This window comes from Stenotrophomonas maltophilia group sp. vghtpe118 (assembly GCF_052605195.1).
The window spans coordinates 1,925,024-1,979,938 of the sequence record NZ_CP199672.1 but is presented as its reverse complement, the minus strand read 5'-3'; the positions used below and the strand labels follow the sequence as shown (position 1 = coordinate 1,979,938).

General features: G+C 66.9%; 55 protein-coding genes and 1 other RNA gene (2 of these 56 only partly in view). 28 read left to right on the top strand and 28 right to left on the bottom strand.

Annotated features, from left to right (window positions below):
• The 6 genes from thiC to ACUDTM_RS09105 form a co-directional block, all read left to right on the top strand.
• Positions 1–1,766, top strand: the 3' portion of a protein-coding gene (gene thiC, locus ACUDTM_RS09130; protein ID WP_445391279.1) for a phosphomethylpyrimidine synthase ThiC. The gene continues 79 nt to the left of window position 1, outside the view; the window shows 1,766 of its 1,845 coding nt (coding positions 80–1,845); the start codon falls outside the window, past its left edge; it ends in the stop codon at positions 1,764–1,766.
• A gap of 139 nt (positions 1,767–1,905) precedes the next feature.
• Positions 1,906–2,577, top strand: coding sequence for an ion channel (locus ACUDTM_RS09125; RefSeq protein ID WP_188240630.1), 672 nt, complete (start codon positions 1,906–1,908; stop codon positions 2,575–2,577).
• 259 nt (positions 2,578–2,836) lie between these two features.
• Positions 2,837–5,155: a winged helix-turn-helix domain-containing protein gene (locus ACUDTM_RS09120; RefSeq protein WP_445391278.1), complete on the top strand. Its 2,319-nt coding sequence runs from the start codon at positions 2,837–2,839 to the stop codon at positions 5,153–5,155.
• Positions 5,156–5,270: 115 nt separating this feature from the next.
• Positions 5,271–6,170: a helix-turn-helix transcriptional regulator gene (locus ACUDTM_RS09115; RefSeq protein WP_053497516.1), complete on the top strand. Its 900-nt coding sequence runs from the start codon at positions 5,271–5,273 to the stop codon at positions 6,168–6,170.
• A gap of 49 nt (positions 6,171–6,219) precedes the next feature.
• Positions 6,220–9,066: a TonB-dependent receptor gene (locus ACUDTM_RS09110; RefSeq protein ID WP_061479548.1), complete on the top strand. Its 2,847-nt coding sequence runs from the start codon at positions 6,220–6,222 to the stop codon at positions 9,064–9,066.
• Positions 9,067–9,235: 169 nt separating this feature from the next.
• A complete protein-coding gene (locus tag ACUDTM_RS09105) occupies positions 9,236–9,445 on the top strand; it encodes a hypothetical protein (RefSeq protein WP_014648325.1) in 210 nt (69 codons plus the stop codon).
• 59 nt (positions 9,446–9,504) lie between these two features.
• Here ACUDTM_RS09105 and ACUDTM_RS09100 read toward each other — a convergent pair whose 3' ends face one another.
• Positions 9,505–10,626, bottom strand: coding sequence for an HDOD domain-containing protein (locus ACUDTM_RS09100; RefSeq protein WP_049413685.1), 1,122 nt, complete (start codon positions 10,624–10,626; stop codon positions 9,505–9,507).
• A 152-nt stretch (positions 10,627–10,778) separates the two neighbouring features.
• On the bottom strand, positions 10,779–11,315 hold the full coding sequence (ppa, locus tag ACUDTM_RS09095) for an inorganic diphosphatase (protein WP_005410935.1): 537 nt from the start codon (positions 11,313–11,315) through the stop codon (positions 10,779–10,781).
• Between the two features lie 184 nt (positions 11,316–11,499).
• Here ppa and ACUDTM_RS09090 point away from each other — a divergent pair, with 184 nt between their 5' ends.
• The 5 genes from ACUDTM_RS09090 to ACUDTM_RS09070 all read left to right on the top strand — a co-directional run bounded on the left by ACUDTM_RS09090 (position 11,500) and on the right by ACUDTM_RS09070 (position 17,282).
• A complete protein-coding gene (locus ACUDTM_RS09090) occupies positions 11,500–11,991 on the top strand; it encodes a hypothetical protein (RefSeq protein WP_088497630.1) in 492 nt (163 codons plus the stop codon).
• A gap of 35 nt (positions 11,992–12,026) precedes the next feature.
• Positions 12,027–12,482 carry a hypothetical protein gene (locus ACUDTM_RS09085; protein WP_080376950.1) on the top strand — a complete coding sequence of 152 codons (456 nt, stop codon included), beginning with the start codon at positions 12,027–12,029 and terminating at the stop codon, positions 12,480–12,482.
• A gap of 84 nt (positions 12,483–12,566) precedes the next feature.
• Positions 12,567–13,067: an RNA polymerase sigma factor gene (locus ACUDTM_RS09080; RefSeq protein ID WP_088497628.1), complete on the top strand. Its 501-nt coding sequence runs from the start codon at positions 12,567–12,569 to the stop codon at positions 13,065–13,067.
• A 104-nt stretch (positions 13,068–13,171) separates the two neighbouring features.
• Complete coding sequence (locus ACUDTM_RS09075; RefSeq protein ID WP_227837590.1) at positions 13,172–14,107, top strand: FecR family protein; 936 nt, start codon at positions 13,172–13,174, stop codon at positions 14,105–14,107.
• A 256-nt stretch (positions 14,108–14,363) separates the two neighbouring features.
• Complete coding sequence (locus ACUDTM_RS09070; RefSeq protein WP_445391277.1) at positions 14,364–17,282, top strand: TonB-dependent receptor domain-containing protein; 2,919 nt, start codon at positions 14,364–14,366, stop codon at positions 17,280–17,282.
• Positions 17,283–17,377: 95 nt separating this feature from the next.
• On the opposite strand, the gene ACUDTM_RS09065 is transcribed toward ACUDTM_RS09070, so the two are convergent.
• On the bottom strand, positions 17,378–17,635 hold the full coding sequence (locus ACUDTM_RS09065) for a DUF2789 domain-containing protein (protein ID WP_088497625.1): 258 nt from the start codon (positions 17,633–17,635) through the stop codon (positions 17,378–17,380).
• Positions 17,636–17,743: 108 nt separating this feature from the next.
• Between ACUDTM_RS09065 and ACUDTM_RS09060 the strand changes: the two genes are divergently transcribed.
• Both ACUDTM_RS09060 and ACUDTM_RS09055 read left to right on the top strand, forming a co-directional pair.
• Positions 17,744–18,331, top strand: a complete 588-nt coding sequence (locus ACUDTM_RS09060; RefSeq protein ID WP_072168425.1) for a biliverdin-producing heme oxygenase — start codon at positions 17,744–17,746, stop codon at positions 18,329–18,331.
• 31 nt (positions 18,332–18,362) lie between these two features.
• Complete coding sequence (locus ACUDTM_RS09055; protein ID WP_151354831.1) at positions 18,363–18,830, top strand: YbaN family protein; 468 nt, start codon at positions 18,363–18,365, stop codon at positions 18,828–18,830.
• A 95-nt stretch (positions 18,831–18,925) separates the two neighbouring features.
• Here the strand turns inward: ACUDTM_RS09055 and ACUDTM_RS09050 are convergent, their stop codons facing one another.
• Positions 18,926–20,953: a sodium-translocating pyrophosphatase gene (locus tag ACUDTM_RS09050; protein WP_252744295.1), complete on the bottom strand. Its 2,028-nt coding sequence runs from the start codon at positions 20,951–20,953 to the stop codon at positions 18,926–18,928.
• A gap of 308 nt (positions 20,954–21,261) precedes the next feature.
• Between ACUDTM_RS09050 and ACUDTM_RS09045 the strand changes: the two genes are divergently transcribed.
• On the top strand, positions 21,262–21,765 hold the full coding sequence (locus ACUDTM_RS09045) for a hypothetical protein (RefSeq protein ID WP_072168428.1): 504 nt from the start codon (positions 21,262–21,264) through the stop codon (positions 21,763–21,765).
• A gap of 72 nt (positions 21,766–21,837) precedes the next feature.
• Here ACUDTM_RS09045 and ACUDTM_RS09040 read toward each other — a convergent pair whose 3' ends face one another.
• Positions 21,838–22,227: a DUF488 domain-containing protein gene (locus ACUDTM_RS09040; protein WP_188240636.1), complete on the bottom strand. Its 390-nt coding sequence runs from the start codon at positions 22,225–22,227 to the stop codon at positions 21,838–21,840.
• 116 nt (positions 22,228–22,343) lie between these two features.
• Positions 22,344–23,600 (bottom strand): 6-phosphofructokinase, encoded by a 1,257-nt coding sequence (locus tag ACUDTM_RS09035; RefSeq protein ID WP_072168430.1) that lies wholly within the window; start codon positions 23,598–23,600, stop codon positions 22,344–22,346.
• Positions 23,601–23,736: 136 nt separating this feature from the next.
• Here ACUDTM_RS09035 and ACUDTM_RS09030 point away from each other — a divergent pair, with 136 nt between their 5' ends.
• The 3 genes from ACUDTM_RS09030 to ACUDTM_RS09020 all read left to right on the top strand — a co-directional run bounded on the left by ACUDTM_RS09030 (position 23,737) and on the right by ACUDTM_RS09020 (position 26,568).
• Entirely contained in the window at positions 23,737–24,300 is a 564-nt protein-coding gene (locus ACUDTM_RS09030) for an adenylate kinase (protein WP_005419045.1), read from the top strand.
• Positions 24,301–24,628: 328 nt separating this feature from the next.
• A complete protein-coding gene (gene mpl / locus ACUDTM_RS09025) occupies positions 24,629–25,993 on the top strand; it encodes a UDP-N-acetylmuramate:L-alanyl-gamma-D-glutamyl-meso-diaminopimelate ligase (RefSeq protein WP_072168431.1) in 1,365 nt (454 codons plus the stop codon).
• A complete protein-coding gene (locus ACUDTM_RS09020) occupies positions 25,990–26,568 on the top strand; it encodes an LON peptidase substrate-binding domain-containing protein (RefSeq protein WP_445391276.1) in 579 nt (192 codons plus the stop codon). Before mpl ends, ACUDTM_RS09020 begins: the two co-directional genes overlap by 4 nt.
• 132 nt (positions 26,569–26,700) lie before the next feature.
• On the opposite strand, the gene ACUDTM_RS09015 is transcribed toward ACUDTM_RS09020, so the two are convergent.
• Positions 26,701–28,698 (bottom strand): bifunctional DedA family/phosphatase PAP2 family protein, encoded by a 1,998-nt coding sequence (locus tag ACUDTM_RS09015; RefSeq protein WP_111008266.1) that lies wholly within the window; start codon positions 28,696–28,698, stop codon positions 26,701–26,703.
• An 85-nt stretch (positions 28,699–28,783) separates the two neighbouring features.
• On the opposite strand from ACUDTM_RS09015, the gene ACUDTM_RS09010 reads away from it, so the two are divergent.
• Positions 28,784–29,446 carry a serine/threonine-protein kinase gene (locus ACUDTM_RS09010; protein WP_049413709.1) on the top strand — a complete coding sequence of 221 codons (663 nt, stop codon included), beginning with the start codon at positions 28,784–28,786 and terminating at the stop codon, positions 29,444–29,446.
• A complete protein-coding gene (locus tag ACUDTM_RS09005) occupies positions 29,443–29,949 on the top strand; it encodes a DUF2867 domain-containing protein (protein ID WP_088497620.1) in 507 nt (168 codons plus the stop codon). Before ACUDTM_RS09010 ends, ACUDTM_RS09005 begins: the two co-directional genes overlap by 4 nt.
• An 80-nt stretch (positions 29,950–30,029) precedes the next feature.
• Here the strand turns inward: ACUDTM_RS09005 and ACUDTM_RS09000 are convergent, their stop codons facing one another.
• Entirely contained in the window at positions 30,030–30,713 is a 684-nt protein-coding gene (locus ACUDTM_RS09000) for a hypothetical protein (protein ID WP_151354950.1), read from the bottom strand.
• A 108-nt stretch (positions 30,714–30,821) separates the two neighbouring features.
• On the opposite strand from ACUDTM_RS09000, the gene ACUDTM_RS08995 reads away from it, so the two are divergent.
• The 3 genes from ACUDTM_RS08995 to ACUDTM_RS08985 all read left to right on the top strand — a co-directional run bounded on the left by ACUDTM_RS08995 (position 30,822) and on the right by ACUDTM_RS08985 (position 33,826).
• Positions 30,822–31,640, top strand: a complete 819-nt coding sequence (locus ACUDTM_RS08995) for an SDR family oxidoreductase (protein ID WP_088497633.1) — start codon at positions 30,822–30,824, stop codon at positions 31,638–31,640.
• 91 nt (positions 31,641–31,731) lie between these two features.
• Entirely contained in the window at positions 31,732–32,724 is a 993-nt protein-coding gene (locus ACUDTM_RS08990; protein ID WP_445391275.1) for a DUF3829 domain-containing protein, read from the top strand.
• A gap of 160 nt (positions 32,725–32,884) precedes the next feature.
• Entirely contained in the window at positions 32,885–33,826 is a 942-nt protein-coding gene (locus ACUDTM_RS08985; RefSeq protein WP_111008268.1) for a YiiG family protein, read from the top strand.
• A gap of 102 nt (positions 33,827–33,928) precedes the next feature.
• Here ACUDTM_RS08985 and ACUDTM_RS08980 read toward each other — a convergent pair whose 3' ends face one another.
• Entirely contained in the window at positions 33,929–34,801 is an 873-nt protein-coding gene (locus ACUDTM_RS08980; protein ID WP_069139259.1) for an ion transporter, read from the bottom strand.
• Positions 34,802–34,864: 63 nt separating this feature from the next.
• On the opposite strand from ACUDTM_RS08980, the gene ACUDTM_RS08975 reads away from it, so the two are divergent.
• Positions 34,865–36,091 (top strand): acetylornithine transaminase, encoded by a 1,227-nt coding sequence (locus tag ACUDTM_RS08975; protein WP_445391274.1) that lies wholly within the window; start codon positions 34,865–34,867, stop codon positions 36,089–36,091.
• Positions 36,092–36,142: 51 nt separating this feature from the next.
• On the opposite strand, the gene ACUDTM_RS08970 is transcribed toward ACUDTM_RS08975, so the two are convergent.
• A complete protein-coding gene (locus ACUDTM_RS08970; protein ID WP_072168440.1) occupies positions 36,143–36,745 on the bottom strand; it encodes an HAD-IA family hydrolase in 603 nt (200 codons plus the stop codon).
• 123 nt (positions 36,746–36,868) lie between these two features.
• On the opposite strand from ACUDTM_RS08970, the gene azu reads away from it, so the two are divergent.
• Positions 36,869–37,318 (top strand): azurin, encoded by a 450-nt coding sequence (gene azu / locus ACUDTM_RS08965; RefSeq protein ID WP_005419015.1) that lies wholly within the window; start codon positions 36,869–36,871, stop codon positions 37,316–37,318.
• Between the two features lie 72 nt (positions 37,319–37,390).
• On the opposite strand, the gene hemL is transcribed toward azu, so the two are convergent.
• Both hemL and thiE read right to left on the bottom strand, forming a co-directional pair.
• Positions 37,391–38,680 carry a glutamate-1-semialdehyde 2,1-aminomutase gene (gene hemL, locus ACUDTM_RS08960; protein WP_252744300.1) on the bottom strand — a complete coding sequence of 430 codons (1,290 nt, stop codon included), beginning with the start codon at positions 38,678–38,680 and terminating at the stop codon, positions 37,391–37,393.
• A gap of 18 nt (positions 38,681–38,698) precedes the next feature.
• Positions 38,699–39,325 (bottom strand): thiamine phosphate synthase, encoded by a 627-nt coding sequence (thiE, locus tag ACUDTM_RS08955; RefSeq protein ID WP_072168443.1) that lies wholly within the window; start codon positions 39,323–39,325, stop codon positions 38,699–38,701.
• A gap of 34 nt (positions 39,326–39,359) precedes the next feature.
• On the opposite strand from thiE, the gene ACUDTM_RS08950 reads away from it, so the two are divergent.
• Positions 39,360–39,584: a rubredoxin gene (locus tag ACUDTM_RS08950; protein ID WP_014038358.1), complete on the top strand. Its 225-nt coding sequence runs from the start codon at positions 39,360–39,362 to the stop codon at positions 39,582–39,584.
• Between the two features lie 40 nt (positions 39,585–39,624).
• Here the strand turns inward: ACUDTM_RS08950 and ACUDTM_RS08945 are convergent, their stop codons facing one another.
• From ACUDTM_RS08945 to ACUDTM_RS08910, 8 genes are all read right to left on the bottom strand, one after another.
• Positions 39,625–40,470, bottom strand: coding sequence for a SirB1 family protein (locus ACUDTM_RS08945; protein WP_072168444.1), 846 nt, complete (start codon positions 40,468–40,470; stop codon positions 39,625–39,627).
• Between the two features lie 160 nt (positions 40,471–40,630).
• Positions 40,631–41,077, bottom strand: coding sequence for a DUF192 domain-containing protein (locus ACUDTM_RS08940; RefSeq protein ID WP_014648292.1), 447 nt, complete (start codon positions 41,075–41,077; stop codon positions 40,631–40,633).
• A 21-nt stretch (positions 41,078–41,098) separates the two neighbouring features.
• A complete protein-coding gene (rpiA, locus tag ACUDTM_RS08935; RefSeq protein WP_014648291.1) occupies positions 41,099–41,746 on the bottom strand; it encodes a ribose-5-phosphate isomerase RpiA in 648 nt (215 codons plus the stop codon).
• A 23-nt stretch (positions 41,747–41,769) separates the two neighbouring features.
• Complete coding sequence (locus ACUDTM_RS08930; protein WP_005419001.1) at positions 41,770–42,249, bottom strand: EVE domain-containing protein; 480 nt, start codon at positions 42,247–42,249, stop codon at positions 41,770–41,772.
• Positions 42,246–42,839 (bottom strand): 5-formyltetrahydrofolate cyclo-ligase, encoded by a 594-nt coding sequence (locus tag ACUDTM_RS08925; RefSeq protein ID WP_032954483.1) that lies wholly within the window; start codon positions 42,837–42,839, stop codon positions 42,246–42,248. The genes ACUDTM_RS08930 and ACUDTM_RS08925 overlap by 4 nt, the downstream gene beginning before the upstream one ends.
• An 83-nt stretch (positions 42,840–42,922) precedes the next feature.
• A non-coding RNA gene (ssrS, locus tag ACUDTM_RS08920) (6S RNA) lies at positions 42,923–43,108 on the bottom strand.
• Positions 43,109–43,205: 97 nt separating this feature from the next.
• A complete protein-coding gene (locus ACUDTM_RS08915) occupies positions 43,206–43,502 on the bottom strand; it encodes a cell division protein ZapA (protein WP_006467013.1) in 297 nt (98 codons plus the stop codon).
• Positions 43,499–43,720 carry a TIGR02449 family protein gene (locus ACUDTM_RS08910; protein ID WP_005418996.1) on the bottom strand — a complete coding sequence of 74 codons (222 nt, stop codon included), beginning with the start codon at positions 43,718–43,720 and terminating at the stop codon, positions 43,499–43,501. Before ACUDTM_RS08910 ends, ACUDTM_RS08915 begins: the two co-directional genes overlap by 4 nt.
• Positions 43,721–43,874: 154 nt before the next feature.
• Here ACUDTM_RS08910 and ACUDTM_RS08905 point away from each other — a divergent pair, with 154 nt between their 5' ends.
• Complete coding sequence (locus ACUDTM_RS08905) at positions 43,875–44,423, top strand: UPF0149 family protein (RefSeq protein WP_005418994.1); 549 nt, start codon at positions 43,875–43,877, stop codon at positions 44,421–44,423.
• A 5-nt stretch (positions 44,424–44,428) separates the two neighbouring features.
• Positions 44,429–45,751 carry an aminopeptidase P N-terminal domain-containing protein gene (locus ACUDTM_RS08900; RefSeq protein WP_088123875.1) on the top strand — a complete coding sequence of 441 codons (1,323 nt, stop codon included), beginning with the start codon at positions 44,429–44,431 and terminating at the stop codon, positions 45,749–45,751.
• A 531-nt stretch (positions 45,752–46,282) separates the two neighbouring features.
• On the opposite strand, the gene pepQ is transcribed toward ACUDTM_RS08900, so the two are convergent.
• The 7 genes from pepQ to rph all read right to left on the bottom strand — a co-directional run bounded on the left by pepQ (position 46,283) and on the right by rph (position 53,530).
• Positions 46,283–47,614, bottom strand: coding sequence for a Xaa-Pro dipeptidase (gene pepQ, locus ACUDTM_RS08895; protein ID WP_334271254.1), 1,332 nt, complete (start codon positions 47,612–47,614; stop codon positions 46,283–46,285).
• Positions 47,615–47,689: 75 nt separating this feature from the next.
• The gene (locus ACUDTM_RS08890) at positions 47,690–48,064 is read right to left on the bottom strand and encodes a PilZ domain-containing protein (protein WP_005418979.1); all 375 of its coding nucleotides are present in this window, start codon (positions 48,062–48,064) and stop codon (positions 47,690–47,692) included.
• Positions 48,061–50,340, bottom strand: coding sequence for a DUF1631 family protein (locus tag ACUDTM_RS08885; protein ID WP_111008427.1), 2,280 nt, complete (start codon positions 50,338–50,340; stop codon positions 48,061–48,063). Before ACUDTM_RS08885 ends, ACUDTM_RS08890 begins: the two co-directional genes overlap by 4 nt.
• Positions 50,341–50,542: 202 nt before the next feature.
• Positions 50,543–51,769 (bottom strand): radical SAM family heme chaperone HemW, encoded by a 1,227-nt coding sequence (gene hemW, locus ACUDTM_RS08880; protein WP_445391273.1) that lies wholly within the window; start codon positions 51,767–51,769, stop codon positions 50,543–50,545.
• 56 nt (positions 51,770–51,825) lie between these two features.
• Positions 51,826–52,422: an RdgB/HAM1 family non-canonical purine NTP pyrophosphatase gene (gene rdgB / locus ACUDTM_RS08875; protein ID WP_005410891.1), complete on the bottom strand. Its 597-nt coding sequence runs from the start codon at positions 52,420–52,422 to the stop codon at positions 51,826–51,828.
• Entirely contained in the window at positions 52,419–52,808 is a 390-nt protein-coding gene (locus ACUDTM_RS08870; protein WP_061480722.1) for a VOC family protein, read from the bottom strand. The genes rdgB and ACUDTM_RS08870 overlap by 4 nt, the downstream gene beginning before the upstream one ends.
• On the bottom strand, positions 52,805–53,530 hold the full coding sequence (rph, locus tag ACUDTM_RS08865; protein ID WP_049426699.1) for a ribonuclease PH: 726 nt from the start codon (positions 53,528–53,530) through the stop codon (positions 52,805–52,807). Before rph ends, ACUDTM_RS08870 begins: the two co-directional genes overlap by 4 nt.
• Positions 53,531–53,654: 124 nt before the next feature.
• Between rph and ACUDTM_RS08860 the strand changes: the two genes are divergently transcribed.
• Entirely contained in the window at positions 53,655–54,515 is an 861-nt protein-coding gene (locus ACUDTM_RS08860; protein ID WP_072168451.1) for a YicC/YloC family endoribonuclease, read from the top strand.
• 57 nt (positions 54,516–54,572) lie between these two features.
• On the opposite strand, the gene selD is transcribed toward ACUDTM_RS08860, so the two are convergent.
• Positions 54,573–54,915 carry the 3' end of a selenide, water dikinase SelD gene (selD, locus tag ACUDTM_RS08855; RefSeq protein WP_072168452.1) on the bottom strand. Its footprint extends 737 nt past the window's final position, so 343 of the gene's 1,080 nt are visible here — the last part of the coding sequence; its start codon lies off the right edge, out of view; it ends in the stop codon at positions 54,573–54,575.

Sequence of the window (54,915 nt, the reverse complement as noted above, 5' to 3'; positions counted from 1 at the left end):
GCAAGATCCACGTGCCCGGTTCGCGCCCGGATCTGCAGGTGCCGATGCGGGAGATCCCGTTGACCCGCACCCCGACGCTGTTCGGCGGCGAAGAGAATGCACCGGTCACGGTCTACGACACGTCCGGCCCCTACACCGATCCGGGCGTGCGTATCGATCTGTCCGCCGGCCTGCCGGCACTGCGTCGCGGCTGGGTGGAGGAACGTGGCGATACCGAGCAGCTCGAAGGCCTGAGTTCGTCGTTCGGGCGTGATCGCGAGCATGACCCGAAGCTTGATGCCGTGCGCTTCCCCGCGCGCAGCCTGCCGCGTCGTGCACGGGCAGGCGCGAACGTCACCCAGATGCACTACGCGCGCCGCGGCATCATCACCCCGGAAATGGAGTTCGTTGCCATCCGCGAGAACCAGCGGCTGGAAGCGATCCGCGATGCGGGCCTGCTGCAGCAGCATCCGGGCGAGGCGTTCGGCGCCTCGATCCAGAAGATCATCACCCCGGAGTTCGTGCGGGATGAAATCGCGCGCGGCCGCGCGGTGCTGCCCAACAACATCAACCATCCGGAAAGCGAGCCGATGATCATCGGCCGCAACTTCCTTACCAAGATCAACGCCAACATCGGCAACAGCGCCGTATCTTCCGGCATCGCCGAGGAAGTGGAAAAGCTGGTGTGGGCGATCCGTTGGGGCGGCGACACGGTGATGGATCTGTCCACCGGCAAGCACATCCATGAGACCCGTGAATGGATCATCCGCAACTCGCCGGTGGCCATTGGTACCGTGCCGATCTACCAGGCGCTGGAAAAGGTTGATGGCCGCGCCGAGGCACTGACCTGGGAAATCTTCCGCGACACCCTGATCGAGCAGGCCGAGCAGGGCGTGGACTACTTCACCATCCACGCCGGCGTGCTGCTGCGCTACGTGCCACTCACCGCCAAGCGGGTGACCGGCATCGTCAGCCGCGGGGGCTCGATCATGGCCAAGTGGTGCCTGGCGCATCACAAGGAGAATTTCCTCTACACGCATTTCGAAGAGATCTGCGAAATCATGAAGGCCTACGACGTGACCTTCTCGCTGGGCGATGGCCTGCGCCCGGGTTGCATCGCCGATGCCAACGACGCCGCGCAGTTCGGTGAGTTGGAAACGCTGGGCGAGCTGACGAAGATTGCCTGGAAGCACGACGTGCAGACCATGATCGAGGGCCCCGGCCACGTGCCGATGCAGCTGATCAAGGAGAACATGGACAAGCAGCTGCGTGAGTGCGGCGAGGCGCCGTTCTATACGCTGGGGCCGTTGACCACCGATATCGCACCGGGCTACGACCACATCACCAGCGCGATCGGCGCGGCGATGATCGGCTGGTTCGGCACGGCCATGCTCTGTTACGTGACGCCGAAGGAGCATCTCGGCCTGCCCAATCGCCAGGACGTGCGCGACGGCATCATGGCCTATCGCATTGCCGCGCATGCAGCCGACCTGGCCAAGGGCCATCCGGGCGCGCAGGTTCGCGACAACGCATTGAGCAAGGCGCGATTCGAGTTCCGCTGGGAGGACCAGTTCCATCTCGGACTGGATCCGGAAAAGGCCAAGGAATTCCACGACGAGACGCTGCCGAAGGACGCGCACAAGCTGGCCCACTTCTGTTCGATGTGCGGCCCGCACTTCTGTTCGATGAAGATCACTCAGGACGTGCGCGACTACGCAGAGGCTGGCATGAAGGAGAAGTCGCAGGAGTTCCGTGCTGGCGGGGCCGAGGTCTACCGCCAGGGGTGATGAGTAACGGCTAGGGCCGGCCACTGGCCGGCATTGCGTCGTGCACGGAACCAGAAGGAGTGCTGGCCAGCGGCCGGCACCACCGCTCATCACGCCTCTCCCGGCTATGCTCCGCGCACCACCCTGGGGAAAGGACACCATGCCTGTTGCCATGACCACCCGTTGGCTGGCCATCGCCCGCCGTCATCCTTCGGCCTGGCTGCTGGGTGCCCAGTTGATCGCGGTGCTGCTGTACCCCGCGCTGGATGACACCGCTGCCGGCCGCGCGGCGCTGGGCATGTTCGGCATGGCGGTACTGGGCCTGGCGCTGTGGGTGGTGCAGCGCAGCCCGCTGGGCACCTGGCTGGCACTGGTGCTGGCCCTCCCGTCGGTGGTGTTCTCGCTGGCCGGTGCATTGCTCGACCGCAGCGCATTGCTGACCACCGCGCAGTTGCTGGAGAGCCTGCTGTACTTCTACACGGCCGGCGCGCTGATCGCCTACATGCTCCAGGACCACAAGGTCACCCGCGACGAACTGTTCGCCGCAGGCGCGACATTCACCTTGCTTGCATGGGCATTTGCGTTCGCATTCGCGGTATGCCAGCAGTGGTACCCGGGCAGCTTCCAGGGCACCGGTGGAGGCGCGCAGCGCAGTTGGATGGAGCTGCTTTATCTCAGCTTCAGCTTGCTGTCTGGCGTCGGCTTGAGTGACGTCGTGCCGTTGCATCCACAGGCACGCGCACTGGTCATGCTGGAGCAGTTTTCCGGCGTGATGTACGTGGCTTTGGTGGTTTCGCGGCTGGTCGGATTGACCATGTTGCGGCGCATGTGAAAATGAACGCCAGATAAAAATTTCGCGCCCGATAGGGCGCGAATGATGTCGCAAATTATGTGAATGCGTCGGCGAGAGAGAGCCTGATGTCGACCACGCGATAGGCGAGGTAACTTGCATAGGCTAGTATTCGCGCGCTCGATTGTTTTTGCGGTATGCGCCGATGCTTTGTGCGGAGTCTGGCTTTTCGCTGTTCCCAGGACGGGGCGGTATCGAAGGCAAACACTGCCCGGGACCTGTCTCTACTGTGTAGCAGAAAATGAACAGCAGCGAAATCCAGCCCCCGGTATCCGATCGGATACGGATAGGAGAGTGCACCGTCACTCTGTCCTCGCGCGAAGTCGAGGTCGTCGGCGCGCGTCGCCCGCGCCGGCTGACGCCGAAGGCGCTGGGCGTGCTGCGCGTGCTGCTGCGGCAGCCGGGCCGCGTTGTCACCCGCGACGAGTTGTTCGCCGAGGTATGGCCGGACACGCTGCCGACCAACGATGTGCTGACCCAGGCCGTCACCCAGCTGCGCAAGGCGTTCAGCAACGACGACGACAACGGCCAGGCCTACATCGAAACCATCGCCAAGACAGGCTATCGGCTTCTGGTCCCGGTGCAGGTGCTGGACGATGCCGAGCCCGTGGTCGCAGGCGTCCGCGACGACGAAGGCATGACCGCGCAGCCGGTGACCACTGCTGCGTTGCCTGCGCATCCACAGGCAGCGCGCCGCCGCTGGCGCCATATCCGTCGGCGCGTGCTGCTGGTGCTGGGCGTGTTGATGCTGGCCATGCTGCTGGTGTTGACCACGCTGCTGCTGCGTCGTGCACCGGCCGGCAGCTCGCCGGTGGAGGCTGCCGTGGAGAACGGTACGCGGGTGATCGGCAGCCCGCAGCGGCCGTATCGGTTGATCACCGCGACCAGCGGCTTTGAAACCTACCCCACGCTGTCACCGGACGGTTCGCTGGTGGCCTATGAGGGCGCCAACGAGGATGGCAACGGCGGTGGCGCGATCAAGCTGCAGACCTCCGGTAACGCTCCGGCGCGCCAGTTGCTGGCGCCACCGGCCGGTGCCGTCGATCGCTTCCCGAACTGGTCGCCGGATGGTCGCGAAATCGCCTTCGCGCGGTTCTCCGCCGACGGCGGCTGCCAGGTACTGATCGCCAGCGCCACCGGTGGCGCACTGCGCCAGGCCACACGCTGCGATGGCACGGAGCTGCTCAGTTTCGACTGGACGCCAGATGGGCGTGGCCTGGTGTTCGGCAGCATGGTCGGTCGCTACGCGCACCGTGGCATCCGTGTGCTGGACCTGGCCAGTGGCCAGTGGCGCGCGCTGGCCTACAGCGTCGATGAAGATGACTTCGACTACGCACCGCGGTATTCGCCCGATGGGCAATGGCTGGTGTTCGTGCGCAACCCGCAGCTGGGTGATCTGTGGCGGGTGCCCGCTGCGGGCGGCACGCCGGAGCAGTTGACCAACGAAGCGGCAGAGCTGCGCGGCTGGGCCTGGCTGGACGATGGCCGCACCATCGTCTTCGGTCGCCGCGTCGACAGCGAGGCGCGGCTCTATTACCTGGACGTCGAGCGGCACACGTTGCGCGATGCCGGCCTGGATGATGCGCAGTGGCCAGCGGTGTCGCGACGCGGTGGCATGCTGGCGTTCGTCCACCGGCGCGCGCAGTTCGGCGTGTTCAAGGTGCCGATGCAGGGCAGCGGCACGCCCGAGCGACTGTTCGCCTCCAGTGGCCGCGATGGGCAGCCGATGGCAGCGCCTGATGGCCGCCAGCTGGTCTTCACCTCCGATCGTTCCGGCAGCTTCGCCCTGTGGTGGGCGGACATGCAGCGACCGGATTCGCTGCGTCCCATCGAAGGGCTGCGGCCGGAAGCGCGGCAGGCGCCTGACTGGTCGGCCGACAGCCGGCAGTTGCTCGTGGTTGGCCGCGATGCGCATGGGCGCACGGTGCTCTATGAAATCGCGCCACGCGATGAACGCCTGCAACCCTTGCCGGTTCCGGCCGAACAGCCGTTGCAGGCGCTGTATGGCGCCTCGCCGCAGCAGCTGTTTGTGGTCGAGCGCGATGCCGACCAGCGCACGCGGTTGAGCCTGTTCGATCGCAGCGTCCAGCCCTGGCGCCGATTGGCCAGCATCGATGGGGTGTCCCAGGCGCGCTTTGACCGGAGCAGTGGCCGCGTGTTGTTCACCCGCTTGGCCGCCGGTGGCCTGTGGTCGGCGGATGCCGCGTTGTCCCCGGCCAGCGTGCAGCAGATCAGCGATGACCGGCCCAGCCGCTGGCGATACCGGGCCTGGACCGTGACCGGCAACAGCGGCATCGGCTACCTCGGTACCTCGACCACGTGTGGCACCACCTTCGTGCGCATCCAGCCCGGCCGCGAGGAGCCGGAACGTTGCCTGGACGCAGAACGGCTCAGCGCCGGCAACGGGCTCAGTGCCAGCGCCGACGGAAAGGACCTGTTCGTGGCGATGGCGGTCAGCGATGGCGCTGACATCGGCGTGATGCGGTTGCCCGAACGCCCGCCTGCACTGTTCCCCGCATTCTCCAAGTTGTTGTTGTTCAAGGGAAATGGGCCTTCGTAATTTCTTCGTCGGGATCTCGTCGCGAATTCGTGGCGATCTCGTCGGACCTTCCTGACGCAGTGCCGCCTGATTTGGCAAAACGGAGTCCTGTACTAGGCAAATCCGTGGTGCCCCCATGCGTCAACTCTCGCTGGCCGATCGCGGCCAAACTGTTTCCCTGGACCGGTCGCTCGACGACGTCGCACCGACCTGCCTGGGCGTGGCCCGGCTGGGCAGCCTGCAGACCGCCGGCTCCAGCTTCACTGTCTGGATGCAGGTGCGTGGCAGCTCGTGGGTCGAGGCCAAGGAAGGGCGCTTCCGCCTGCGCCAGGGCGAGTGGATCGCCTTCGAGAAGGAATCGCGGCCGCTGGTGCAGGCCGGTCGCAACGGGTTGTGCGTCGGCCTGAACCTGAACATCGAAGCGCTTCGCGTGCTGACCGAGATGGCCGACTGCGGCCTGTATGCAGGTCGTGGCCGGATGAACCGTACTGATGCCCGCGTGGCGCTGCGCCTGTGGCGCGATGCGCTGGCCAGCGGCCAGCCGGCGCAGGCCCTGCGCCCGCTGCTGCTGCACCTCGCGGGCCTGCAGCGTGGCCTGGCCGACAACGTGCAGCGCTGCCCGGGCCGCTCGCGCAGCCGCAAGCGCCAGGTGTTCGGCCGCATGCAGCGCGCGCGCCTCTATCTGGAAGGCAACAGCCACCGGGTGGTGCGCATCGGCGAACTGGCCGAGCTGACCAACTTCTCCAGCTGGTACCTGTCCAAGACCTTCCAGAGCCTGTACGAGGAAAGCCCGCAGTCGCTTTCGGCACGACTGCGCCTCGAACGCGCCGCTGATCTGCTGCGCGACACCGACATGATGGTGGGCGAGGTCGCTGCCGCCAGCGGTTTCGACAACTGCTGCAGCTTCGCGCGTGCGTTCCGCGCCCGCTACGGCCAGTCCGCATCGCGCTTCAGGGAGAACGGCGGCTTGCTCCCGCCACAATCCGCAAAGTCTCCGGTTGGTTCGCGCAAATACAGCGCTGCAACGCAATCGTAACGTGCTGGGGTGTTTTAACACGCTGCTAACACGTACCTTGGAGAGATAGATGAACGTTCGTAATCCCGCAGTGCGGTTCGGCTTGCTGCCGGCCGGCATTGCGCTGGCGCTGGCGCCGGCCTTTGCTTCGGCGCAGGAAGCAAAGGGCACCACCGACCTGGACCGCATTTCGGTCACCGGCTCGCGCATCCGCGGCGCCTCGGTGGAAACCCAGCAGCCGATCCTGACGATGACCCGCGAATCCCTGGAAAAGCAGGGCTTCTCGAGCGTCGCCGACGTGCTGAACAACCTGACCTCGGCCGGCTCCCCGGCCATCTCGCGTTCGGAGTCGCTGGCTTCGGGCGAGAACGTGGGCGGCTACTACGTCGACATCCGCAACCTGGGCGCCCAGCGCACCCTGGTGCTGATGAACGGCAAGCGTCTGGGCGCAACCACTGCGGGCTACCAGGATCTGAGCCAGATCCCGATGTCGGCCGTTGAGCGCATCGAAATCCTGAAGGACGGCGCCTCGTCGATCTACGGCTCTGACGCCATCGCCGGCGTGGTCAACGTGATCACCCGCAAGAACTTCGACGGCGGCGAAGCCAACGTCTACGTCGGCCAGTACGGCAAGGGCGACGGCGACACCGAAACCTATTCGATGACCCTCGGTGCCCGCGGCGAACGCGGCAGCCTGACCCTGTCGGCCGAGTACTCGAAGCAGGATCCGGTGTGGGCCAAGGACCGCTGGTACAGCCGCGACGGCTCGCTGGGTCCGAACTCGACCTCGGCCACCTGGAGCCCGATCAGCCAGAACGGCAGCTGGTGCAACCCGACCCAGGTCAACTGCGGCGACTCCAAGCAGGCTGTCTGGAAGACCCTGAACGCCGGCGGCAACCCGAAGAACCCGAATGACTACCATGTCATTACGCCGGACGAATTCGCCAACTCCAACGAGCAGATGACCCTGCTGACCGGTGTGAAGCGCAAGTCGGTCTACATCAACGGCACGTACGACTTCACCGATTCGATCAGCCTGAACACCGACGTGCTCTACAACGAGCGCCAGACGTTCCAGCAGATCGCCGGCTACCCGTTCCAGTCCAACTCCTTCGGCACCCCGCTGGAGGGTTCGAGCGCCTTCAACCCGGTCGGCCAGGACGTCAGCTTCCGTCGCCGCCTGTGGGAAGTACCGCGTACCACTGACAGCCAGCTCAAGACCCTGCGCTTCGCTCCGACCCTGACCGGCTTCTTCGAGCTGGGCGGCAAGACCTTCGACTGGGACGTCGGCGCGCTGTGGAACCGCAACGAGTCGATCAAGAGCAACCGCGGCGACATGAGCCTGATCGCTGCAGGCCAGGCCCTGGGCCCGTCGTTCATCGATGCCGGCGGCGTTGCACGCTGCGGCACCTCGGCCAAGCCGATCCTGGGCGACTGCCGCCCGTGGAACCCGCTGCTGCCGTACGGCGTTGATGGCCAGGGTTCGCTGGCGAACCAGGAGCTGCAGGACTTCCTGTTCCCGACCTTCACCACCCGCGGCGTCACCAAGACCACCAGCTTCACCGCCAACCTGTCCGGTTCCATCGTGACCCTGCCGGCCGGCGACCTGGGCTTCGCGCTGGGTGTCGAGCACCGCAAGGAAGAAGGCAATTACGTGCCGGACGCCTTCGCGCAGTCGGGCCAGTCCACCGGCCTGGGCCAGAAGCCGACCCGCGGCCAGTACGATCTGAACGAGGTCTACCTCGAACTGAACGTGCCGCTGCTGGCCGACATGGCCTTCGCCAAGGAACTGACCCTGAACGTTGCCAGCCGTTACTCGGACTACAGCAACTTCGGTGGCACCACCAACAGCAAGTTCGGCCTGACCTGGCGTCCGCTGGATGAACTGCTGGTCCGCGGCACCTACGCCGAGGGCTTCCGCGCTCCGACCATCAGCGACCTGTACGGTGGCCTGAGCTCGAGCTTCGAGTCGTACATCGATCCGTGCGGCGTGAACGCCCCGGGCAGCGTTGCCGGCAATGCCGCGTGCACCGCCGCTGGCGCTCCGGCCAACTATGTGCAGCTGGGCCAGGGCAACCTGCCGTGCTCGACCCTGCCGTGCCAGTCGGGTGACCAGTTCGTCTCGGGTGCCAACCCGAACCTGAAGCCGGAAACCTCCAAGAGCACCACTTTCGGCCTGGTGTGGAGCCCGCGCTGGGTGCAGGGCCTGGACGTCTCGCTGGATTGGTACAAGTACGAAATCAGCGACATGATCATCGCTGACAGCGTCGACCGCATCCTGCGTGACTGCTACGTGCTGGGCAACTCCGAGCGTTGCTCGAGCGTGACCCGTGCGGCTGACGGCCACGTCAGTGCGATCACCTACGGCACCGCCAACCTCGGCAAGATGGAAACCGAAGGTTACGACCTGGGCATCAAGTACCGCCTGCCGGAACTGGCCATCGGTCAGTTCAGCATCGACTGGACCACCAGCTACACCGCCAAGTACGACGAGCAGGGCCAGAACAGCGCGGGTGACAACATCATGATCGGCCGCGTCGGCGAGCCGGGCCTGTTCCGCGTGCGTTCGAACCTGGGCGTCAACTGGCAGTACGGCGATTTCGGTGTGAACTACACCGCGCGCTACTACTCCGGCATGAAGGAAAGCTGCATCTCGCTGGCTGATGGCTGGTGCGATGCGCCGAACCACATGGCCAATGGCGAAACCGATCCGCTGCGTCACACCGGCTCCAACACCTTCCACGACCTGCAGGTCAGCTGGAAGGCACCGTGGGATGCGACGATCGCCCTGGGCGCGAACAATGTGTTCGACCACAAGGGTCCGCTGCAGTACTCGGCTCCGAACTCGGCGTTCGCCTACTACGGCGGCTTCGATGTGGGTCGCTTCCTGTACATGAAGTACACCCAGCGCTTCTGATCCATCGAAGTGCGGTAGCAACACGAGGAGGGCGGACCGCTAGGTCCGCCCTCTTTTTTGTAGGGGAATTCCGGAAACTGTTGGAAGGTGAGCGCAGTCACGGTCCCGTCGTGTCGTAATCGACACAGTCAGGAGGTCCAATACCGGACGCTCGCATGTGGAGAGGGGTATGAAGAACACGTTGCTGCGCCAGGCATCGGCGGCTGCATTGATCTATGCAACGCTGGTGGGCGCGGTGTTCGCGCAGGGCCTCGGTGTCTGTGGTGGCGGGCTCTATTGCGAAGAGTTCCGCCAGCAGTGCCTGGCCAGTGGCAAGTCACCGGTCATCTGCGAGTCGCAGTACCGGCGTTGCGTGCAGGATGCCTGCGGTACCCGCTGACATGGAAAGGGCGCACCGTGTGGGTGCGCCCTCTGTCGTCCGGACATCATCCAGCACGCTCAGGCGTCGCTGGGCACCAGTCCCATCAGTGCATTGGCGTGCTCGCGCCATTGCGGAAGTTTGTTCAGCACGCCTGCACGCTGCAGGTAGTCCTCGTCCACTGGATCGCCATTGACCAGCGCCAGGGCCACGTGCACCGCGCCGGTCACCCAGAAGCTGCGGGTGTTGGCGCGCTGCGGCTGCAGGTGGAAGGCCACCGCTTCGATGATCGGCATCGGCAGGCCCCACAGGCCCAGCAGGTAGGCGCCGGCCTCGGCATGGCCTGGGCGGGTATCGCCGGCCAGCGCGGGCTCGCTGCGCTCGTTGCGCACGCCGGGCAGCAGCAGGCCGATGTCGGCCAGCAGTGCGGCGGTCGCCCCCAGTTCGGCGCTGGACTCGGGCAGCAGGCGTGCGGCCAGCCGGGAGGCGAGCAGGGCGCGCTGCTGCAGTGAGTTGCGCTCGGCAGCCGACAGCGTCGGCGCGGAGAACACTTCGCTGGCCAGCACCAGGTCACGCAGCGTGGCCAGGCCCAGCCGGGTGACCGCAGTGCGCAGGTCGGCAATGGTGCGGCCCTGGCTGAAGAAAGCCGAGTTCGACAGCTGCAGCACCTTGGCCGCGATGGCCGGATCGGCGGCGACCAGCTTGGCCACATCGGCACTGTCGGTATCGTCGTCATGTTCCAGGGCCTGGGTCAGGCTCAGGTACAGGTGCGGTGGCGATGGCAGTTTCTCGATACGGCCGATGGCATCGCGCAGGCGCGGGCTGTCCAGCACTTCGCGCAGTTCTTCCAGGCTGGTCAATGCCTCCAGCAGCACTTCCGGCGCCAGCGGCAGCGGCAGGAAGCGGTGGGCGACACCGATCAGGCGCGCCGGCGGCGGGCGGTTGCCATGGTGTGCATCGACCAGCGCGATGCGGATGGTTTCCGGGCGCAGTGTCCGGATCTGGCCCAGCAGCGTGGTGGCATTGAGATCGGGCAACTGCGGGCAGACGATCACCGCGTCCACGCCCTGCGTGGCCACCGCGGTCATCGCGGTCTGGCCATCGGCGGCGGTCAGCGGCTGCCAGTCTTCCCCAAGATCGGCAATGAATTCGGTCAGCTCAGCCGGCAGGCTGGCTGCATCCCCAACAAGCAGAATACGCACGACACGTTCCCCTGGCTGTCTCGACGATGGATGTCGATGACGTGTGAAGTGACGCAATTTACCTAATACGGCAGCAAGAGTGATGTGCCGTCGTCATGAAACGTGACCCGCATCGCTCCGGCAGGGTATCGCCGGAGCGATGCGGTTCAGGCTCAGGCCTTGCTGTCGAGATGGCGCTGGTGCGCCTCGATCAGGATCTGCTTGGCCTCAGCGGCGCCACCCCAACCGTCCAGCTTGACCCACTTGCCCTTCTCTAGGTCCTTGTAATGCTCGAAGAAGTGGCCAATGCGCTCCAGCCAGTGGCTCGAGACCTGGGCGATGTCTTCGACGTGGGCGTAGCCGCTGAAGATCTTTGAGACCGGCACGGCCAGGATCTTCTCGTCGCTGCCTGCCTCATCGCTCATCTTCAGCACGCCGACCGGACGGCAGCGCACGACCGAGCCCGGCACCAGCGGCAGCGGCAGCACCACCAGCACGTCGGCCGGATCGCCGTCGCCACACAGGGTGCTCGGCACGTAGCCGTAGTTGCACGGATAGCGCATCGGGGTGGACAGGATGCGGTCGACGAAGATCGCGCCGGTTTCCTTGTCCACTTCGTACTTCACCGGTTCCGAGTCCTTCGGGATCTCGATGATGACGTTGATTTCTTCCGGCGGGTTCTTGCCGGGCGAGACGAGTTCCAGGCCCATGGTGTGCTCCAGGTGGGGATATAGACGGATAGCTCACCATTTTATGCCTTTGCCGGGCGCTGTGCAGGGTAGGGCTGGACCGACCTGCGCGCCCGCCCCTGGCGGAGCGAATGGGGCGGGGTTTCCCGATGGGTTCCACCCGGTCCCCGCGGCAGGCTGGACGTCCTTGCCAAGGAGACTTGCCATGAACTGGAACCGCTTGGGCTGTTGCGCCTTGTTGCTGCTGGCGCCGTTGCCTGCGCTTGCGCGCGGGGCGCATGTCAACCTGATCGACTATCCCTCCGACGAAGCCGGATGGGACCGGGCCTTTGCGCTGGAGGACGCGGTGGCCGGCGAATTCGCCGCATGGTGTGCCGACACCTTGTGTGAAGGTGATTACAGCAACTACCGGGTGATGGAGTTCCGCTGCGCCGTGCTCGCCCACCGCGGCACCGTGCAGCGCTGTGTCTGGGTGGTGGCCGCCAGCGAGCTGGAGGTTGAGCCCGACACGGGACACGTGCGGATCGACAACGGGAGCTGGGTCTGTCCGGTCGAAATGCAGCCCGGGGTGCCCGTCGACGCGTTCTACGCCTCCCTGGAAGCGCCGGGCGGCCTGACCGCGCCTTTGCCTGGGCTTGACCACGGCATCTTCGATGGCTTGCCTGAATGCCTGCGCACGCAGGGGAGGGTGGGCTGATGGGGAGCTTCCGTAGATGCTGGCTGTTGTGTGGCGTGCTGTCTGTCAGCCTGCCGTGCGCCGGTGTCGCGCAGGCTGCGCCTGCGTTCGTCGATGCGCGGGATTACGCCGGCCCGGGGGGCGGCAACGAGCGTTTCCTTGCTGCCGAGCGGCAACTGGTGCGTGGCTTCGATGAGGTATGTGGCGATACCTTCTGCGAGGGCGAGTACATCAATCTGTGGGCTATGCGCCTGCGCTGTTCCGTGGAACAGGCCACGGGGGTGGTTGTCCAGTGTGTATGGACCTTCGCCGGTAGCAACACCAGGGTAAAGCCCAGCGGCCTGATCACGGTCAACCGCGGACGCTATGCCTGCGTGCTGCCGCTGGCAACAGGAACACGCCTGGAAACCCTGTTGCAGGTGTGGGAAACGGGGGACGGGTTCGATGCGTTGCACGCGCCGCTGCCCGGCACGAAAGCCAATACCTACGACGCACTGGTTGATTGCCTGTAGTTCCGGCATAGACAAGAATGTGACTTATTCGCATTACCGGAGTAGCATGCGCGGTGCCTCCCGTCTGTCGTCCCGGCTCCGCGCATGTCCTCCAATGCTGCCTCCCTCACTGAGCTGCTGATCCGCGAGCGGCCCGCGCTGCTGCGCCGGGTGCAGCGCATCCTCGGGGGCGACAACGGCGCCGAGGACGTGATCCAGGCGGTGTGGTTCAAGGCGCGAGGGGTCGATGACAGCCAGGCGATCGACAATCCGCGGGCCTATCTGTATCGGCTGGCCGCCAACCTTGCCACTGACCACGGCCGCGAATCGAGCCGCCGCAACCGGCTGCTGGCCGACCGCTACCTGTGGGGGGGCGACGAGGTGATCTCCACCGAGGAGCAGGCCATGGCACAGGATGAGCTGCAGCGGGTGCTCGATGCGGCGGGCCACCTGCCGGAGCCGACCCGCACCATCTTCCGGCTCAACCGCCTGCAGGGCCTCACCCAGGCCGAGATCGCACGCCGCCTGGGGGTGTCGGTGACCACCGTCGAGAATCATGTGCGCTCCGCGCTGCAGCGCCTGGCCTGGGCGCGCAGCGGTCGATGAGCGCGCCGGCTTGGGGCTGGCCTTCGCGCAGACGTCTTGATCACTGGACCGTGGATGCGGTCCAGTTCCCCCGCTTGCGCTTGAATGCGCCTGTCCGCCAGCCGATGAGCCCGCCGAACATGCAGCCCGCCGCCAATGACGATGCCCTGGCCGAACAGGCCCGGGACTGGATCGCGTGGCTGGCCTCGGGTGACATCAGCGATGCACGCATGCAGGCGTTCGAGCACTGGCTGCAACAGCCGGGGCACCGCAGGGCCTTCGAACACGAGCGCGCGTTGTGGCGCAGTGTCGGGCCGCGCCCACAGGCCGCCGGGGCCAGCGGACGGCGTGGGCCGCATCGACTGCGCTGGGCGATGGCTGTGGCGGCAATGCTGGCGATGCTGGTGGCATGGCCGGAGGCGTGGCTGCGCCTGCAGTCCGATCATCGCAGCACGCATCAGGTGCAGCACGTGCGGCTGCCCGATGGCAGTCGGGCGGTGCTGGATGCGGACAGTGCGATTGCCGTGCGCTTCGATGCGGACGCCCGCGAGGTCGAGCTGCTGCGCGGGCGCGCCTGGTTCGAGGTAAGCCCGGATGCACAGCGGCGTTTCAGCGTGCGCGCCGGCAATGGCCTGGTCGAGGACATCTCGACCGCGTTCACCGTGGCGCGTGGAGACGAGGGGGTGGAAACCCAGGTTGGGCAGGGCAGGGTGCGCGTGGCCAGCCCGGCCGACGGTGGCTGGACCTACCTGCAGCAGGGGCAGCGTGCCGTCTACACTGAACGTGGCGGGGTCATGCGACGGGCTGACGTGACCGCCGACAGCGTCGGCGCCTGGCGCCAGGGCGAGCTGCTGCTGGAGCAGGCCAGCGTCGCCGATGCCGTGCAGTGGGTGGGGCGCTATCGCGCGGGGCCGACCTTCGTGCGCGGTGATCTGTCACGTCTGCCTGCAGTGAGTGCTGCGTTGCGCATCGACCGCCCGGAGCAGGCATTGGATGCACTGGCGGCAACGGCAGGTCTTCAGGTTACTCGTCTTCCATTCGGCGTCGCCATCGTGCAGTAGATCCACGCCTCGCGTGGATGAGCGTCCCTGTGCCGACCATCGGTCGGCACCCACCGCTACCACCGGCCGACGAACGGTCGGCACCCACCCGCGCCGCGTCGGCATCCCCCCGCGACCGCAAATCGCTCTTGGGGTTGTCGCGTGCCCAGCCGTCTTACCCGGCGAACGTACCCGCCGTCGCCACGTACGTCGCCGTGTCCGCCCGTGTTGCGGATGACGCCGCGTTCGCGGCACCGATTACCTGACAGGTTCTTCCATGTTCGACTCCCACCGCTCGGGCCGCGTACTGCGCCCGTCCCGTCTGTGCATTGCGTTGCTTGCCGCCGGGCTGGCCAGCACGACGCCACCCGCACTGGCGCAGAGCGCCCGCAGCGACCACGCGGCTGTACTGCGCTTCGAAATTCCTGCACAACCGCTGGATGAGGCGCTGCGCAGCTACATGCGCCAATCCGGCGTGCAGGTCGTGTACCCCGCATCGCTGGCACACGGCGCAACCTCCCACGCGGTCAGCGGCAGCCTGTCGGCCAACCAGGCGTTGCAGCACCTGCTGCAGGGCAGTGGCGTGGCGGTGCGCCGGGTCAGCGCCGATGCGGTCACTCTGGAGGCAGCAACGCCGGTGCGGGCCGACAGCGGTGTGATCGTCACCGGCACGCTGCGTGTGGCCGGCGACCGCGTCGACAGCGGTGCGAACAACGATGAAGCACGCCTGCTCGACAGCTACCGCAGCGTGGGTTCGACCACCACGCTCGACCGCGCGCATCTGGAGCGCTTCCGCGGCACCTCCAACGGTGACATCGTCAAGGGTGTGGCCGGTGTCACCGCCGGTGATCCGCGCGTCGGCAATGGCTTCGACGTCAACATCCGTGGCATCCAGGGCCAGGGCCGCGTACCGGTGATCATCGACGGTGGCCAGTCCAGCATGGATACCTACCGCGGCTATGCGGGCCAGTCACAGCGCACCTACCTCGACCCCGACCTGATCTCCAGCCTGACCATCACCAAGGGCCCGAGCCTGCAGGCCAATGCCTCCGGTGGCATCGGCGGTGTGGTCGAGATGGAGACGCTGAAGATCGGTGACGTGCTGCGCGAAGGGCGCGACTTCGGCGTCCGCGTGCGCAGTGGCCTGGCCAATGGCAGTGCCAACAACCTGCCGTCCTACAGTGCGACGCCGCGCACCGATCGCAGCGCCACCGGCAGCCAGTTCTTCAACGTGGCCGGTGCCGGTCACTGGGACCGCTTCGACCTGGTTGCGGCCTACGCGTACCGGGACAACGGCAACTACTTCTCCGGCAAGCACGGCTACGATGATTTCCCGCAGACCCGTCGTACGCTGGCGCCGCTGAATCCGCCGCGTACCGAAGTGTTCAATACCTTCTCGCGTTCGAAGTCGGCGCTGCTCAAGGGCACCTGGCGCATCGATGACACGCAGAGCCTGGAAGCCGGCTACCGCCGCTATGAAGGCACGGCCGGCGAGATCATGGCCTCGCAGATCATCCGCGTCGACCGTGACCGCATCCCGCAGTGGGACCCGGGCCACGTCGACATGGACAGCTACACCCTGCGCTATCGCTTCGATCCGGACAGCGAGCTTATCGACCTGCGCGTCAATGCAGCGTACACCGACACCGACAGCGTGATGTACAACAGCCTGACCGGCATCACGCCGTGGTACTTCGATCGCCGCACCGAGTGGTACGACGCGCCCAGTTTCAGTGGCGATCCCGGCTACAAGGATGCCTACCGGAACCCGCTGCGGCAGAAGCGCTTCAACCTTGATGCCAGCAACACCTCGACGTTCGGCACCCGCGCCGGTGCGTTCACGCTCGACTACGGCCTGTCCTACAGCGACGAAGACATCGCCCCGGGCAGCTCGGGCCCGATCATGCACGATGACCTGGTCAACAACCGCTTCCTGCGTAATGCCGAGCGCAAGGAATACAGCGCCGTGGCCGCGCTGAAGTGGCAGCCCGACGAACACTGGGAGCTGCTGGCCGGTGGCCGCTGGAACCGGGTGGACGTGCACGACCGCAACCGGCTGGCCACGCCCGATGCCTACGAGGTGCAGGGCCAGTACCGCTACACCGAGCTGCTCAACGGAAACCCGGCACTGCCGTCGTGGCGTGCAAAGCGCATTGCGCTGCTGAACTGGTATCCGGATGCCAATGGCAATTTCACCCAGGAATCGCTGCTGGCCTCGCCGTACAAGAAGGGCACGGTGGGCGACATCGGTGGGTGGAACTTCTATGACGCCGGCAAGCCGCAGGATCTGGAAGTGCCGGTCAGCTGGAGCTGGTCGCAGCCGATCCGCCGTCGCGACACCGCGTTCTCGCCTACCGCCAGCGTGGCCTACCGTTTCAGCGAAGACACCCTGGTCTACGTGAAGTACGCCGAGGGCACCAAGCTGCCGAGCCTGTTCGAGACCACGCTGGGCCTGTTCACCGCTGCCAAGCCGGTCGGTGAGCTGAAGCCGGAGCGCGCGCGCAGCTGGGAAATCGGTGCCAGCACCCTCCGCTACGACCTGTTTACCGCTGGCGACCGCCTGGCGCTGAAGCTGGCGTACTTCGATACCCGCATCGACGACCTGATCACCCGTGACTACCGCACGCTTTCGGCCGGCCTGATCCGCAACGTCGATCAGTTCAAGGTCTCGGGCATGGAATTCCAGTCCAGCTATGACAGCGGCAAGGTCTTCGCCGACCTGTCCGCGCATTACTATGTCAAGGCCAAGACCTGCGCGCCGGACATCGCCGCCGAGCGTCGTGCCTATGGTGCGCAGCGCAGGAATGATGAGCTGGCCAATACGCCCAACTGCGTGGACGGTGGCTTCGAGGGCTCGTACACCAACACCCAGAACCCGCCGCGCTACACAGTCAACCTGATCCTGGGCTCGCGCCTGTTCGACGAGCGCCTGACCTTCGGCACCCGCATGGTCCACAACGCTGGCCCGATCAGCAGGCTGGACAAGGACTGGAACGTGGGCCTGTCGGCGATCCAACAGCTGTACCGGCCGAACACCTTGGTCGACCTGTTCGCCAGCTGGAGCTTCAACGACCAGCTGTCGGTGGAAGCCGGCGTGGACAACCTGACCGACCGCTATTACCTGGACCCGCTGGCTCTGGGCGTGATGCCGGCGCCGGGTCGCACCGCAAGGCTGGCGTTGACCTGGAAGTACTGATCTGCGGGGTCGGATCCCTTTCCTGCGGAAGGGCTCTGACCCCAGCGGGAGACAACGGTAGCGCCGGGCCATGCCCGGCGCCCCCATCAGGGCACTTACAGCCCGCTCGACGCCTTCACCGCATCTTCGTGCAGCGACTCGTTCAGCTCATCCACCACGGTGGTCCATGCCGCATCGGCCTGCAGCGACTCGGACAGGAACTGGCGCTGGGCATCATCCCAGTACGGCGCCTCGACCACTTCGACGTCGGTGGCCAGCTGGTGCTCGCGGATGAAGCGGGCGATGCCCTCGGCGCTGGCGTCCAGGCCCAGCTGCAGGAACAGGTTGGTCATGCGCGGTTCGGTGGTGATCATTATCGGTTCCGGGTGGAAGAAGGGGATGGCCCATTATCGGCACACATGGGCTTGGGGAAACCCCTGCGGCGGACGTCTACAGCAGGACGACCCTCCTGGCATTCCCCCATGAACGCACACATCGCTCCCGAAGACAGCCGCAGCCTGCGGCTCAAGGCCGCCACCCGCGACAGCCACGGTGCGCTGGACAAGCGCATCATGGCCGGTGACATCTTCGCCGACCGCAGCAACTTCGCCCGTTTCCTGCGCGTGCAGTATCGCTTCCACCGCAGCATCGATGCGCTGTATGCCAATCCTGCGCTGGACGCATTGCTGCCCGATCTGGGCGCGCGCCGCCGACTGAGACAGGTCGCGCGCGACCTGCAGGATCTGGAGCAGACGCTCCCGGGCGCGGACATCGACGCGCTGCCCTCGGACCTCGCGCTGCCGACTGCGTTGGGTTGGCTGTACGTGGCCGAAGGCTCCAATCTGGGCGGCACCATTCTGTACAAGATGGCGGCCAAGCTCGGCCTGGACCGTGATTTCGGCGCCCGCCACCTGGCCGCCCATCCCGATGGCGCAGCGCGCCACTGGCGCGAGTTCACCGCTGCGCTGGACGCGGTGCCGCTGAGTGCCGAGCAGGACCAGCAGGTGATCGATGCAGCCGACGCTGCGTTCCGCAGCGTGCATCGCCACGTCGAAGTGGAATTCGCCTGATGCGCGGCGCGCGCCCACAGGTGCAGCGCTGATGCGCTGGCTCTGGTTCGCGCTGGGCTGGCTGATGGTCGGCCTCGGGGTGATCGGCGCATTGCTGCCAGTCATGCCGACCACCATCTTCCTGATCCTCGCGGTGGGCTGCTTCGCGCGCAGCTCGCCGAAGTTCGAGCAGCGCCTGCTGGCGCATCCACGCTACGGCCCGTCGCTGCGGCTGTGGCGCGAGCAGGGCGCCGTGTCGGGCAAGGGCAAGGCGTTTGCCAGCGCAGGCATGGCGGCGGGCTTTGCCCTGTTCTGCTGGGGCGCGCATCCGTCGTGGCGCCTGTTGCTTGGCGTGGGCCTGTTCTTTGCCGCCAGCGCCGGTTACGTGCTCAGCCGGCCGGCACCGCGACCGGAGCCCAATCCGGTCGTGGAAGTGGACGACGCCAAGGATCCTCGCGCGGCCCGCCGCCGCGCCGCATCCCCCGATACCGCTGGAACCCGAGACGATGCTGCCTGCTGACCGGGCCCGGGCGGTGGCCGCCATCGGGGTCGGATCCCTTTCCGCAGGAAAGGGATCCGACCCCGTCGAGCCTGCCATCCGCGCGCCGCGTGGATCTACAACAGCGGCACCAGCAGCAGCGCCACGATGTTGATGATCTTGATCAGCGGGTTGATCGCCGGGCCGGCGGTGTCCTTGTACGGGTCACCAACAGTGTCGCCGGTCACCGCGGCCTTGTGCGCTTCGCTGCCCTTGCCACCGAAGTGGCCATCCTCGATGTATTTCTTGGCATTGTCCCAGGCGCCGCCGCCGGTGGTCATCGAAATGGCCACGAACAGGCCGGTGACGATCGTGCCGATCAGCAGGCCGCCCAGTGCGCGCGGCCCCAGCAGCAGGCCGACCACCACCGGCACGGCGACCGGCAACAGCGAGGGCACGATCATTTCGCGGATCGCCGAGCGGGTCAGCATGTCCACCGCCTTGTCGTACTGCGGCTTGCCGGTGCCCTGCATGATGCCGGGGATCTCGCGGAACTGGCGGCGTACTTCTTCCACCACTGCGCCTGCCGCGCGGCCGACCGCTTCCATCGCCATCGCACCGAACAGGTAGGGAATCAGGCCGCCGATCAACAGGCCGATGATCACCGTGTGGTCGCTGAGATCGAAGCGGAACTCCTGGCCGGGATTGGCTACCTGCAGGTTGTGGGTGTAGTCGGCGAACAGCACCAGTGCCGCCAGCGCCGCCGAGCCGATCGCATAACCCTTGGTCACGGCCTTGGTGGTGTTGCCCACCGCATCCAGCGGATCGGTGATGTCGCGGATCTCCGAAGGCAGCTCGGCCATTTCGGCGATGCCACCGGCGTTGTCGGTGATCGGGCCGTAGGCATCGAGGGCGACGATCATCCCTGCCATCGACAGCATCGCGGTTGCGGCGATGGCGATGCCGTACAGGCCGCCCAGTGCGAACGCACCCCAGATCGCCGCACACACCGCCACCACCGGCAGCGCGGTGGATTTCATCGAGATGCCGAGTCCGGCGATGATGTTGGTGCCGTGGCCGGTGGTCGAGGCCTGCGCCACGTGCTGCACCGGCTTGTACTGGGTGCCGGTGTAGTACTCGGTGATCCACACGATCAGGCCGGTCAGGACCAGGCCGATCAGCGCGCAGCCATACAGCGCCATCGGTCCATGCACGTTGTCGGACATCAGCCCGGAGGTGATCGGGTAGAAAGCGATGGCGGCCAGCACGCCGGAAACGATCACGCCCTTGTACAGCGCGCCCATGATCGAGCCGCCGGGCTTCACCTTGACGAACAGCGCGCCGATGATCGACGCGATGATCGACACGCCGCCCAATACCAGCGGATACAGCACGGCATTGGCACCGGCTTCGGCCAGCATCAGGCTGCCCAGCAGCATGGTGGCGATGACGGTGACCGCATAGGTTTCAAAGAGGTCGGCCGCCATGCCGGCGCAGTCGCCGACGTTGTCACCGACGTTGTCGGCGATCACCGCCGGGTTGCGCGGATCGTCCTCGGGAATGCCGGCTTCGACCTTGCCGACCAGGTCGGCGCCCACGTCGGCGCCCTTGGTGAAGATGCCACCGCCCAACCGCGCGAAGATCGAGATCAGCGAAGAGCCGAAGGCCAGGCCGACCAGCGCGTGCAGCGCCTGTTCCATCGGCAGGCCCATGCGCAGCAGCAGTGCGTAGTAGCCGGCCACGCCCAGCAGGCCCAGCCCGACCACCAGCATGCCGGTGATCGCACCGCCGCGGAAGGCGACGTCCATCGCCGCGCTGATGCCGTTGCGCGCCGCCTCTGCGGTACGAACGTTGGCGCGTACGGACACGTTCATGCCGATGTAGCCGGCCGCGCCGGACAGCACCGCGCCGACCGCGAAGCCGATCGCGGTGTACCAGCTGAGGAACACACCGACCAGCACGAACAGCACCACGCCGGCCACGCCGATGGTCAGGTACTGGCGGTTGAGGTAGGCACGCGCACCTTCCTGGATCGCGGTGGCGATCGCGATCATGCGCGCATTGCCGGTGGGTTGGCGCAGGATCCAGCGCGCCGAGACGATTCCGAACAGGATCGCGAGAATGGCGCAGCCCAGCGCCAGTGACAGCCCGTGACGTTCCAGCATTAGACCCCTCCGCAGAATGGATGTAGGCATCCAGTGGCGATGAACGGCACCACGAGGGGGACGACGGGCTGCAGCCTGGAACCAACCCGTACCGACCTTGGCGGTCGTCCGACGTATGGCGGTGTTCAGCGTTCCCTGGTGCCCGCAGTATGCGTGCCGCCACTTGTAGAGTCGAGCCATGCTCGACTGGCTCCTGGGAGCCGCGGCGCATGCCGTCGGGCCCTGGGCATGATTGGCGAGCCAACGGCCTTTGCACCCCGTTAAGGCAGCCTCTGCAAGCCTGCGCACAGCCCCGTAGGAGATCCCCCATGCGCCTGTCCCTGTTGATGCTTGCCGCCCTGGTCCTGGCCGCACCGGCCTTCGCTGCGGAAACGCCGGAACTGCAGCGTGCGGTCGGTGCGCCGCAGGCGGTGGGCGCGGTGCATACGCTGCGGCAGATCCCCGAGGCCTGCGCGCGGCTGGAAGGTGCGTTCACCGGTGATGCCGCCGCGCCATATCGCTTCTCCGCCGTCCGGACCAGCGAGCAATGCCAGCCACGCGCGCGCTTCGTCGATTACACCAAGGCGCAGCCGAGTGCCGACAAGGGCTGGAAGCTCAATGATGTGATCCGCGTGCCCAATGCCGCGTGCCCGGCGCAGCAGGCGGTGGTGCGGGTGTGGCGCCTGCCGTCGAGCCACAAGGTCGAGCTGGACGGGCAGGGCCAATCGCGCATTTATCTGGAAGAGGCGAAGAAGCAGGCCGCCGCCGGCCAGATTCCGCAGGTGACGATGTTCGCCGCGCAGTTGCAGATGGAAGGCAAGGCTTGCAATTGAGGTGGCGCGGGCGCTACGCCCACGCCGTCATCCACGCGTGGTAGTGCCGGCCGCTGGCCGGCATCCGGCTGATCACTCCGCCAGCATTGCCCCCCGCGCCACCAGCAGCTCGCGCAATGCCTTGCGGTGGCAGTGCGCTTCATCCTCGCAGTAGCAGCCCACACTGATGTCGCTGTGTTGCGACATCGCGGCCAGAAGGTCCAGCGCGTGGGCGGCATCGGGCGCCTTCATCTCGGCCTTGTAATGGCGGAAGAAGGCGGTCCAATCGGCCGCCGTCGTTGCCTCATGTGCCCGCTTCACCAGCTCCGCGCTGGGTGACAGGGTCGGAAACCAGACGTCGTACCAGTCCTGTCGGGCGAACTCGCTGCGCGGCACGCCGCGCGGCGGCCGCCGCACCGTGCCGATGCGCAGTCCCTCGCCGGGTTGGCGCGGCGTACCGAGTCGAACAACACGCAGTGCCATGATGACCTCCATGAAAAGGGGACGGAGGGGATTAAGTCGTATCCGACCCACTGCTGATGCTGTTGGAGATGACAGAGGGGCGTATGCGACTTAACCCCTCCGTCCCCTTTTTCAGGTCAGCCTTCGAAGGCCGGCAGTTTCTGCTTCACCGACACGTTCTTCAGGGTGACGTACTTCGGCAGGCCATCGGTGCCATAGGGAAGCGGTGCTTCGCCCTTGATCAGTGGTGACAGGTAGGCGCGTGCCCTGGCCGTGATGCCGAAGCCATCGCGGCGGATGAAACCAGCCGGCATCTTCTTCTCGTGATTGGCGATCTTCGACAGCGGCGCGGCTTCGATCTTCCAGCGATACGGTGAATCGCTGCTGCGCACGATCACCGGCATCACGCCATTCTGACCCTTCAGGGCCAGCTGCACCGCGGCCTTGCCCACCGCCTGCGCCTGCTCCCAGTCGGTCCTGCTGGCCAGGTGGCGGGCCGAGCGCTGCAGGTAATCGGGCAGTGCCCAGTGCACCTTCAGGCCCAGCTGATCCTTGACCCGGCCGGCCAGGTGCGCCGCCACGCCGCCGAGCTGCGAATGACCGAACGAGTCCTTGCCACCGCCGGCATCGGCAACGAAGCGGCCATCGGCGGTGGCAATGCCTTCCGACGCCACCACCACGCAGTAGCCGACGCGCTCGACCACGGCTTTCACCTTGGCCAGGAACGTGGCCTCGTCGTAGGCGCGCTCAGGCAGCAGGATGATGTGCGGCGCTTCGTCATCACCGTTGCCGGCCAGGCCGGCGGCGGCGGCCAGCCAGCCAGCGTGGCGACCCATCGCTTCGTAGATGAAGACACGGGTGGAGGTTTCGGCCATCGCCGCCACGTCCAGTGCCGCCTCGCGGACCGAGACCGCGGTGTACTTGGCCGCTGATCCGAAGCCGGGGCAGGTATCGGTAACGGCAAGGTCGTTGTCGATGGTCTTGGGCACGCCGATACAGGTCAGGTCGTAGCCGGAGGCCTTGGCCAGCTGCGAGACCTTCAGTGCGGTGTCGGCCGAGTCGTTGCCGCCGTTGTAGAGGAACCAGCGCACGTCGTGGGCCTGCAGCACCTCCAGCAGGCGGTCATAGCGGGCGCGGTCGGCGTCCAGCGATTTCAGCTTGACCCGGCACGAGCCGAAGGCGCCGCCCGGGGTATGGGCGAGGGCGCGGATCGCGGCGGCACTCTCCCTGCTGGTGTCGATCAGCTCCTCGCGCAGCGCGCCGAGGATGCCGTTGCGGGCGGCCAGGACCTTGATGCCCTTGGCCCGGGCCTGCTCGATCACCGCTGCCGCCGTGGCATTGATGACGGCGGTGACACCGCCGGACTGGGCATAAAGGAGAGTACCGTTGCGCATGCTTCTACCTGCTCGGGGGAGGGGACATTGCAGGGACATTACCCGGATGCGGTAAAGTGGCGCTATTGCGGTGCAGCGATACCGGACCGTCCGGGACGCGAACCTTCTTTGTTTTCAACACGTTGGAGTCAGGTCAATGCGATTGGTTCTGTTGGGACCGCCCGGTTCGGGCAAGGGGACACAGGCGACGCGCCTGAAGGAAAAGCTGGGGATCGCCCACATTTCGACCGGTGACATGCTGCGCGCGGAAATCGCCGCCGGCACCGAGCTGGGCAAGCAGGCCAAGACGGTGATGGATGCCGGCAACCTGGTGTCGGACGACATCCTGCTGGGCATGCTGGAGTCGCGCCTGACCCAGGCCGATGTCGCCAAGGGCTTCATCCTTGATGGTTATCCGCGCAACGTGGCCCAGGCCAATGCGATGGACGGCCTGCTGGCCAAGATCGGCCAGCCGCTGGACGCGGTGGTACAGCTGGATGTGCCCACCGAGCTGCTGGTCGACCGCATTGCCGGTCGTGCCAAGGAGCAGGGCCGCGCCGATGACAACCCGGAAGCGGTGCGCCAGCGCCTGCAGGTCTACAACGACCAGACCGCCCCGGTGGTCGATTTCTACGCCGGCCGTGGCACCCTGGCCCGCGTCGATGGCGTCGGTGAGCTGGACGAGATCGAAGCCCGCATCCTGGCAGCGATCAAGGCCTGATCCGGCGGGGCCGGCACGCGTCCGGTCCTTCCGGCGCAAAAAGCACAGGCCTGGTCCGCGAGGATCAGGCCTGTGTCGTTTGATAGGCGCCAGCGAAGGGCTTGCTCAGGGCCCCGCAGCATGAGCTCCCTTGGGGATGGCCTCTTGGGGAGTAGGACCGGTTCGGGTACTGCGGCTGGCAGTTCGAATTGTGTCCGGGTTCACAGAACATCGCTATCGGGAATTCCCTGACAGTTGATTGGAGTTTTCTCACATCCCGTGTAGGGGTTGTCTTACCCGATAGCGGACATTGGCCCTATACAGCCGTCATCGGTCACAATCCTCGGTCATGAGCAGCGTACATATCCTTGCAATTGCCGGCACCTTCATGGGCGGCGTGGCCGCCCTGGCGCGGGAACTTGGGCATTCCGTCAGCGGCAGCGACCAGGCCATCTATCCGCCGATGTCGACCCAGCTCGAACAGCTGGGCATCACCCTGGACCAGGGCTACCGCGCCGACAGCGTGCCCGCCGGCACCGACGAGGTAGTGATCGGCAACGCGCTGTCGCGCGGCAATGCCGCCGTGGAAGCCGTGCTCGATGCCGGCCAGCGCTATATCTCCGGCGCGCAGTGGCTGTCCGAGCAGGTGCTGCCGGGCCGCGACACGCTGGCCGTGGCCGGTACCCACGGCAAGACCACCACCACCACCATCCTCACCTGGCTGCTGGAAAGTGCAGGCCGCTCGCCGGGCTTCCTGATCGGTGGTGTCGCCGAGGATTTCGGTGTCTCCGCCCGCGTGGGCCGGGGCCGCGAGTTCGTGGTCGAGGCCGATGAGTACGACACGGCCTTCTTCGACAAGCGCAGCAAGTTCGTGCACTACCGGCCGCTGGTGGCCATCCTCAACAACCTTGAATACGACCACGCCGACATCTTCCCGGACGTGGCCGCGATCCAGCGCCAGTTCCACCATCTGGTGCGTACCGTACCCGCACGTGGCCGGCTGATCGTCAACGGCGAGGATCAGTACCTGGCCGAAGTGCTGGCGATGGGCTGCTGGACCCCGGTCGAGCGCTTCGGCTTCGATCCGGCGCTGGAATGGCATGCCGAGCTGCTGGCTGCCGACGGCAGCGCGTTCCGCGTGCATCATCGTGGGCAGGCGCTGGGTGATGTGCAGTGGTCGCTGCTGGGCCGCCACAACGTGCTCAATGGACTGGCTGCGCTGGCCGCCGCGCATGCAGTGGGCGTGGCACCTGCCCAGGTTATTCCAGCGCTGGCGCGCTTCCGCAGCGTCAAGCGCCGCATGGAAGTGATCGGCAGCCATGACGGCATCACCGTCTACGACGATTTCGCCCACCATCCGACTGCGATCGCCACCACGCTGGAGGGCCTGCGTTCCAAGGTGGGTGATGCGCGCATCGTGGTCGCGATGGAGCCGCGCAGCAACTCGATGCGGCTGGGCGCACATGCGCAGGCGCTGGCTCCCTCGCTGGCGCTGGCCGATGAAGTGGTGTTCCTGCATCGCCCGGAACTGGCCTGGGATGCTGCGGCGGTGATCGCCGCGGTGCGTGGCCAAGCCCACGCGGTGCCCGATACCGACGCATTGCTGGCGCAGCTGCAGGCCAGCGCGCGCAGCGGTGACCACGTGGTATTCATGTCCAACGGTGGCTTCGACGGCGCGCCGCGCCGCTTCCTCGCCGCGCTGCACGCCCGATGAGCGGCGACGGCTCGCTGCCGCTGCTCCCGCTGCACACCGCGCTGGTACCGGGTGCAGCGGTGGGCCTGCGCGTGTTCGAGCGGCGCTATCTGGACCTTGTCCGCGACAGCGGCCGCAGTGGTGAGGGATTTGGCGTCTGCCTGATCCTCGAGGGCGAGGAGGTCGGCGCACCGGCGGCACCGGCCGCCTTTGGCGTGCAGGTACGCATCGAAGACTTCGATGTCGGCGCCGACGGCGTGCTGCAGCTGCGCCTGCGCGGCACCCGTCGCTTCCATGTCGAGCGCACCCGCGTGCGCGACAACGGCCTGGTGGTGGCTGATGTGCGCTGGTGCGAGGAAGACCCCGATGACGAACTGCGGCCGCAGCATGCACTGCTGGCCACGGTGCTGGGGCACATCATCGAGCAGGCCGGCGAGGCCTATGCGCCGGCCAATCCGGCGCTGCTGGACCAGGCCAGCTGGGTCGGCTGGCGGCTGGCCGAGCTGCTGCCGCTGAGCGAGCAGCAGCGGTTGCAGCTGCTGCAGCTGGATGACCCGCACCAGCGTCTGCAGCAGCTGCTGGGCTGGATGCCGTAGACGCCATCCTCGGGTGGGTGTGCACCTTGGGGCACACGCTGGGGTATCCGTGGAATCCGCATCCACGCATGGCGTGGATCTACTGTAGAGCCGAGCCTATGCTCGGCTTGTTGGATCGCGCACCGGTACCGGTCAGGGCGTTGTAGTCTTCAGCCGCAGCACCGGCAACCCGGTTTCGCTGTGCACGTCCTCGCGCTGCGGCAGCTCCTGCACGGCGTCCTTCACGGCATTCAATGCCGGGTCGACGCCACGCAGCGGGTGCCACATGCCGATCCACTCGAAATGGCGTTCGTAGCGCAGGGTCTGTGCACTGCCCAGCCACAGCGGCGTGTTGCCCGGCTGCAACTGCGCAGGGGCCGGCCACAGGCGCAGTACGTAGCGCTCATCACGGTGTGTACCCGGGCGTACCATCAACAGCGCTTCCACGCGGGTTTCCAGCGTCGCCGGCAGCACCGGCAGTTCATCGGCGCCGGTGTTCTTGTCCAGCATCAGCAGCGCCTGCTGCCAGCCGGCCTGCTCCTGCCGCTTCCAGCCGCGCGCTTCCAGTTGCGCCTGCAGCGGTGCCAGCGGACCGGCCACCTGCACGTCCAACGGCCAGCGCTGGTCGTCATCGAACTCGTTGCGGCGCGCCGGCAGTGTCGCCCAGTCGTGCTGCCACCAGGCCTGCGTGTCCATTGCCTGCGGGGCCGGCAAGGTCGGCTCGAAGCGTTCCAGCTTCACCGGGATGTTGCGCGGTGCGTACCACATCGCGGCGACGGCGAACACGCCGTAGAACAGCCATGCCACCGGCTTCACCCAGAACGAGCGGTTGAAGCGGCGGCGGTAGGCGATGCCCAGCACCAGCAGCCAGAACGTGCCGAACAGCATGCCGCCGATCACATCGCTCAGCCAATGCGCGCCCAGGTACAGGCGCGAGAAGCCGATCAGGCTGACCACGATGCCCGATACCAGGTACGGCCAGACGCGGGTACGGCCGGGCATCTCGCGGGCGATCAGCACCGCGAAGAAGCCGAAGGTGATGGTGGCCATCGTCACCGACACCGACGGGAAGCCGAAGCCACTGCTGGCGTCGACCGGGCGCACAACATCGACGGTGGCGCCCAGCAGCATGGTCAGTGCCAGGCCGAAGGCGAGGGCGGCCAGCCAGTGCGCGGCCGCCATCCAGCGCCGGCGCCAGACCAGGTAGCCCATCGCCGCCGCAGTGGCCGGCAGCAGTACCTGCCAGGCGCCCAGTGAGGCCAGCGCGGCCATCGGGTAGTCGGCCAACGGATTGCGCAGCGCCAGCATGGCCTGGTGCACCAGCAGGTCGATCGCCAGCGGCTCGCCATGCGCAACCACCACGGTCAGCAGCGCGAACCAGCCCCAGCCCAGCACCAGCAGCATCAGCGCCAGCATCGCCAGCGGCACCGACTCGCGCCGCTTCGGGTCCAGCACACCGACGGTGTAGCGGCCCAGCGTCGGATGGCGGTTGGACCAGTCAAGCAGGCGTGCCAGCCAGTTGTCCATGCGCGCGGCCGACCAGCGGTAGCCGTACAGCACGATGGCCCAGACCAGGCCGAGGATCACCGCCAGCAGGCCGACCACCACCACCAGCCGACCGGCTACTGCGGCCACCGCGTCATAGGCCTCGCCAAGAATCCAGCCCGGGGCCAGGAACAGTACCGCCCATGAAATGCTGGCGATACCACTGGCCTGTACATAGCGGCTGGCGGGCATCTTCATCATGCCCGCGATGGCGGGCACGAACGGCCGGATCGCGCCGACGTAGCGTGCCACCAGAATGCTCTTGAACGCGTTGCGGCGGAACAGGTTCTCGCCGCGGTCGAGCAGTTGCGGGTAACGGCTGAACGGCCACACGCCACGCAGGCGGTCGCCCCAGCGGCGCCCGATCCAGTAACTGATGCCATCGCCGGCGAATGCGCCCAGTGCGGCCGCCGCCACCGCGTACGGTCCGGAGATCTGGCCCAGGCCGATGAACACGCCCACCGCAAACAGCAGCGGCAGCGCCGGCACGATGGCGCCCAGAATGATCACCGCATCGCAGAAGGCGATGAGGAAGATAACGGCACCCGCCAGCACGGGGTGAGCGGCAATCCACGCAAGCGTGGCGTCGATCCATGAAGAGTCCATTGCCCGATTATAGGGGCGTGAAGGTGACTGGTTCCCAGCCGCTTGGTGACCGTTTGCAACCGGCGCCATCGCCTAGAATGGGCCCATGCCGCATACGCCAGACACGCCACCACATGCTTTGAAGGCCGACAGCTTCGGTCGCATCCTCCGTGTGGAAGGGCCTGCCGGCCCCTTCGTGCGCCGTGACCTGGGCGCCACGCCGCTGTGGTTGCGCCTGCCGGCCTGGTGGCTGGCCCGCCGCGAAGCGCGCGCGCTGCGCCATATCCACGGCATGGCCGACGTGCCGCAGCTGCTGGCGTGGAATGGGCATCATCTCGACCGCAGTTTCATGGCCGGCGACGCCATGTACCAGCGCCCACCGCGCGGCGACCTGGCCTGGTTCCGCGCTGCGCGTCGGCTGCTGCAGCAGCTGCATCGGCGCGGCGTGGCCCACAACGACCTGGCCAAGGAAGCCAACTGGCTGGTCACTGAAGACGGCCGCCCGGCATTGATCGATTTCCAGCTGGCAGTGATCGGCAACCCGCGCTCGCGCTGGATGCGCCTACTGGCCCGCGAGGACTTGCGCCACCTGCTCAAGCACAAGCGCATGTACTGCCGTGAGTCGCTCACCCCAGTGGAAAAGCGGGTGCTCAAGCGCACCTCATGGGTGCGCGAACTGTGGTTCGCCACCGGCAAGCCGGTCTACCGCTTCGTTACCCGTCGCATCCTGCATTGGGAAGACAACGAGGGGCAGGGGCCCAAGCCGTGAGTCCACTGCAGGTAGTGACCGGCCCACCGAGTGCGGGAAGCGTCCTTCGCCCACAGCTGGCCGGTGCCGACTTCGTGCACGCCTGCCAGGCAACAACCCATCGTGATGGGCGCTCGGCCTTGCGGGCCTATCGCGATATGGCCGCGACCATTCCCGGCTGGTTCGATGGGCTGATGGCGCTGCGCAATCGCGGCATGCGCCTGCTCGGCATGAAGCACCTGGGCTCGTTGCGCGCGGTGCAGGATGTTGCGGATCCTCAACCCGGGCAGCGGTTGGGCATCTTCACCCTGCAGTCGCTCAGCGACGATGCCATCGTGCTGGAAGACGACGACCGCCACCTGCGTGTGCAGCTGGCCCTGCAGTGGCAGGGCGACGTGCTGGAGGTGGTGACGGTGGTGCATACGCACAACGCGTTCGGCCGCGTGTACATGCTGCCGGTTGCGCCGGTGCATCAGCTGATCGTGCCGCATCTGCTGAGGAAGCAAGTGCAGGTGTACCGGTAGATCCACGCGATGCGTGGATGCGCCGGGGAGAACCGTATTGTAGAGCTGAGCATGGCTCGGCTCTACAGAGGCTTGTGATCTTACGGCGTTGCCGGCACTACCTGCTGGCCGATGAAGTTGCGCTTGGCGTCAAAGTCGTAGGCGATCTGCAGCTGGCCGACATCCGGGCAGGCGTGGCAGTCACGCAGCGGCGTGCGGTACAGCAGGCGGATGCCGCCGTTCTCCAGCGGCGTGGCCCCGGCCGACTGCGCCGGTGCGAACGGCGTGGCCTGCGGGTGGTCCTTCAGCAGGGCCTGCACGGCGGGGTCGGCACGCAGGGTGTCGTCCAGCTGCACGGCATCCACATCGATGCGCTTGCCGGTGGCGTCGACCAGGCGGGTACCCTCGTTGGTGTTGGCGCGGAACGGATACTCGACCGTGGCAATGCCCAGGCCTTCGTTCTCATGCCAGGCCGTCACGTAGGCCAGCTCGCCGCCGGTGGACAACTGTTCGGCGGCAGCAATGGCATCGGCGCTTGCGCCACCAGCGCGCATCGCATCGCGCAGGCACTCACGCGTGGCCGCATTCTCGCCCTGGCGGCAGGCGTTGAGGTCGCCATCCCACACCACTGCATCGCTCCAGCGCAGCTTGCCGTCCGCGGCGGCTTTTTCTGCGCTGGGCGTGTCACCGGCCGACGGTTCCTTGCCGGGTTCGGGCGAACGGCCCTGGCAGGCAGTCAGCAGGGCAAGCCCCAGGGCAGGCAGCAACAGGCGGGAACGGCGCATGGCGTGAACCTCGTGCGTTGACTGGAGGCGCCAGTATCGTCAAGGCCGGGTGAACTCCACGTCGGCGCGGCATACTAGCGGCTCATTGCATACGCTGGAGTGTGGAACGTGGGCAGTCTGCAGGGCAAAACGCTTTTCATCACGGGTGCCTCGCGTGGCATCGGCCTGGCCATCGCACTGCGCGCTGCGCGTGACGGGGCCAACGTGGCCATTGCGGCCAAGTCGGCGGTGCCGAATCCGAAGTTGCCGGGCACCATCCACAGCGCGGCCGAGGCCGTTACCGCCGCCGGTGGCCAAGGGCTGGCGCTGAAGTGCGATATCCGCGAGGAAGAGCAGGTGCAGGCCGCGGTTGCGGCCACGGTCGACACCTTTGGGGGCATCGACATCCTGATCAACAACGCCAGCGCGATCTGGCTGCGTGGCACGCTGGATACGCCGATGAAACGCTTCGACCTGATGCAGCAGGTCAATTCGCGCGGCAGTTTCCTGTGCGCGCAGGCCTGCCTGCCGTACCTGCTGCAGGCGCCGAATCCGCACATCCTGACCCTGGCGCCGCCGCCGAGCCTGGAACCAAAGTGGTGGGGCGCGCATACCGGCTACACGCTGGCGAAGATGGGCATGAGCTTCGTCACGCTCGGCCTGGCCGCGGAATTCGGCCCGCAGGGGGTGGCGGTGAACGCGCTATGGCCGCGCACGGTGATCGCCACCGATGCAATCAACATGATTCCGGGCGTGGATGCAGCGGGCTGCCGTACGCCGCAGATCATGGCCGACGCCGCGCATGCGGTGCTGGTGCGTGAAGCGGCAGGCTTCCACGGCCAGTTCCTGATCGACGATGAAGTGCTGGCACAGGCCGGCGTCAGCGATCTGTCCGGCTATGCCGTGGACCCGTCGCGGTCGTTGTTGCCGGATCTGTTCCTGGACTGAGTGCTTCGTTGCGCAGGGCCGAGGGCTGCGGCCCTCGGCCTGCTGCGCTAGAATGCAGGGCTGTAATCGTTTTCAACAGGGATGTGAACACATGTCACGTACGCTTTCCGTCGCGGCGCTGGCCGCTTCGCTGTCGCTTGTCCTGGCCGCCTGCGGTGGCAAGGGCCCTGCAACCGCTGGCGACGCCGGCACCTCGGGCAAGCCGGAGGCCAACACGGTGCCGTCCGACGCACAGCAGCAGTTGACGGCGAAGCTCAACGCCTACATCGGCTGCTTCAACGCGCTTGATTCGAAGACGCACGACAGTCTCCAGTCCTATACGCGCTGGATCAAGGACGTCGAGACCGGCCCGACCGGGCGCGAGACACAGGTGTACGGCCCGTTCGAGATCAGCGATTACGACATGAAGCAGTGCGATGGCCCGGTGACCGAGGCGATGGCTGCCAAGCCGGCGCTGGCCGAACTCGATGCTGCTGCCAGCCATTATCAGCAGGCGCTGAAGGCGCTGGTGCCGATCAGCAAGGAGGCGCACGACTACTACGATCGCCAGGACTACGAAGACGACCAGTTTGCCAAGGGCAAGCAACTGCACGCGCCCTTGATGGCCGCATTCAAGGACTTCGTGGCTGCCAGCGAAACGTTCAACGCCGAGCTGGAGCGCCAGAATGACGCTGCCCAGCGCGAGCAGCTCAAGGTATTGGAACAGGCCGAGGGGCGAACGCGCGAGTACTACCGTCTGGCGATGATGCTGGAAGCCAAAGCGATCGTGGAGCTGATGAGCGACGACGACTTTGATCCGGCCCGAGCCCGTGAACGACTCGACGCCTTCAACCGTATTTCCGACGAGGCGCATGCCAAGGTGGCCGATCAGGAGCCGGGCAAGCTGGACTGGAACAGCTTCGAGCGCGAAGCCGAGAACTTCCGTCGGGAAGGCAAGGAGCGGCTGCAGCGGGTCAGCAGCAAGACGTCCTACAGCGATTTCGAACGGCGCATGCTGGATTCGCCCTCCATGGCGCCACGTGGCTCGGCCAGCAAGCTGATGCAGGAATACAACTCGCTGGTTTTCCAGAGCAACCGCCAGTAAGCGGGAAGCTCAACGCTTCATTTTTGTCGCGATTGAGCAGGTTGATTGCGGCATGACACGCCCTGCAGCCCCGAATGCCAGCACCTTGCCGAGGTGCTGGAGCGCGCGCTCGCGCCATGCATGACGATGCCTGCAGTTTTCACTTGTGCAAGGAACTGATTTGAATGCATCCACACGCCTGATTCCTGTTCTCCTGCTCTGCGCGCTGGCCGGCTGCAACAACCCGGCCGGGCTGGCTGTCGCCGATCCCGGGTTGGAAAAGGTGAACGCCTATATCGAGTGCTACAACGGCGTCGAACAGCCCATCCACGAGGGTTTCCAGACCTACACCGGTTGGATGAAGGATCCCGAAGCCGGTCCAACCGGCAAGGAAGCGCAGCCGCGCTCACCTGGCAAGGTGTTGTCGCACCGGGTCGAGTACTGCGGCCAGCCGTTGAGCGAGGCGCTGGCAAAGGCCCCGGCGACGTCGCTGGATGCGGCCGCGCGGCAGTACCAGCAGGCGTTCCTGGCGCTGAACACCCTGATCGAGCGCGCCGATGGCTATTTCACCCGCGAGGACTATCGTCGCGACGGTGGTGAAGGGATGCGCAGCCAGCATGCCCCGCTGATGCAGGCCTATGCTGATTTCTTCAAGGCCAGCGAGGCGATGGATGCGGCACTGGAAAAGAACGAGAACGATCGCCGCGCCGTCCAGCTGAAGCAGATCGAGGAAAGCGAAGGCCGCTCGCTGGCGTACTACCATCTGCGCCTTGTCGGCGATGGCAAGCAGCTGGCAATGACGTTCCAGGGCGAGGCACCGGACGTTGCGGTGTTGCGCGGCCAGCTGGCCGACTTTCAGGCGCTGGTGACGGAAATCCAGAACGGTGGTGTCGGCAAGGACGACCCGATGTGGGGCCATGTGCAGCGCTCGGCCGACAAGCTGGTGCGTACCGCCGGGCGCGGAGTCGAGCGCCTGGAACAGGGCAAGCCGATCACCGCCGATGCGCTGGCTGCCGAGCGCAAGGCGTCGGGCAGCTGGCTCACCACCGACCCTGAAGGCGCACAGTCGACGATTCTGGATGCCTACAACGACCTGGTAACCACCAGCAACCGCATGCGTTGAGGGCGATCCACGCGGGGCGTGGATCTGCTCACGGTAGCGCTGGGCCATGCCCGGCGCGCACCCTGTTGGTCCGGTAGTGCCGGCCGCGGGCCGGCATGTGCCTCAATGGCTGAACGCATCCGGCAGCTGGCCACCACACTTGCGGCAGTGGCGCGCATCCGGTTCATGCCCCTCCAGCCCGCAATGCGGGCAGCCGCGGGCATCGCGGCGCGCGGCCAGTTCGGCTTCGCGCATGGTGCTGGCCAGTTCGGCGGTGTAGATGCCGGTGGGCACGGCGATGATGCTGTAGCCGATCAGGATCAGCACCGAGGTGACGAAGCGGCCAAGCACGGTCTGCGGCACGATGTCGCCGAAGCCGACCGTGGCCATGGTCACCACCGCCCAGTACATGCTGGCCGGGATATTCGTGAAGCCGTGTTCGGGGCCCTCGATCACGTACATCAGCGCGCCGGCGATGATGGTGATGGTGATCACCGTGAACAGGAACACCAGCACCTTGCGCCGGCTGCGCCACAGCGACGTCATCAGGACGCCGCTTTCCTCGATGTAGCGGGTCAGCTTGAGGATGCGGAACACGCGCAGGATGCGCAGCGCACGCACCACCAGCAGGCTCTGCGCGCCCGGGATGAACATCGACAGGTAGGCGGGCAGGATCGACAGCAGGTCGATGATGCCCCAGATGCTCACCGCGTAGCGCAGCGGGCGCTTGACCACCGCCAGGCGCAGCAGGTACTCGGCGGTGAAGATGATGGTGAAGCCCCATTCCAGGATGTACAGGCCGGTGGACCACTCGGCATGCAGGTGCTGCACGCTGTCGATCATCACCACCAGGATGCTGGCGACGATCGCCACCACCAGGATCAGGTCGAAGTTGCGCGAGGGCCGCGAGTCATGGCGGTAGATGATGTCGAACCACCGACGGCGCCAGCCGGTCTCGGTGGCGGGGTTGAGCTGGGGGGCGGAAAACGGTCGCATGGGCGCATTGTGCAGCAGGGGCTCCGGCGCGAGAATGGGCGTTCCTGAACCCTGCCGACTGCCATGACCACCGCGACCGATCCGCTGATCTCCCTTTCGCACTATTACCTGCCGGTCTACAAGCCCCGCCAGGTGGTACTGGAGCGAGGGCAGGGCGCCCGCGTGTGGGATAGCCAGGGGCGTGAGTTCATCGACCTGGCTGCGGGTATCGCCGTGTGCGGCCTGGGCCACAACGATCCGGACCTGGTGGCCGCGCTGGTCGAGCAGGCCGGCAAGCTCTGGCACACCAGCAATGTGTTCTACAGCGCACCGCCGCTGCATCTGGCCGAGGAGCTGGTGAAGGCCAGCCGCTTCGCCGAGCGCGTGTTCCTGTGCAATTCCGGCGCCGAAGCCAACGAAGTGGCGATCAAGATGGTCCGCAAGTGGGCCTCCAGCCAGGGCCGTCCCGCCGACAAGCGGGTGATCATCACTTTCCGTGGCAGCTTCCACGGCCGCACGATGGGCGCGGTGACCGCTACCGCCCAGCCGAAGTACCAGGAAGGCTACGAGCCGCTGCCTGGCGGCTTCCGCTACATCGATTTCAACGATGAGGTGCAGCTGGAAACCGCGATGGCCGCCGGCGACGTGGCGGCGGTGATGCTGGAGCCCATCCAGGGCGAGGGCGGCGTGATGCCGGCCAAGTCCGGTTTCCTCAAGCGCGTGCGCGAGCTGTGCGACCAGCACAACGCACTGCTGGTGCTGGACGAGATCCAGGCCGGCATGGGCCGTACCGGCACGCTGTTCGCGCACTGGCAGGATGATGTGGTGCCGGACATGGTCACCCTGGCCAAGGCACTCGGTGGCGGCTTCCCGATCGGCGCGATGCTGGCCGGCCCGAAGGTGGCCGAGACCATGCAGTTCGGCGCGCACGGCACCACCTTCGGCGGCAACCCGCTGGCTGCTGCGGTGGCCCGCGTGGCGCTGCGCAAGCTGGCCTCGGCAGAGATCGCCGCCAATGTCAGCCGCCAGTCGAAGGCACTGCGCGATGGCTTTGCCCGCATCAACGACGAGTTTGGTGTGTTCAGCCAAGTGCGCGGCCGCGGCCTGATGCTGGGCGCGGTGCTGGGCAAGGACTTCGCCGGCCAGGCCGGGGCGATCCTCGACCATGCCGCCGAGCACGGCCTGCTGACCCTGCAGGCCGGCCTGGACGTGCTGCGCTTCGTGCCGTCGTTGAACATCACCGACGAAGAAGTGGCCGAAGGCCTCAAGCGCCTGCGCGCAGCGATTGCTGCGTTCATCGCCGCGCGCTGAAGCCGGCAGAGGCATCTGTAGAGCCGAGCATGGGCTCGGCTCTACAGTGGTTCACGCAATCTGGTAACGCTTCAACACCTTGCCCAAGCCACGGCCATCGCGCACGGTTTCCGCGTGCAGGCCGGCGGCGCGTGCACCGCGCACATTGGCGAACAGGTCATCGACGAACAGCGTGCGCGAAGGCGCCACGCCGAGGGCCTCAAGCGTGCGCAGGAAGACCTCCGGTGCGGGTTTGCGCAGGCCGAAATCGGCGCTGCAGAACACGCGTCCCTGCAGCGCAGGGAACAGTTCCGGCAGCAGGGTGGGCAGCGCCTGCACCATCAGCGCGCCATTGTTGGTCAGTACCGCCAGCGGCAGCTGCAGAACCTGCAGCCGCTGCAGCACCGCGTGCTGCGGATGGCTGGCCGCTTGGCGTGCGGCGATCCAGCTGGGTACATCGATGGTCCTGCCCAGGCACTCCCCCAGCTGCGCCAGATAGGCCGGGCCATCCAGCGTGCCGTTGTCATGCGCCGCTTCCAGTCCGCTGTCATACAGCGCGGCCTGTACGGCCTGCGTCGGAACCTGCAGTGCCTGGGCCAGATGCAGCACGCGCTGCGCGCGCTGGTACTGCACCAGCACGCCATCCACATCCAGCAGCAACAGGTCGATCCGCATCGGTCGAGCATGCCATTGCAGTGAGTGCGCGGGAAACCCTGGAGTAGGCATGCGACAGACGGTCGCAGACGCGGCCGCAGGGGCCTGCCTAGAATGGTGATTGAATCCGCAGGAGAGGCAACGATGAAGGCTTGGTGGGTGGCAGTGGGACTGGGCGCGCTGATGCTGGCGCCGTCGGCGATGGCGCGGGTGTGTGCGGTGAGCATCGACAGCACCGACCAGATGAGCTTCAGCACTCGCGAGATCAAGCTTGCCGCCGACTGCACTGCCGTGGACCTGACCTTGCGCCACACCGGCAAGCTCGCCGCTACCGCGATGGGCCATAACTGGGTGCTGACCCGCACGGCCGACTACCAGCCGGTGGCACTGGCAGGCATGCGCATGACCCTGGCCGATAGCTACCTGCCGAAGGCCGACAAGCGCGTGCTGGCGCACACCAAAGTAATTGGTGGTGGCGAGACCACGCGCGTGCGCTTTTCCACGCAGGGCCTGCAGAAGGGCGGCGACTACACCTTCTTCTGCTCGTTCCCCGGCCACTTCGCGATGATGAAGGGCAAGTTCGTCTTCGGTTGAAAAAAAGGGGACGGAGGGGATTAAGTCGTATATGCACAAACGACTTAATCCCCTCCGTCCCCTTTTTTGCGATCAGCCCTTGGCGGCCTTGAATGCCGCGCGTGCAGCGGCGAGGGTGGCCTCGATCACGGCATCATCGTGCGCGCTGGACAGGAAACCGGCCTCGTACGCCGACGGCGCCAGGAACACGCCCTGCTCCAGCATCGCGTGGAAGAAGCGGTTGAACGCTGGGATGTCACAGGCGGTGGCCTGCGCATAGGTCTCCACCTTCTCACTGGTGAAGAACAGCCCGAACATCGCACCCACGCGGTTGGTGGTCACCGCCACGCCGGCTTCGGCGGCGGCCGCTTCCAGGCCGGCGCACAGGCGTGCAGTGCGCTCGGCCAGGTCGGCGTGGAAGCCCGGCTGCTGGATCAGCTCCAGCATCGTCAGGCCAGCGGCCATCGCCACCGGGTTGCCGCTCAGCGTGCCGGCCTGGTAGATCGGGCCGGCCGGGGCGATCTGCTGCATCAGCTCGCGGCGCCCGCCGTAGGCGCCCACCGGCATGCCGCCGCCGATGATCTTGCCGAAGGTGGTCAGGTCCGGGGTGATGCCGTAGTGCGCCTGCGCACCGCCGAGGGCAACGCGGAAGCCGGTCATCACTTCGTCGAAGATCAGCAGCGCGCCGTGGTTCGTGCACAGTTCGCGCAGGTGCTGCAGGTAGCCCTCGCGCGGCGGGATGCAGTTGGCGTTGCCGACCACCGGTTCGATGATCAGGCCGGCGATGTCATCGCCCTGCTGCTCGAACAGCGCAGTGGCCGCTTCGAAGTCGTTGTAGGGCAGGGTCAGGGTCAGTTCGCTCAGCCCGGCCGGGACGCCCGGCGAGGTCGGCACGCCCAGGGTCAGCATGCCGCTGCCGGCCTTGACCAGGAACGAGTCGCCGTGGCCGTGGTAGCAGCCTTCGAACTTGACGATGCGGTTGCGGCCGGTGGCGCCACGCGCCAGGCGGATCGCCGACAGGGTGGCCTCGGTGCCGGAGTTGACCATGCGCACCATCTCGCACGACGGCACCAGGCGGGTGATGGTCTCGGCCATGGTGACTTCAGCCGCGCATGGCGCGCCGAACGACAGGCCGTTGTCGATCGCCTTCTTCACCGCCTGGCGTACCGCCGGGTGGTTGTGGCCGACGATCATCGGGCCCCAGGAGCCGACGTAGTCGATGTAGCGGTTGCCGTCGACGTCGTACAGGTAGGCGCCGTCGGCGCGCTCGACGAAGAACGGTTCGCCGCCGACCGACTTGAACGCGCGCACCGGCGAATTGACGCCGCCCGGCAACAGCTGCTGGGCGCGGGAGAACAGGGCGTGGGACTGGTCGTGGTTCATGGGGGAATATCCTGGGCGTTACGCGAACTGGGCGAGGAAGGCGCGCTGGGTCGCGACCGGGTCTTCGGCGGCGAACACGCTGCTGACCACGGCGACCAGATCGGCGCCGGCGTCGATGATGGGACCGACATTGTCCGGCGTCAGGCCACCAATCGCCACCCGCGGCACGCCCAGTGCGGCGCTTTGCCGCAGCAGGTCGGTATGGGCGCGGCTGGTGGTGATCTTGGTGGTGGTCGGGAAAAACGCGCCGAAGGCCACGTAGCTGGCGCCGGCGGCGACGGCCCTCTCGGCATTGGCCAGCTGGTCATAGCAGGAGGCGCCGATGATGGCCTCGGGGCCGAGCAGGGCGCGCGCGCTGGGGATGTCGCCGTCGGTACCGCCCAGGTGCACGCCCGCCGCGCCCACGGCCTTGGCCAGCGCCGGGTCGTCGTTGACGATCAGCGGCACGCCGTGGTCTGCGCACAGTGCCTGCAGCGCGGTGGCCTGTTCCCGCCGCAGCGCGTCGCTTGCGGTCTTGTTGCGGTACTGCAGCCAAGTGGCGCCCGTGGCCAGCAGCGGCGCGGTGCGGGCCAGCAGGCGTGCGGTATCGGGCTCGTCCGGGGTGATCAGGTAGACGCCGCGGGGCGCCGGGGAAGCAGAAGTCATCGATGGCTACCGGTGAGTGGACCGCGATGGGACAATGGCGGCCCGTGAATCCAGTCCTGATTATCCGATGAGCGATGCCACCCCCACCACCTTGCGCACCTGGATGTGCGTGGTCTGCGGCTTCCTGTACAGCGAAGCGGAAGGCTTGCCGGAGGAAGGCATCGCGCCAGGGACGCGCTGGGAGGACATTCCCGAGACCTGGACCTGCCCGGATTGCGGGGTGACCAAGGCTGATTTCGAGATGGTCGAGGTCGATTGATGAGGGTAGGTGTGGACTGCCGGTCCACACACCGACTCCCTCAATGCAGCCGCGGCATCGGCCCGCCGAGGTCGATCAGCTTCTCGCGCAGCCACTGCGCATCGCTGGCTTCCGGGTTGCGCTTCAGGTACTGGCCCAGATCGTGCCGGGCACCGGCCAGGTACTCCAGCTGCAGGTAGGCCAGGCCGCGGTCGCGCAGCGCATCGTCCTGCTCCGGGGCCAGCTTCAGCAGGCGGTCGGCACTGCGCGCGGCGCGGTCCCACTCGCCGGCTTCGGCATACACGCCGTGCAGGTTGCGCAGCATGCGTATCAGGATCGCGCGCGCGGGCGCCGGGTCGAGGATCTGCGCCAGCACCTGGTCGTCGGGCATCTGCCCGCCCAGGTGTGACTTGGCCCGCTCGCGCAGTTCGTCCACGTCCAGCGGTCGGCCACCGTTGAACGGGTCCATCACCAGCACGCCGTCGTCCACCGGCAGGCGCACCAGGAAGTGGCCGGGGAAGGACACGCCATCGAGCGGAATACCCAGCCGGCGCGCGACTTCCATCTGGACCAGCGCCAGCGAGATCGGATTGCCCAAGCGGCGCTCGAATACCTGGTTGAGGTAGCTGTTGCGCGGGTCGTAGTACTCGTCGTGGTCGCCGCTGTAGCCCAGCTCGTCGAACAGGTGGCGGTTGATCGCCGCCATCTTCAGCGGGCTGTTGTCGATGCTCTCCACTTCCGAGCGGAGGTGCTCGACATGGCTCTGGATCAGCGCGTCGTAGGTGGACGGCTGCAGATCGGGGTATTCATCGCGCGCGATCAGCAGCGCGGTCGGCAACAGTGGCAGCGCCTCGTCTTCGAGGTCGGCCAGGGCATCCCAGTCGGGGAGTGTGATCCGGTCCTGCATGGCCACAGACTGGCGTCATTCGCAGGCGGTTTCAAGCGGTATCGCGTGAAAAATTCAGGGGTCAGATGCCTTTCGCGAGCGAATGGGATCTGACCCCTGCAGGGTTGCCGGCCAGCGGCCGGCACTACCGCGCGTGCCGGCCGCTGGCCGGCCGCATCGTTTACTTTTCGATGCCCGGACCGAATTTCAGCTCCGTGCCGTCCTTGAGCTGCAGCTTCTCGGCCTGGCCGGCGTTGAGTTCCAGTACATAACGCGCCGGACCGCCGCTGGGATAGGGCGGGCACATGTCGCCGGCCGAGCACGGCGGTACGTCGCGCTGCTGGCTGACCAGCCTGCGCTGGCTGTCGAAGTAAAGGATGTCCAGCGCGATCCTGGTGTTCTTCATCCAGTACGCCTGCATTTCCTCGCGGTCGTGGATGAACAGCATGCCGTGGTCGGCCGCCATCTGGTCGCGGAACATCAGCCCGCGCGCGCGGGTTTCATCGTTGGTGGCCAGCTCGACCTGGTAGCGGGCGCCGTCCAGCTCGACCCAATGGCGGGCCGCGTCGGTGGCGCAGCCGGCCAGGGCCAGCAGCGGAAGCATCAGCAGCGAACGCAACAGCGACATCGTCAGGCTCCTTCGGAAGGGTCAGAGCACGACCGGCGGCTCGCCGCCGACGATCACCACATCGGCGCGACGGCGCGCGAACAGGCCGACGCAGACCACGCCCGGCAACTGGTTGAGCTCGCGCTCCAGCTTTTCCGGATCGGTGATCTGCAAGTTGTGGATGTCCAGGATCTGGTTGCCGTTGTCGGTGACCACGCCCTCGCGCCAGGTCGGCTGGCCGCCGGTCATGTCGCGGATCTGGCGGGCGACCAGGCTGCGCGCCATCGGGATCACTTCCACCGGCAGCGGGAACCTGCCCAGCACCGGTACCTGCTTGCTCGGGTCGACGATGCAGATGAAGCGCTCGCTGGCCTCGGCAATGATCTTCTCGCGGGTCAGTGCGGCGCCGCCGCCCTTGATCAGGCACTTGTTCGGGTCGCACTCGTCGGCGCCATCGACGTACAGCGACAGGTTGCCACTGTGGTTCAGCTCGATCACCTCGATGCCGTGCTGCTTCAGGCGTGCGGTGCTCTGCTCGGAGCTGGACACGGCTCCCTTGATGCGGTGCTGGATGCGGGCCAGGGCATCGATGAAATAGGCCACGGTGGAACCGGTGCCGACACCGACGATCATGCCGTCTTCGACGTACTCGATGGCTTTCTCGGCGGCCAGGCGCTTGGCTTCGGACATGGGAAGAACTCTCAGGCGGGGAATCAGGATTTCTTTTCCAGCGACAGCAGCAGCTTCCACTGCGCGGCGGTCACCGGGAACACCGACAGGCGATTGCCCTTGGCAACCAGCGGGAAGCCCTCGCCGAGCTCGTCAGCGTGCAGCTTGATCTCGTCCAGCGCGATCACCTGCTTGAGCTTGCGGTCGAAGGCCACGTCCACCAGCATCCAGCGCGGGTTTTCGCGCGTGCTCTTGGGGTCGTGGTAGTCGGATTTCGGGTCGAACTGGGTGTCGTCCGGGTAGGCTGGGCTGGCGACGGTGGCCAGGCCGACGATGCCGGGCACCTTGGTGTTGGAGTGGTAGAACAGGATGCCGTCGCCCACCTGCATGCCATCGCGCATGAAATTGCGCGCCTGGTAGTTGCGCACCCCGTTCCAGGGTTCGACCTTGACCTTGGCCAGGTCATCGATGGAGAAGGCGTCCGGTTCGGACTTCATCAGCCAGTAGCGCTTGCGGGCGGTCATGCGTTCACGGGGGCAGCGGAGGGGAACAGGGTGCCGTCTTCGGTGCAGATCGCATCCACCGGCACGTCCCACGACGCCACCGGCAAGGACTCGACCTGCTGCACCGCGAACGCAGCACCGACCAGCCAGGGCGGCGCCGGCCGGTCGTGGCGGAAGGCGAAGCTGCGATCATACCAGCCGCCCCCCATGCCCAGCCGACGGCACTGTGCGTCGAAACCCACCAATGGAGTCACGACCAGCGCCATCCGTTCCGGTTCCAGGGTGTCTTCCACGGCCACGTCCGGCTCGGGGATGCCATAGCGGTTGCTGGTCAGCGGCTGCCCGGGCCGCCATGGTGCGAAGCGCAGCACGTCGCCGGCCAGCACCGGCAGGCAGTAGGTGAGTCCTTCGGGCAGCTGCAGCTGCCAGCGGTGCAGGGCGATTTCGCCATCCAGCGCCCAGTAGCCGGCCACGGCGCCTTCGCGCGGGGCGAACGGCAGGGCGAGCAGGGCATCGGCAAGCGATTCGGCGGCGGCGATGCGCTCACCAGCGTTAAGGTCACGGCGGCGTTGCCGCAGGTCGTGGCGCAGGGCCTGGCGCGGGTCGGTCATGGCAGCGAGCGGCAAGGATCAGCCGTCATTGTGCCGGAAAGAACAAGGGCGACGCCCGAAGACGCCGCCCTTGCTGGAATATTGCATTCTCCGCAATGTCGATGCATGCGAAACGACCTTGAACCCGGGGGCTCAAGTGGGAACGCTGGAGAACCATCGGGCTTCCCGCTACAAGGCGGACCTGCACTCCCGGCGCTGTCGCGCTCCCGGTGTCGTTCTTAAGGGACAAGGCGAATGTTTGCACATGCCGTCGAGTACCGCAGAGAACGCGTGGCCATTATAGCCAGCACGCAGGATCTGGATAGGCCGTTCGTCGGCAACAGTCCGTGCCAATTCAGATATGAGAAGACGCGTTGTGCACGGTCTTCAGGCGCCGCCGTCGATCGCGCGGTCCAGGCGCCGGTTCAGGTCGGCCAGCGTCTGCTGCAGCGCCACGGCCTGGCGGGCGTTCTCGTCGCGCAGCAGCTGCAGTTCGTGGGCCAGGTTCAGCGCGGCCAGCACGGCGACGCGGTCGACGGCGGCCATGCGGTTGCTGCCGCGGATCTCGCGCATGCGCGCATCGAGCAGGCGTGCGGCGGCCATCAGGCTGTCGCGCTCATCGCCGCCGACGCCCACGGTGTATTCACGATCGAGGATGCGGACACTGACCGGTTCGGCGCTCATGTGTGCTGCTCCAGGGATTTGAGCCGGCTGATCATCGCTTCCACCCGCGAGCGTGCCTGCTCGTTCTTGGCCAACAGCGTCGAGCGCTCGGCCACCAGCTGTTCCTGCTGGTGGCGCAGGCTGCGGTTCTCCTCGGCCAGACGCTGGTTGCGTTCAAGCAACGCGTCCACGCGGGCGGCAAAGTCCTGCAGCTGGGCAAGGGGATCGGCGGGTTCCATGCGGGCACGATAGGCAAGCCGGGTGAGGGCGGTCAAGCGCTGTCGCAGCAAGGCCGGACGGCCACGAGAGGATGCCGCAGGGTTGCTACACTACGGGGTCTGACGGGCGCGCGCGTGCGCACCCCGGGTTTTCTTATTCCGAACGAGCCGCACGATGACCGAACTTCCCTCCGTCGACGACGTTACCCGCGCCAGCCAGGCGCTGGGCCTGGGCGCTACCGCTGCCGAGCTGCACGGCGCGCTGTGCGGCTGGCTGGCCGCCGGCGGCGCCCCCGGCAACGATTGGCCGGCGCGCGTGCTGGCCGACGACACCCTGCCGCCGGTGGCCGCCGACAGCGTGCTGGGGCAGCTGCTGCAGGCCACCATCAAGCAGCTGGAAGACCGTGACTTCGCCTTCGAACTGCTGCTCGCCGACAGCGACGACGTGTCCGCGCAGGCCGATGCCATGTTCAGCTGGACCCGCTCGTTCCTGGGCGGCTTCGGCCTGGGCAGTGGCGGCCGCCGCCCGGCCCTGTCCGAAGAGGGCGAAGAAGCGCTGACCGACATGGCCAGCCTGGCGCGTGCGTCCAGTGAGGATTTCGAGGCCGGCGGCGATGACGACGACGAAGCCCTGTCGGAGATCGAGGAGTTCATCCGCGTGGCGGTGCTGCTGCTGCACGGCGACGTGGTGCTGGCCGCGCGCCATCGGCAGCGCCTGAACTGATGGATATCAAGCAGCGTACCGGCATCGCGGCCGGCGAATACAAGCGTCGCCGCCGCCAGCTGATGGACATGGCTGGCGAGGACGCGATCCTGGTGCTGCCGGCCGCAGCCGAGAAGGTGCGCAGCCTCGATACCCATTATCCGTTCCGCCAGGATTCGGATTTCCAGTACCTGACCGGCTTCCCGGAACCGGAAGCGGTGCTGGTGCTGATTCCGGGCCGCCGCCACGGCGAGGCCATCCTGTTCTGCCGCGAGCGCGATGCCGAGCGCGAGGCATGGGACGGCAGCCGCGCCGGCCAGGAAGGCGCGGTAGCGCAGTACGGGATGGACGATGCCTACCCGATCGATGATCTGGACGACATCCTGCCGGGCCTGTTGGAAGGGCGCTCGCGCGTCTACTACCACTTCGGCCGCGACGCCGACTTCGATCTGAAGCTGATCGGCTGGGTCAACCGCGTGCGTTCGCAGGTACGCCACGGTGCGCAGCCGCCCCATGAGTTCCTGGAGCTGGGCCACCTGCTGCACGAGCAGCGCCTGTTCAAATCCGGCGCCGAAGTGGCACTGATGCACCACGCCGCACAGATCAGCGTGCGTGCGCATCTGGCGGCGATGAAGGCCGCCAGGGCCGGCATCCACGAGTATGAACTGCAGGCCGAGCTGGAACGCGTGTTCCGCGCCAGCGATGCGGTGCCTGCGTATTGCAGCATCGTCGGTGCCGGCCGCAACGGCTGCATCCTGCATTACCGCGACAACAACGCGCGGTCGCGCGATGGCGAGTTGGTGCTGATCGATGCCGGTGCCGAGTACCGCGGCTACGCCAGCGACATCACCCGCACCTTCCCGGTGAACGGCCGCTTCAGTGCCGAGCAGCGCGCGCTGCACGACCTGGTCGGTGAAGCGCAGGCGGCGGCGCTGGCCCAGGCCAAGCCGGGCGTGCCCTACGAGGCCGGCCATCTGGCCGCAGTGCAGACCTTGACCGAGGGCCTGCTGCGCCTGGGCCTGCTGAAGGGCACGCTGGAAAAAAATCTGTCCGAAGGCCTGTACCAGCGCTTCTACCGGCACAAGACCGGCCACTGGATCGGATTGGACGTGCACGATGTGGGCGATTACCGCCTCGCCGGTGATTCACGTCTGCTGGAGCCTGGCATGGCGTTCACCATCGAGCCGGGGCTGTACATCGGCGTGGACGACACGACGGTGGAACCGCGTTGGCGCGGTATCGGCATCCGCACTGAAGACGATGTGCTGATCACCGATGATGGCCATCGCGTGCTGACCGAAGGCCTGGCGCGCAGCGCCGATGAGATCGAAGCGGTGATGGCGGGGTAGGGTGTTTTTCTGCAGGGCTTGCGGCCCTGCACCCGCAGAGGCAACAGCTGGAGCAACAGCAACAGCAACAACGGGTTATCCGTGGGATGGCGGGGCACTGTGGGTTTGCGGGGACGCCGCAAGTACATCCCTGTAGGCTTGGTCGCCGCATCCATGCGGCTCACACCCCGCAAACCCACAGTGCCCCACCTTCGACAGGTTCGCGCGGCTGTTGGTGGGTGCCGATCGTTGGTCGGCACATCTGTCAGATATCGAATGAATCATCCACGCATGGCGTGGATCTACTGGTAGGTGTCGACCTTGGTCGACACAGAGCGAGCGCAGCAAGCGACCCGCTTTCGCTTTTCTTTCTTTCTTCCGTGGTTGGACGCACACGGAAACTGTCAGAGGTGGGGCGGGGTGGGTTCGCGGGGGTGTCCGCGGCATGGATGCCGCGGCCAAGCCTCCAGGGATGGATTCACGGCGTCCCCCGCGAACCCACCCCGCCCCGCCAAGCGCGGCTATTGCTCCAAGCAGCCAACCACGAGGGGCTCAGCCGTTGGCCGCCGCAAACGCCGGCCGCGTCAGGTTGTCCGCTTCGCCGTCGGTGCACAGCACTTCGTCTTCGATGCGGATGCCGCCATACGGACGGAAGAAGTCCACGCGGTCCCAGTTGATCGCATCACCGTGGCCAGCGTCCTTCACTTCATTCAACAGCATGTCGATGAAGTACAGGCCCGGTTCGATGGTCACCACCATGCCCGGCTCCAGCACGCGGGTCAGGCGCAGGTACGGGTGGCCCGCCGGGCGCTCGATGCGGCCGCCTTCGTCGCTGGCCGCGAAACCGGCCACGTCGTGCACCTGCAGGCCGATCAGGTGGCCGATACCATGCGGGAAGAACGCGGCGCTGACGCCGGTCTCCAGCGCGGTTTGCGGCGAGACCTTGATCACGCCGAAGTCCTTCAGTACGCCCATCAGCGAAAGATGTGCGTCCACGTGCAGCTGCTTGTAGTCGAAGCCCGGGCGCACCGCTGCGCACATCTGCTGCTGGGCAGCGTCGACGGCGGCGATCATCGCCGCAAATTCGTCGTGGCCCTGCGCGGCGTAGGTGCGGGTGATGTCGCTGGCGTAGCCGTGGGCACTGGCGCCGGCATCGATCAGGAAGCTGCGCAGCGGTTGCGGTGCCTTGCGGCCCAGCTCGGTGTAGTGCAGCACGGCGGCATGTTCGTTCAACGCCACGATGTTGCCGTACGGCAGCTCGTTGGCGTCCTGGCCGACGGCCTGGCAATAGGCCATGTGGATGCTGAACTCGTCGGCGCCGTTGCGGAACGCGGCTTCGGCGGCACGGTGACCACGCACGCCCAGCACCTGCGCCTGACGCATCAGCGCGATCTCATACGGCGTCTTGCTGCCGCGGTGCCATTCCAGGTAATTCACCACCGGCGCCGGGTTGTTCGGCACGTAGTTGCCCAGCGCGCTCTGCGGTTCGCCGAGGATCGCGCAGCGCGATGGATCGGCCGGCAGCAGCGCCAGCGCGTCTTCCGGCTTGCGGATGATGTGGATGTCGAAGTGCTCCACCCACCAGCCGCTGGGGGCATCCGGCACCACGTGCCAGTAGTCGAAGGGCTGGTGGAAGATCACCGCCGGGCGCTTGCCGGGGGTGAACACGATCCAGCTGTTGGGCACGCGGGTCAGCGGCAGCCAGGCCTTGAACTGCGGATTGACCGCGTACGGGTAGTCGCGATCGTCGAACACCTGGTAGTGCAGGGTGCCGCTGGGCACCACCAGGTGATCGAAGCCGCCGCGGGCCAGCGCCTGTTCGGCACGTCGGCACAGCACGGCCAGGTGGTCGGAATACAGGGCGCCGGGGTCTTGCTGGATCATTGCGGTGGCTCGACACGGAAAACGGCCCTAGATTCTGCCGCATACCGGGAAAAACCGCTGTGCTGGAACCGGCACTCAGGCCGTCGAAACCGGCCCCTCGTCGCTGTCTTCGCCCACCCACTGGCGCAGCAGCTGCCGATGCTCGCGCGACAGGGTGAGGAACCGGAAGCCGGTCCAGCTCTGTCCGGGGGCGTGTGCAGGTTCGCTCCACAGCAGGTGCACGCCCACGTCGATGTCCTGGTGGCGGCCGTCGCCCAGCGGCAAGGGGAAGCGCAACTGGTACAGCGCATCCTCGCGCAACGGTGCGCTGGCCAGCATCAGCATGCCGGTTTCGGAGATATTGCCGAGCCGGCCCACCACGCTTTCGCGCATCTGGTCGGTGACCGGTACCAGGTCCGAGACCTGGCGGCGCGGTGCGCGGCGGGTGTCCTGCGGCGGTTGGGTGATCATGCGGAGGTCTCCTGCGTATGGCCGGCCGCCAGTGCACGCAAGGCGCCAAGGCTGGCCTCCCAGGCACGGTCAACCAGCCGGGCCTTGTCCTCAGTGACCAGCTGCGCCTGGCCGGCGCTGATCTGCCGGGCCAGCGTATCCAGGTCGGTATCGGCGATCTTCTGCCCGCGTGGATTGACCAGCAGGGCGTGGCCGGTCAGCAGGCTGTACCAGGACAGGCGCTGGCGGCGCAGTGTGCCATCGCCAGTGTCGATGTCGAACCAGCTGCCGAAGGGCAGGGAGGACAGCTGCTGGTAAGCGGCTTCCTCGGCACTGCTGCGCGGTGTGGCGGGCGTCGTGCCGGCGGCCGTACCGGCGTGCTCGCCCAGGCGCGCGCGTGCCTTCAGGCGGGCACTGAGTTCGGTACGCGAGGTGCTCTCGTCCTCGCCGCCAGGCGTGGCCAGCCTGCGTGCGACGGCGGCGGCTTCCTCGGCGTGGTAGCCGACCTGCAGCAGGGCGGCCTCGACCTCGGCAGCAAGCGTTGCATCGGTGCCGCCGGGTGCATCAACGGGTTGCGCGGTGATGGCGGCGATGCGTTGGGTCTGCTGCAGGCGTTCCTGCCACTGCGATGAATCGTCGCCGTGGCGCAGGCGGGTCAGGGTGAGGGCATCGGCCCAGGCCTGACGCAGCAGGGTCTGCACGAAGCGGGGCGGCTGCTGCGCGTCGCAGCACTGGTCGATCTGTGCACTGGCCTGTCGCCGCGCGAGTTCCAGCCGCTCCTTGCCGCGTGCAGCTTCGACATGGCGGCGTTCGGCCAACTCGGCGCGATGCGCTGCGGCGCGCTGATGCTGCTGCACGTCCTCGTTCGCGCTGGCGAAGGCCTCCGGCGCCCGCGCATCCTGACCCAGCAGGCCCTGCACGCTCTGTGCCATGCGCTGCAGCAACTGCGGGTCGACATCATCGTCGCCCAGCCAGTTGGCGCCGACTTCGGCAATCTGGTTGAGCAGTTCGCGCGCGGGGTGCTCGTCGCGCACGAAGAAGCCGGGGTCGGCCATTGCCGCACGTGCCAGCGGTACCTGCAGGCGCGCCAGCAGGGCGGCCGGCACCGGGTCCGGACGCTGCTGCTGCTGCACCTGCTGCATCAGCATGCGCAGCAGGTCGAGGCTGTCGCGGTCGTGGCTGCCCAGCTGGGCCTGCATGCCATGCTCGCTGCGCAGTTGCGCCACCACGGCCGCCTGCAGGTCGGCTACGCCGGTGGCGGCGCTGGACTGCGCCTGCAGGCGTGCGAGGACCGCATCCACGGCTGCGCTCGGCACTGCATCGCGATCCGCAGGTGCTGCGCTGGCATGGCGTGCCTGCTGCAGCAGCGCATGCAGCGCGCTGCCCGTGGAGGTGGTCAGGCCCGGCAAGGCCGCGCCGGCCGTGCTGTCATCCTGGAAAGCGTCCTGCACCAGGCTCGACCAGGAGCCGGCCGGTGCCGATCCGTTCCAGCCGGTCAGTGGCGCGGCGGCACGCTTTGCCGGCTGCGTGGTGCGACCACCGCCCACCGACTGGGTGATGATCCGCCGGGTGCTCGATGAACGCGCCAGGTAGGGGGTGTAGACCAGGCCGGGCAGCACGCCGTGCTGGGCCAGCAGGGCATTGGCACGGTCGAGGATGTCGCCCAGGCGCTCCAGCACCTGGCGTTCGAAGCTGCGGTACAGCGCCAGCTGAACGTCGACAGCGAGCGAATCCTGTTCGGCAATCCGGCGCAGCATGGCGCACAGTGCCTGCGGTGCCAGCGGCAGGGTGTCGGCCTCGAAGGCCGGTGCTGCCGCCAGTACGCCCAGGCGTTGGCCCAGCAGGTTCAGCGTGTTGGTCGAACGCAGCGTCTCCCGCCGCACCATCTCGGTCAGCAGCAGGTCGCGGTCCACTTCATGCTCATCGACCAGCGACAGCCCGAGCATGCCGGGCAGCGGCGGCGGCGTGGAACCGGGGCTGAAGTGGGCCGTGGGTTCGCGCAGCCGTATCAGCGCATCGGCCACGGCATCAAGCATGCGGTCAGCGAAATGACCGGAGAAGGCATGCAACTGGCCGCGCTGGGCCATCAGCTCCGCCTGCAGCTGCGGATTGCGCGCGCGATCCGCGTCGTGCAGCAGCGTCTGCTCCAACGCTTCGACGGTCAGGATCAGCGGCGCGGCCAGCGTCTGCCGGCACAGGCCGATCAACGCGCCCAGCAGCTCACGCACCCGCGGTGGCAGGTCGCTGGCGGCCAGACGGGTTTTGTCGGCAGAGGTAATGGAAAAGACAGCTGACATCGGCGAGCGGTACCCGGATTCCCGCGGATCGATCTTGTGAATCTACCGTGTCGGCCGCAGTCGGCGCTACTTTAGGGTGAACGTGTCTCACGTCCGCTGGGGGGGACGACGGATGAGCGGTGGTGCAGGTCACTGGCCGGCAGCGCTGTCTCCACCGGAGTGCGGGCCAGCGCCCGGCACTACCCGCTAACGGCGGGAAGGTCTATTCCTCCAGGAACAGGCTCACCACATCGTTGGTGAATCGGCGGCCCAGCTCGGTTGGCTGTACGTGGCCATCCGCCACGTCCAGCCAGCCGCGCTGCACGGCCTCGCCCAGGGGCGCGTCCAGCACGCTGCGCGGCAGCCCGGTGCGCGACTCGAAATCGCGCAGGCCGAAACCTTCGTGCAGGCGCAGCAGGTTGAGCATGTACTCAAACGGCAGGCGCTCGGGTGCGACCACATCGTCGCCACCGAACGAGGCCGGGGTGCCTGCGCTGTCCAGGTAGGCCTGCGGGTGCTTCAGTTTCCAGCGGCGCAGCACGTGTTCTTCGGCACCCGAGCTGATCTTGCCGTGCGCGCCGGCACCGATGCCAAGATAGTCACCGAAGCACCAGTAGTTCAGGTTGTGCGCACTCTGCCGACCGGGGCGTGCGTAGGCGCTGACTTCGTACTGGCTGAAACCGGCCTGCGCCAGCAGCGACTGGCAGTGCTCCTGCATGTCCCAGGCATTGTCTTCATCGGGAATGCCCTGCGGCGGACGCGCGAAGAACACCGTATTCGGTTCCAGGGTCAGCTGGTAGTGCGAGATATGGGCCGGTTGCAGTGCAAATGCACGTTCCAGATCGGCCTCGGCACCGGCCAGGGTCTGTTCCGGCAGCGCGTACATCAGGTCGATGTTGAAGTTGTCGTAGCCCGCGTCCTGCGCCATCTTCACCGCGCGCTCGGCTTCGCTACTGTCGTGGATGCGGCCCAGGCGCTTGAGCATGGCATCGTCGAAACTCTGGATGCCGAAGCTGAGGCGGTTCACCCCGGCCGCGCGGTAGCGGTCGAAACGGCCATGCTCGGCGGTGCCCGGGTTGGTTTCCAGGGTGATTTCGGCATTGGGCGCGAAGCGCAGGCGTGCGCTGGCCTGCTGCAGGAAACGGTCGATCGCTTCCGGCGGGAACAGGCTGGGCGTACCGCCGCCGAAGAACACGCTGTGCACCACCCGGCCCCAGACCAGCGGCAGGTCCTGGTCGAGATCGCGCAGCAGCGCATCGATGTAGCCATCGAACGGCAGCTCACCCTTGGCCTGGTGCGAGTTGAAATCGCAGTACGGGCACTTGCGCACGCACCACGGCAGGTGCACGTACAGCGACAGCGGTGGCGGCACCAGCCGCGGCGGGCTGTCGTGGGCAGCGGAGCAGGCTTCGCCGGGCAGGTGGTTGCAGTGGTCGTGGTCGTGCGGCATGGGCTTCTTCGGTAGTGCCGGCCACTGGCCGGCTTCCCTGGTTCGATCAGGCGGCGTCAGTACAGCGTCGCCAGCTGCTGCTTGAGCTGCTGCAGGGCGATGGCACGGTGGCTGATGGCATTCTTCAGTGCCGGCTCCATTTCCGCGGCGGTCAGGCCGTGGGTGGTGTCCAGGAATACCGGGTTGTAGCCAAAACCATTCGTGCCACGCAGCTCGCGGATGATCTGTCCTTCCCAGCGCCCTTCGCAGATCAACGGCTGCGGGTCGGTGGCGTGGCGCAGCAGCACGATCACCGCATAGAAGCGGGCGCTGCGCTGGCCGTCGGGAATGTCGGCCATCGCGTCCAGCAGCTTGGCGTTGTTGGCCGCCGCGTTGGTCGGGTGGCCGGCATAGCGCGCGCTGTACAGGCCGGGCGCGCCGCCGAGTGCATCGACGATCAGGCCCGAATCATCGGCCAGTGCCGGCAGGCCGGTCGCTTCGCAGGCCGCGCGTGCCTTCAGCAGCGCATTCTCGACGAAGGTCAGGCCGGTCTCTTCCACGTCGCCCAGGCCCAGTTCGGCGGCCGAGGTGATCTGCAGCGGCAGGTCGGCGAGGATCTCCTGCATCTCCACCAGCTTGCCGGCGTTGTGGCTGGCCAGTACCAGTTTCTTCATTGACGGGGCTCCAGCAGGTCCCAGGTGTTGCCATACAGATCGCGGAACACCGCGACCGTTGCATAGGGTTCTTCGCGCGGCGCTTCCAGGAACTCGACGCCCGCGGCAAGCATCGCTGCGTGGTCGCGGTGGAAGTCGTCGGTGTTGAGGAAGAAGGCGACGCGGCCACCGGTCTGGTTGCCGATGCGGCTGCGCTGCGCCTCGTCGCTGGCACGGGCCAGCAACAGAGCGGCGGCGCTGCCGTCGGTCGGGCCGACCACCACCCAGCGCTTGTGGCCCTGGTCGATGTCTTCCAGCAGCGTGAAGCCGAGCTTGCCGGTGTACCAGGCAATGGCTTCGTCATAGTCGGCCACCACCAGGGTGGTCAGGGCAAGGCGCCGGTTCATGCCGACAGCGCCGCCTGCTGCGCGGCCAGCAGCTCGGCCACGCCCTTTTCGGCCAGGCCCAGCAGCGCGTCCAGTTCATCGCGACGGAAGGCGTGGCCTTCGGCGGTGCCCTGCAGTTCGATGAAGCCGCCACCGTCGTTCATCACCACGTTCATGTCGGTGTCGCAGTCGCTGTCTTCGGCGTAGTCCAGGTCCAGCACCGGGGTGCCGCGGTACACGCCCACCGACACCGCCGCCACTGCGCCCAGGATCGGGTTGCGCTTGATGTCGCCACGCTTCATCAGCACGTTCACCGCATCGACCAGGGCCACGTAGGCGCCGGTGATGGCGGCGGTGCGGGTGCCACCGTCGGCCTGCAGCACGTCGCAGTCCAAGGTGATGGTGCGCTCGCCCAGCGCGTTGCGGTCCACGCAGGCACGCAGGCTGCGGCCGATCAGGCGCTGGATCTCCAGCGTGCGACCGCCCTGCTTGCCACGGGCTGCTTCGCGGTCGCTGCGGGTGTGGGTGGCGCGCGGCAGCATGCCGTACTCGGCAGTCACCCAGCCTTCGCCCTTGCCGCGCAGGAAGCCCGGCACGCGGTTCTCGACGCTGGCGGTGCACAGCACACGGGTTTCACCGAAGCACACCAGTACCGACCCTTCGGCGTGGCGGGTGAAGCCGCGTTGGATGACGACCGGGCGGAGCTGGTCGGGCTGGCGGCCGCTGGGGCGGGAATCGGACATGGTGCGGGTTCCGTAATGGCGAGGGAGTACGCCGCCACGCCCGCGGCCTTCACGGGGCGGGCAAGGGGGCTCTGGTGAGGGCGCTAGGGTACCATTCCCCCTTTGCACGCACCGGACACATTCCATGATTCGAAGCATGACCGCCTATGCCGGCGGCGAGCGGGTCACCCCGTGGGGCACGCTGGGCTGCGAGCTGCGCTCGGTCAACCACCGCTTCCTGGAGGTCGGCACCCGCCTGCCTGAGGAACTGCGGGCGCTGGAGCCGCAGCTGCGCGAGCGCATCGCCGCGCGCCTGAGCCGTGGCAAGCTGGATCTGGTGATGCGCCTGCGTGCACCGGAGGCAGCGGCCAACCTGCAGGTGGACGAGGCCCTGCTGGGCCAGCTGGGCCGCCTGGCGCACCGGCTGACCTCGGATTTCCCCAATCTGCAGGTCAGCTTCACCGAGCTGCTGCAGCTGCCCGGCGTGACCCGCGGCGAGGCCACCGATGCCGCCGCCCTGCAGGCCGAGGCACTGGCCCTGCTGGACCAGGTGCTGGACGGCTTCGTCGAGGCCCGTGAGCGCGAAGGCGGCAAGTTGTCGGCCGCCATCAGCGAGCGCGTGGACGGCATCGAACGCATCGCGACTGAAGTGCGCACGCTGATTCCGGCCATTCGCGACGGCCAGCGCGCCAAGCTGGCTGCACGCCTGGCCGACCTGCCGCACCCGGTCGATCCCGGCCGCGCCGAGCAGGAACTGGTGCTCTGGCTGCAGAAGCTGGACGTGGATGAGGAGCTGGATCGCCTTGGCAGCCACATTGTCGAGATCCGCCGCGTGCTCAAGCAGCGCGAGCCGGTCGGTCGTCGCCTGGACTTCCTGCTGCAGGAGTTCAACCGCGAAGCCAATACGCTGGGCTCGAAGTCGGTGGACAGCCGTACGTCCAATGCCGCGGTGGAGCTGAAGGTGCTGATCGACCAGATCCGCGAACAGGTGCAGAACATCGAGTGATGTTGCATCCAGCATTACAGCCGGGGCGCCTTCGGGCGCCCTTCTCATTACAGCGTCTCAGCGGACGCTGACACCCGGCAGGCCCGCGCTCAATCGCCCCACGACGGCTGCCTGGCCGAACCCTGCGTCGTGGAAGCAGGCCAGCACCGCGGCCACCGCTTCCGGGGCGCAGGACACCAGCAGCCCACCGCTGGTCTGTGGGTCGGTCAGCAGCGGCTGCCAGTGTGCCGGCAACCCATCGGCGAAACGCACCTCCGCACCATACGAGGCCCAGTTGCGGTTGGACGCGCCGGTCAAGCAGCCGCGCTGCAGCAGCTCCAAGGCCTGAGGCAGCAGCGGCACCTGTGCGCTGTCCACCTCCGCAGCGACACCACTGGCGCGACACACTTCCAGCAGGTGG

Excerpts from the sequence above, each read along its gene's own strand:
- azu (WP_005419015.1), top strand. The coding sequence starts at position 36,869 with ATGAAGGCTTGGTGGGTGGCAGTGGGACTGGGCGCGCTGATGCTGGCG.
- ACUDTM_RS08970 (WP_072168440.1), bottom strand. The coding sequence starts at position 36,745 with ATGCGGATCGACCTGTTGCTGCTGGATGTGGATGGCGTGCTGGTGCAG.
- ACUDTM_RS08860 (WP_072168451.1), top strand. The coding sequence starts at position 53,655 with ATGATTCGAAGCATGACCGCCTATGCCGGCGGCGAGCGGGTCACCCCG.
- ACUDTM_RS09090 (WP_088497630.1), top strand. The coding sequence starts at position 11,500 with ATGAACTGGAACCGCTTGGGCTGTTGCGCCTTGTTGCTGCTGGCGCCG.
- ACUDTM_RS09125 (WP_188240630.1), top strand. The coding sequence starts at position 1,906 with ATGCCTGTTGCCATGACCACCCGTTGGCTGGCCATCGCCCGCCGTCAT.
- mpl (WP_072168431.1), top strand. The coding sequence starts at position 24,629 with ATGAGCAGCGTACATATCCTTGCAATTGCCGGCACCTTCATGGGCGGC.
- ACUDTM_RS09120 (WP_445391278.1), top strand. The coding sequence starts at position 2,837 with ATGAACAGCAGCGAAATCCAGCCCCCGGTATCCGATCGGATACGGATA.
- ACUDTM_RS08945 (WP_072168444.1), bottom strand. The coding sequence starts at position 40,470 with ATGCAGGACCGGATCACACTCCCCGACTGGGATGCCCTGGCCGACCTC.
- ACUDTM_RS08890 (WP_005418979.1), bottom strand. The coding sequence starts at position 48,064 with ATGATCACCCAACCGCCGCAGGACACCCGCCGCGCACCGCGCCGCCAG.
- ACUDTM_RS09080 (WP_088497628.1), top strand. The coding sequence starts at position 12,567 with ATGTCCTCCAATGCTGCCTCCCTCACTGAGCTGCTGATCCGCGAGCGG.
- ACUDTM_RS08925 (WP_032954483.1), bottom strand. The coding sequence starts at position 42,839 with ATGACCGACCCGCGCCAGGCCCTGCGCCACGACCTGCGGCAACGCCGC.
- ACUDTM_RS08930 (WP_005419001.1), bottom strand. The coding sequence starts at position 42,249 with ATGACCGCCCGCAAGCGCTACTGGCTGATGAAGTCCGAACCGGACGCC.
- ACUDTM_RS09045 (WP_072168428.1), top strand. The coding sequence starts at position 21,262 with ATGCGCCTGTCCCTGTTGATGCTTGCCGCCCTGGTCCTGGCCGCACCG.
- rph (WP_049426699.1), bottom strand. The coding sequence starts at position 53,530 with ATGTCCGATTCCCGCCCCAGCGGCCGCCAGCCCGACCAGCTCCGCCCG.
- ACUDTM_RS08980 (WP_069139259.1), bottom strand. The coding sequence starts at position 34,801 with ATGCGACCGTTTTCCGCCCCCCAGCTCAACCCCGCCACCGAGACCGGC.
- ACUDTM_RS08885 (WP_111008427.1), bottom strand. The coding sequence starts at position 50,340 with ATGTCAGCTGTCTTTTCCATTACCTCTGCCGACAAAACCCGTCTGGCC.
- rdgB (WP_005410891.1), bottom strand. The coding sequence starts at position 52,422 with ATGAAGAAACTGGTACTGGCCAGCCACAACGCCGGCAAGCTGGTGGAG.
- ACUDTM_RS08870 (WP_061480722.1), bottom strand. The coding sequence starts at position 52,808 with ATGAACCGGCGCCTTGCCCTGACCACCCTGGTGGTGGCCGACTATGAC.
- ACUDTM_RS08915 (WP_006467013.1), bottom strand. The coding sequence starts at position 43,502 with ATGAGCGCCGAACCGGTCAGTGTCCGCATCCTCGATCGTGAATACACC.
- ppa (WP_005410935.1), bottom strand. The coding sequence starts at position 11,315 with ATGGGCCTGGAACTCGTCTCGCCCGGCAAGAACCCGCCGGAAGAAATC.
- ACUDTM_RS09055 (WP_151354831.1), top strand. The coding sequence starts at position 18,363 with ATGCGCTGGCTCTGGTTCGCGCTGGGCTGGCTGATGGTCGGCCTCGGG.
- ACUDTM_RS09020 (WP_445391276.1), top strand. The coding sequence starts at position 25,990 with ATGAGCGGCGACGGCTCGCTGCCGCTGCTCCCGCTGCACACCGCGCTG.
- thiE (WP_072168443.1), bottom strand. The coding sequence starts at position 39,325 with ATGACTTCTGCTTCCCCGGCGCCCCGCGGCGTCTACCTGATCACCCCG.
- ACUDTM_RS09015 (WP_111008266.1), bottom strand. The coding sequence starts at position 28,698 with ATGGACTCTTCATGGATCGACGCCACGCTTGCGTGGATTGCCGCTCAC.
- ACUDTM_RS09070 (WP_445391277.1), top strand. The coding sequence starts at position 14,364 with ATGTTCGACTCCCACCGCTCGGGCCGCGTACTGCGCCCGTCCCGTCTG.
- ACUDTM_RS08940 (WP_014648292.1), bottom strand. The coding sequence starts at position 41,077 with ATGTCGCTGTTGCGTTCGCTGCTGATGCTTCCGCTGCTGGCCCTGGCC.
- ACUDTM_RS09065 (WP_088497625.1), bottom strand. The coding sequence starts at position 17,635 with ATGATCACCACCGAACCGCGCATGACCAACCTGTTCCTGCAGCTGGGC.
- hemL (WP_252744300.1), bottom strand. The coding sequence starts at position 38,680 with ATGAACCACGACCAGTCCCACGCCCTGTTCTCCCGCGCCCAGCAGCTG.
- ACUDTM_RS09035 (WP_072168430.1), bottom strand. The coding sequence starts at position 23,600 with ATGCGCAACGGTACTCTCCTTTATGCCCAGTCCGGCGGTGTCACCGCC.
- ACUDTM_RS08910 (WP_005418996.1), bottom strand. The coding sequence starts at position 43,720 with ATGGAACCCGCCGATCCCCTTGCCCAGCTGCAGGACTTTGCCGCCCGC.
- ACUDTM_RS09050 (WP_252744295.1), bottom strand. The coding sequence starts at position 20,953 with ATGCTGGAACGTCACGGGCTGTCACTGGCGCTGGGCTGCGCCATTCTC.
- ACUDTM_RS09030 (WP_005419045.1), top strand. The coding sequence starts at position 23,737 with ATGCGATTGGTTCTGTTGGGACCGCCCGGTTCGGGCAAGGGGACACAG.
- ACUDTM_RS08990 (WP_445391275.1), top strand. The coding sequence starts at position 31,732 with ATGTCACGTACGCTTTCCGTCGCGGCGCTGGCCGCTTCGCTGTCGCTT.
- ACUDTM_RS09115 (WP_053497516.1), top strand. The coding sequence starts at position 5,271 with ATGCGTCAACTCTCGCTGGCCGATCGCGGCCAAACTGTTTCCCTGGAC.
- pepQ (WP_334271254.1), bottom strand. The coding sequence starts at position 47,614 with ATGATCCAGCAAGACCCCGGCGCCCTGTATTCCGACCACCTGGCCGTG.
- ACUDTM_RS09010 (WP_049413709.1), top strand. The coding sequence starts at position 28,784 with ATGCCGCATACGCCAGACACGCCACCACATGCTTTGAAGGCCGACAGC.
- ACUDTM_RS08905 (WP_005418994.1), top strand. The coding sequence starts at position 43,875 with ATGACCGAACTTCCCTCCGTCGACGACGTTACCCGCGCCAGCCAGGCG.
- ACUDTM_RS09105 (WP_014648325.1), top strand. The coding sequence starts at position 9,236 with ATGAAGAACACGTTGCTGCGCCAGGCATCGGCGGCTGCATTGATCTAT.
- ACUDTM_RS08950 (WP_014038358.1), top strand. The coding sequence starts at position 39,360 with ATGGCGGCCCGTGAATCCAGTCCTGATTATCCGATGAGCGATGCCACC.
- ACUDTM_RS09075 (WP_227837590.1), top strand. The coding sequence starts at position 13,172 with ATGAGCCCGCCGAACATGCAGCCCGCCGCCAATGACGATGCCCTGGCC.
- ACUDTM_RS09060 (WP_072168425.1), top strand. The coding sequence starts at position 17,744 with ATGAACGCACACATCGCTCCCGAAGACAGCCGCAGCCTGCGGCTCAAG.
- ACUDTM_RS09110 (WP_061479548.1), top strand. The coding sequence starts at position 6,220 with ATGAACGTTCGTAATCCCGCAGTGCGGTTCGGCTTGCTGCCGGCCGGC.
- ACUDTM_RS08975 (WP_445391274.1), top strand. The coding sequence starts at position 34,865 with ATGACCACCGCGACCGATCCGCTGATCTCCCTTTCGCACTATTACCTG.
- hemW (WP_445391273.1), bottom strand. The coding sequence starts at position 51,769 with ATGCCGCACGACCACGACCACTGCAACCACCTGCCCGGCGAAGCCTGC.
- rpiA (WP_014648291.1), bottom strand. The coding sequence starts at position 41,746 with ATGTCCGAAGCCAAGCGCCTGGCCGCCGAGAAAGCCATCGAGTACGTC.
- ACUDTM_RS09000 (WP_151354950.1), bottom strand. The coding sequence starts at position 30,713 with ATGCGCCGTTCCCGCCTGTTGCTGCCTGCCCTGGGGCTTGCCCTGCTG.
- ACUDTM_RS09040 (WP_188240636.1), bottom strand. The coding sequence starts at position 22,227 with ATGGCACTGCGTGTTGTTCGACTCGGTACGCCGCGCCAACCCGGCGAG.